At 41.3% G+C, this 57,491-nt stretch carries 64 protein-coding genes and 1 other annotated feature (1 of these 65 only partly in view); of the genes, 14 read left to right on the forward strand and 50 right to left on the reverse strand.

The window, feature by feature from the left end:
* From C6W18_RS03420 to C6W18_RS03430, 3 genes are all read right to left on the reverse strand, one after another.
* A protein-coding gene (locus C6W18_RS03420; RefSeq protein WP_105925951.1) for a polysaccharide deacetylase family protein crosses the window boundary here: on the reverse strand, positions 1–879 show its 5' portion. The gene continues 534 nt to the left of window position 1, outside the view; 879 of the gene's 1,413 nt are visible here — the first part of the coding sequence; its start codon is at positions 877–879; the stop codon falls past the left edge of the window.
* 157 nt (positions 880–1,036) lie between these two features.
* Positions 1,037–1,639, reverse strand: a complete 603-nt coding sequence (locus tag C6W18_RS03425; protein ID WP_373465714.1) for a delta-aminolevulinic acid dehydratase — start codon at positions 1,637–1,639, stop codon at positions 1,037–1,039.
* Positions 1,640–1,845: 206 nt separating this feature from the next.
* Complete coding sequence (locus C6W18_RS03430) at positions 1,846–2,139, reverse strand: CotD family spore coat protein (protein ID WP_034324865.1); 294 nt, start codon at positions 2,137–2,139, stop codon at positions 1,846–1,848.
* A 151-nt stretch (positions 2,140–2,290) separates the two neighbouring features.
* Between C6W18_RS03430 and C6W18_RS03435 the strand changes: the two genes are divergently transcribed.
* Positions 2,291–2,560, forward strand: coding sequence for a hypothetical protein (locus C6W18_RS03435; RefSeq protein WP_223251612.1), 270 nt, complete (start codon positions 2,291–2,293; stop codon positions 2,558–2,560).
* Positions 2,561–2,595: 35 nt separating this feature from the next.
* The gene (locus C6W18_RS03440; protein WP_105925953.1) at positions 2,596–2,808 is read left to right on the forward strand and encodes a hypothetical protein; all 213 of its coding nucleotides are present in this window, start codon (positions 2,596–2,598) and stop codon (positions 2,806–2,808) included.
* Between the two features lie 242 nt (positions 2,809–3,050).
* On the opposite strand, the gene C6W18_RS03445 is transcribed toward C6W18_RS03440, so the two are convergent.
* The 4 genes from C6W18_RS03445 to C6W18_RS03460 all read right to left on the reverse strand — a co-directional run bounded on the left by C6W18_RS03445 (position 3,051) and on the right by C6W18_RS03460 (position 8,238).
* The gene (locus C6W18_RS03445) at positions 3,051–4,391 is read right to left on the reverse strand and encodes a sugar porter family MFS transporter (RefSeq protein ID WP_034324859.1); all 1,341 of its coding nucleotides are present in this window, start codon (positions 4,389–4,391) and stop codon (positions 3,051–3,053) included.
* Between the two features lie 84 nt (positions 4,392–4,475).
* The gene (araA, locus tag C6W18_RS03450; protein ID WP_105925955.1) at positions 4,476–5,897 is read right to left on the reverse strand and encodes an L-arabinose isomerase; all 1,422 of its coding nucleotides are present in this window, start codon (positions 5,895–5,897) and stop codon (positions 4,476–4,478) included.
* Positions 5,898–5,914: 17 nt separating this feature from the next.
* On the reverse strand, positions 5,915–6,619 hold the full coding sequence (locus C6W18_RS03455; protein ID WP_105925957.1) for an L-ribulose-5-phosphate 4-epimerase: 705 nt from the start codon (positions 6,617–6,619) through the stop codon (positions 5,915–5,917).
* Complete coding sequence (locus C6W18_RS03460) at positions 6,613–8,238, reverse strand: xylulokinase (protein WP_105925959.1); 1,626 nt, start codon at positions 8,236–8,238, stop codon at positions 6,613–6,615. Before C6W18_RS03460 ends, C6W18_RS03455 begins: the two co-directional genes overlap by 7 nt.
* A gap of 275 nt (positions 8,239–8,513) precedes the next feature.
* Here C6W18_RS03460 and C6W18_RS03470 point away from each other — a divergent pair, with 275 nt between their 5' ends.
* Positions 8,514–9,605 (forward strand): GntR family transcriptional regulator, encoded by a 1,092-nt coding sequence (locus tag C6W18_RS03470; protein ID WP_105925964.1) that lies wholly within the window; start codon positions 8,514–8,516, stop codon positions 9,603–9,605.
* 43 nt (positions 9,606–9,648) lie between these two features.
* Here the strand turns inward: C6W18_RS03470 and C6W18_RS03475 are convergent, their stop codons facing one another.
* The 9 genes from C6W18_RS03475 to C6W18_RS03515 form a co-directional block, all read right to left on the reverse strand.
* Entirely contained in the window at positions 9,649–10,374 is a 726-nt protein-coding gene (locus C6W18_RS03475; protein ID WP_105926377.1) for a DsbA family oxidoreductase, read from the reverse strand.
* Positions 10,375–10,738: 364 nt separating this feature from the next.
* Positions 10,739–11,296: a 6-phospho-3-hexuloisomerase gene (hxlB, locus tag C6W18_RS03480; RefSeq protein WP_105925966.1), complete on the reverse strand. Its 558-nt coding sequence runs from the start codon at positions 11,294–11,296 to the stop codon at positions 10,739–10,741.
* Positions 11,293–11,925 carry a 3-hexulose-6-phosphate synthase gene (hxlA, locus tag C6W18_RS03485; RefSeq protein WP_105925968.1) on the reverse strand — a complete coding sequence of 211 codons (633 nt, stop codon included), beginning with the start codon at positions 11,923–11,925 and terminating at the stop codon, positions 11,293–11,295. Before hxlA ends, hxlB begins: the two co-directional genes overlap by 4 nt.
* Before the next feature lie 363 nt (positions 11,926–12,288).
* Positions 12,289–12,645 carry a winged helix-turn-helix transcriptional regulator gene (locus C6W18_RS03490; RefSeq protein WP_034324843.1) on the reverse strand — a complete coding sequence of 119 codons (357 nt, stop codon included), beginning with the start codon at positions 12,643–12,645 and terminating at the stop codon, positions 12,289–12,291.
* Between the two features lie 76 nt (positions 12,646–12,721).
* Positions 12,722–13,591 (reverse strand): alpha/beta hydrolase, encoded by an 870-nt coding sequence (locus C6W18_RS03495; protein WP_105925971.1) that lies wholly within the window; start codon positions 13,589–13,591, stop codon positions 12,722–12,724.
* Positions 13,592–13,875: 284 nt separating this feature from the next.
* Positions 13,876–14,022 (reverse strand): hypothetical protein, encoded by a 147-nt coding sequence (locus C6W18_RS20230; protein WP_223251613.1) that lies wholly within the window; start codon positions 14,020–14,022, stop codon positions 13,876–13,878.
* An 18-nt stretch (positions 14,023–14,040) separates the two neighbouring features.
* Positions 14,041–14,388, reverse strand: a complete 348-nt coding sequence (locus tag C6W18_RS03505) for a YxiJ family protein (protein WP_105925973.1) — start codon at positions 14,386–14,388, stop codon at positions 14,041–14,043.
* A 60-nt stretch (positions 14,389–14,448) separates the two neighbouring features.
* Positions 14,449–14,775: a hypothetical protein gene (locus C6W18_RS03510; protein ID WP_223251614.1), complete on the reverse strand. Its 327-nt coding sequence runs from the start codon at positions 14,773–14,775 to the stop codon at positions 14,449–14,451.
* A gap of 186 nt (positions 14,776–14,961) precedes the next feature.
* The gene (locus C6W18_RS03515; protein ID WP_105925975.1) at positions 14,962–15,561 is read right to left on the reverse strand and encodes a TetR/AcrR family transcriptional regulator; all 600 of its coding nucleotides are present in this window, start codon (positions 15,559–15,561) and stop codon (positions 14,962–14,964) included.
* A gap of 129 nt (positions 15,562–15,690) precedes the next feature.
* Here C6W18_RS03515 and cyoE point away from each other — a divergent pair, with 129 nt between their 5' ends.
* Entirely contained in the window at positions 15,691–16,587 is an 897-nt protein-coding gene (gene cyoE / locus C6W18_RS03520; RefSeq protein WP_411266069.1) for a heme o synthase, read from the forward strand.
* A 54-nt stretch (positions 16,588–16,641) separates the two neighbouring features.
* On the opposite strand, the gene blaBPU is transcribed toward cyoE, so the two are convergent.
* On the reverse strand, positions 16,642–17,430 hold the full coding sequence (gene blaBPU / locus C6W18_RS03525; protein ID WP_105926379.1) for a BPU family class D beta-lactamase: 789 nt from the start codon (positions 17,428–17,430) through the stop codon (positions 16,642–16,644).
* Positions 17,431–17,548: 118 nt separating this feature from the next.
* On the reverse strand, positions 17,549–18,718 hold the full coding sequence (locus tag C6W18_RS03530) for an acyl-CoA dehydrogenase family protein (RefSeq protein WP_105925980.1): 1,170 nt from the start codon (positions 18,716–18,718) through the stop codon (positions 17,549–17,551).
* 146 nt (positions 18,719–18,864) lie between these two features.
* On the opposite strand from C6W18_RS03530, the gene C6W18_RS03535 reads away from it, so the two are divergent.
* Genes C6W18_RS03535 through C6W18_RS03550 form a run of 4 tightly spaced genes read left to right on the forward strand, consistent with a single transcriptional unit; the run spans position 18,865 to position 21,907 of the window.
* Entirely contained in the window at positions 18,865–19,629 is a 765-nt protein-coding gene (locus tag C6W18_RS03535; protein ID WP_189318022.1) for an amino acid ABC transporter ATP-binding protein, read from the forward strand.
* The gene (locus C6W18_RS03540; RefSeq protein WP_105925984.1) at positions 19,626–20,486 is read left to right on the forward strand and encodes an amino acid ABC transporter substrate-binding protein; all 861 of its coding nucleotides are present in this window, start codon (positions 19,626–19,628) and stop codon (positions 20,484–20,486) included. Before C6W18_RS03535 ends, C6W18_RS03540 begins: the two co-directional genes overlap by 4 nt.
* Positions 20,483–21,181 carry an amino acid ABC transporter permease gene (locus C6W18_RS03545; RefSeq protein WP_105925987.1) on the forward strand — a complete coding sequence of 233 codons (699 nt, stop codon included), beginning with the start codon at positions 20,483–20,485 and terminating at the stop codon, positions 21,179–21,181. The genes C6W18_RS03540 and C6W18_RS03545 overlap by 4 nt, the downstream gene beginning before the upstream one ends.
* A gap of 12 nt (positions 21,182–21,193) precedes the next feature.
* Positions 21,194–21,907, forward strand: a complete 714-nt coding sequence (locus tag C6W18_RS03550) for an amino acid ABC transporter permease (RefSeq protein ID WP_105925989.1) — start codon at positions 21,194–21,196, stop codon at positions 21,905–21,907.
* A 40-nt stretch (positions 21,908–21,947) separates the two neighbouring features.
* Here the strand turns inward: C6W18_RS03550 and C6W18_RS03555 are convergent, their stop codons facing one another.
* From C6W18_RS03555 to C6W18_RS03595, 8 genes are all read right to left on the reverse strand, one after another.
* A complete protein-coding gene (locus tag C6W18_RS03555; RefSeq protein WP_105925991.1) occupies positions 21,948–22,988 on the reverse strand; it encodes a 2,3-butanediol dehydrogenase in 1,041 nt (346 codons plus the stop codon).
* A gap of 70 nt (positions 22,989–23,058) precedes the next feature.
* Positions 23,059–24,279, reverse strand: coding sequence for an MFS transporter (locus C6W18_RS03560; RefSeq protein ID WP_105925993.1), 1,221 nt, complete (start codon positions 24,277–24,279; stop codon positions 23,059–23,061).
* A 371-nt stretch (positions 24,280–24,650) separates the two neighbouring features.
* Positions 24,651–25,400, reverse strand: coding sequence for a glucose 1-dehydrogenase (locus C6W18_RS03565; RefSeq protein ID WP_105926381.1), 750 nt, complete (start codon positions 25,398–25,400; stop codon positions 24,651–24,653).
* Between the two features lie 139 nt (positions 25,401–25,539).
* Complete coding sequence (locus C6W18_RS03570) at positions 25,540–26,661, reverse strand: ABC transporter permease (RefSeq protein WP_105925995.1); 1,122 nt, start codon at positions 26,659–26,661, stop codon at positions 25,540–25,542.
* The gene (locus tag C6W18_RS03575; protein ID WP_105925997.1) at positions 26,654–27,820 is read right to left on the reverse strand and encodes an ABC transporter permease; all 1,167 of its coding nucleotides are present in this window, start codon (positions 27,818–27,820) and stop codon (positions 26,654–26,656) included. Before C6W18_RS03575 ends, C6W18_RS03570 begins: the two co-directional genes overlap by 8 nt.
* 19 nt (positions 27,821–27,839) lie before the next feature.
* A complete protein-coding gene (locus C6W18_RS03580; protein ID WP_105925999.1) occupies positions 27,840–28,784 on the reverse strand; it encodes an ABC transporter ATP-binding protein in 945 nt (314 codons plus the stop codon).
* 212 nt (positions 28,785–28,996) lie between these two features.
* Positions 28,997–30,211: a formaldehyde dehydrogenase, glutathione-independent gene (gene fdhA, locus C6W18_RS03585; protein WP_099727725.1), complete on the reverse strand. Its 1,215-nt coding sequence runs from the start codon at positions 30,209–30,211 to the stop codon at positions 28,997–28,999.
* A 620-nt stretch (positions 30,212–30,831) separates the two neighbouring features.
* Complete coding sequence (locus C6W18_RS03595) at positions 30,832–31,434, reverse strand: class I SAM-dependent methyltransferase (RefSeq protein WP_105926003.1); 603 nt, start codon at positions 31,432–31,434, stop codon at positions 30,832–30,834.
* Positions 31,435–31,702: 268 nt separating this feature from the next.
* On the opposite strand from C6W18_RS03595, the gene C6W18_RS20560 reads away from it, so the two are divergent.
* Entirely contained in the window at positions 31,703–31,828 is a 126-nt protein-coding gene (locus C6W18_RS20560; protein WP_008342643.1) for a YjcZ family sporulation protein, read from the forward strand.
* Positions 31,829–31,871: 43 nt separating this feature from the next.
* Here the strand turns inward: C6W18_RS20560 and C6W18_RS19925 are convergent, their stop codons facing one another.
* The 7 genes from C6W18_RS19925 to C6W18_RS03630 form a co-directional block, all read right to left on the reverse strand.
* Entirely contained in the window at positions 31,872–32,039 is a 168-nt protein-coding gene (locus tag C6W18_RS19925) for a hypothetical protein (RefSeq protein WP_189318043.1), read from the reverse strand.
* A 161-nt stretch (positions 32,040–32,200) separates the two neighbouring features.
* Positions 32,201–32,335 (reverse strand): YrzI family small protein, encoded by a 135-nt coding sequence (locus C6W18_RS03605; protein ID WP_078061696.1) that lies wholly within the window; start codon positions 32,333–32,335, stop codon positions 32,201–32,203.
* 444 nt (positions 32,336–32,779) lie between these two features.
* Positions 32,780–33,010 (reverse strand): YrhC family protein, encoded by a 231-nt coding sequence (locus C6W18_RS03610; RefSeq protein ID WP_034321423.1) that lies wholly within the window; start codon positions 33,008–33,010, stop codon positions 32,780–32,782.
* A 72-nt stretch (positions 33,011–33,082) separates the two neighbouring features.
* A complete protein-coding gene (locus tag C6W18_RS03615) occupies positions 33,083–34,231 on the reverse strand; it encodes a bifunctional cystathionine gamma-lyase/homocysteine desulfhydrase (RefSeq protein ID WP_105926005.1) in 1,149 nt (382 codons plus the stop codon).
* A gap of 1 nt (position 34,232) precedes the next feature.
* Positions 34,233–35,156, reverse strand: a complete 924-nt coding sequence (locus tag C6W18_RS03620; protein WP_034321418.1) for a PLP-dependent cysteine synthase family protein — start codon at positions 35,154–35,156, stop codon at positions 34,233–34,235.
* Between the two features lie 46 nt (positions 35,157–35,202).
* On the reverse strand, positions 35,203–35,898 hold the full coding sequence (gene mtnN, locus C6W18_RS03625; RefSeq protein ID WP_105926008.1) for a 5'-methylthioadenosine/S-adenosylhomocysteine nucleosidase: 696 nt from the start codon (positions 35,896–35,898) through the stop codon (positions 35,203–35,205).
* Positions 35,899–35,913: 15 nt separating this feature from the next.
* On the reverse strand, positions 35,914–36,555 hold the full coding sequence (locus tag C6W18_RS03630) for a class I SAM-dependent DNA methyltransferase (RefSeq protein WP_105926010.1): 642 nt from the start codon (positions 36,553–36,555) through the stop codon (positions 35,914–35,916).
* Positions 36,556–36,741: 186 nt separating this feature from the next.
* Between C6W18_RS03630 and C6W18_RS03635 the strand changes: the two genes are divergently transcribed.
* Complete coding sequence (locus C6W18_RS03635; RefSeq protein WP_180272882.1) at positions 36,742–36,945, forward strand: YrzA family protein; 204 nt, start codon at positions 36,742–36,744, stop codon at positions 36,943–36,945.
* Positions 36,946–37,038: 93 nt separating this feature from the next.
* Here C6W18_RS03635 and C6W18_RS03640 read toward each other — a convergent pair whose 3' ends face one another.
* The 16 genes from C6W18_RS03640 to C6W18_RS03715 all read right to left on the reverse strand — a co-directional run bounded on the left by C6W18_RS03640 (position 37,039) and on the right by C6W18_RS03715 (position 53,940).
* Positions 37,039–37,704: a YrrS family protein gene (locus tag C6W18_RS03640; RefSeq protein ID WP_105926013.1), complete on the reverse strand. Its 666-nt coding sequence runs from the start codon at positions 37,702–37,704 to the stop codon at positions 37,039–37,041.
* Between the two features lie 67 nt (positions 37,705–37,771).
* Entirely contained in the window at positions 37,772–39,514 is a 1,743-nt protein-coding gene (locus C6W18_RS03645) for a peptidoglycan D,D-transpeptidase FtsI family protein (RefSeq protein ID WP_105926015.1), read from the reverse strand.
* A 50-nt stretch (positions 39,515–39,564) separates the two neighbouring features.
* The gene (gene greA, locus C6W18_RS03650) at positions 39,565–40,038 is read right to left on the reverse strand and encodes a transcription elongation factor GreA (protein ID WP_034321407.1); all 474 of its coding nucleotides are present in this window, start codon (positions 40,036–40,038) and stop codon (positions 39,565–39,567) included.
* Positions 40,039–40,685: 647 nt separating this feature from the next.
* On the reverse strand, positions 40,686–41,318 hold the full coding sequence (gene udk, locus C6W18_RS03655) for a uridine kinase (RefSeq protein WP_034321405.1): 633 nt from the start codon (positions 41,316–41,318) through the stop codon (positions 40,686–40,688).
* Between the two features lie 7 nt (positions 41,319–41,325).
* Positions 41,326–42,594, reverse strand: coding sequence for a peptidase U32 family protein (locus tag C6W18_RS03660; protein WP_105926017.1), 1,269 nt, complete (start codon positions 42,592–42,594; stop codon positions 41,326–41,328).
* Positions 42,595–42,614: 20 nt separating this feature from the next.
* Complete coding sequence (locus tag C6W18_RS03665; protein WP_105926018.1) at positions 42,615–43,544, reverse strand: peptidase U32 family protein; 930 nt, start codon at positions 43,542–43,544, stop codon at positions 42,615–42,617.
* Positions 43,541–44,206, reverse strand: a complete 666-nt coding sequence (locus C6W18_RS03670) for an O-methyltransferase (protein WP_105926021.1) — start codon at positions 44,204–44,206, stop codon at positions 43,541–43,543. The genes C6W18_RS03665 and C6W18_RS03670 overlap by 4 nt, the downstream gene beginning before the upstream one ends.
* Positions 44,207–44,422: 216 nt before the next feature.
* A complete protein-coding gene (gene mltG / locus C6W18_RS03675; RefSeq protein ID WP_034321397.1) occupies positions 44,423–45,505 on the reverse strand; it encodes an endolytic transglycosylase MltG in 1,083 nt (360 codons plus the stop codon).
* A 73-nt stretch (positions 45,506–45,578) separates the two neighbouring features.
* A complete protein-coding gene (locus C6W18_RS03680; protein ID WP_105926023.1) occupies positions 45,579–46,664 on the reverse strand; it encodes an acetyl-CoA C-acyltransferase in 1,086 nt (361 codons plus the stop codon).
* Positions 46,649–48,109: an acyl-CoA synthetase gene (locus C6W18_RS03685; RefSeq protein WP_189318037.1), complete on the reverse strand. Its 1,461-nt coding sequence runs from the start codon at positions 48,107–48,109 to the stop codon at positions 46,649–46,651. Before C6W18_RS03685 ends, C6W18_RS03680 begins: the two co-directional genes overlap by 16 nt.
* Positions 48,109–48,678, reverse strand: a complete 570-nt coding sequence (locus tag C6W18_RS03690; RefSeq protein WP_223251616.1) for a biotin transporter BioY — start codon at positions 48,676–48,678, stop codon at positions 48,109–48,111. The genes C6W18_RS03685 and C6W18_RS03690 overlap by 1 nt, the downstream gene beginning before the upstream one ends.
* Positions 48,679–48,829: 151 nt before the next feature.
* Positions 48,830–49,114, reverse strand: a complete 285-nt coding sequence (locus tag C6W18_RS03695) for a DUF1292 domain-containing protein (protein WP_034321391.1) — start codon at positions 49,112–49,114, stop codon at positions 48,830–48,832.
* A gap of 15 nt (positions 49,115–49,129) precedes the next feature.
* Entirely contained in the window at positions 49,130–49,546 is a 417-nt protein-coding gene (ruvX, locus tag C6W18_RS03700; protein WP_105926027.1) for a Holliday junction resolvase RuvX, read from the reverse strand.
* 3 nt (positions 49,547–49,549) lie between these two features.
* Entirely contained in the window at positions 49,550–49,816 is a 267-nt protein-coding gene (locus C6W18_RS03705) for an IreB family regulatory phosphoprotein (RefSeq protein ID WP_024718370.1), read from the reverse strand.
* Positions 49,817–49,905: 89 nt separating this feature from the next.
* Positions 49,906–52,542 carry an alanine--tRNA ligase gene (gene alaS, locus C6W18_RS03710; protein WP_105926029.1) on the reverse strand — a complete coding sequence of 879 codons (2,637 nt, stop codon included), beginning with the start codon at positions 52,540–52,542 and terminating at the stop codon, positions 49,906–49,908.
* Positions 52,543–52,623: 81 nt separating this feature from the next.
* Positions 52,624–52,832 (reverse strand) — a binding site (T-box leader).
* Between the two features lie 43 nt (positions 52,833–52,875).
* On the reverse strand, positions 52,876–53,940 hold the full coding sequence (locus C6W18_RS03715; protein WP_034321383.1) for an AI-2E family transporter: 1,065 nt from the start codon (positions 53,938–53,940) through the stop codon (positions 52,876–52,878).
* 224 nt (positions 53,941–54,164) lie between these two features.
* Here C6W18_RS03715 and C6W18_RS03720 point away from each other — a divergent pair, with 224 nt between their 5' ends.
* The 4 genes from C6W18_RS03720 (at position 54,165) to C6W18_RS03735 (ending at position 57,112) form a co-directional block, all read left to right on the forward strand.
* Entirely contained in the window at positions 54,165–54,893 is a 729-nt protein-coding gene (locus C6W18_RS03720) for an amino acid ABC transporter ATP-binding protein (protein WP_034321381.1), read from the forward strand.
* A gap of 13 nt (positions 54,894–54,906) precedes the next feature.
* Positions 54,907–55,716, forward strand: coding sequence for a transporter substrate-binding domain-containing protein (locus tag C6W18_RS03725; protein ID WP_105926031.1), 810 nt, complete (start codon positions 54,907–54,909; stop codon positions 55,714–55,716).
* A gap of 76 nt (positions 55,717–55,792) precedes the next feature.
* Positions 55,793–56,446, forward strand: a complete 654-nt coding sequence (locus C6W18_RS03730; protein ID WP_034321376.1) for an amino acid ABC transporter permease — start codon at positions 55,793–55,795, stop codon at positions 56,444–56,446.
* Between the two features lie 15 nt (positions 56,447–56,461).
* Positions 56,462–57,112 carry an amino acid ABC transporter permease gene (locus C6W18_RS03735; protein WP_105926033.1) on the forward strand — a complete coding sequence of 217 codons (651 nt, stop codon included), beginning with the start codon at positions 56,462–56,464 and terminating at the stop codon, positions 57,110–57,112.
* 232 nt (positions 57,113–57,344) lie between these two features.
* Here the strand turns inward: C6W18_RS03735 and C6W18_RS03740 are convergent, their stop codons facing one another.
* The gene (locus C6W18_RS03740) at positions 57,345–57,476 is read right to left on the reverse strand and encodes a YrzQ family protein (RefSeq protein WP_078061693.1); all 132 of its coding nucleotides are present in this window, start codon (positions 57,474–57,476) and stop codon (positions 57,345–57,347) included.
* Positions 57,477–57,491 lie beyond the last annotated feature (15 nt).

Below are 57,491 nucleotides of genomic sequence, written 5' to 3' on the forward strand. Positions count from 1 at the left end.
TTTTGAGGTCGTCGATGGATTTGGACCATCATCAAATGTAAGGGCAATGGCTTTTTGATTTGGATGAAAAGTTGCCTGTTTTGGCAATGTTACGATCTTTCTTTTTGGAATCGGTTCTTTTTTCTCGTTTTTGTTCTTTTCTTTATTGATATATTCTGGCTTTAACATTCCCTTAAGCAGTGTTTTCTTAATCGCCAGCACTTGAGGGCCTTTTTTGTCTGGTGCGATTTGCCCTGCCGGAAAGTAGAATTCAATAAAACGATCCTTGATGGCAAAATACTGATAATGCTCTGCCGCAGGAGACGTTCCTTGTTTGAGCAAATGCCTATTTTCAGCAAGAGAGCGATCTTTTTTTAACGCCTCAAATGTCATATGAGACAGTTTTTGCAGACTTTCTCTTTTTGATAAAAATAGATCATCTATCGATAAAAAATGCTGTTTCTTGAAATCAAAGTTGAACATCTTCGTTTGATGTGCACCTTTTACTCCGCCTTTCAATTCATATGTATTGAATTTGACCGCAACGGTTTGCTTGGCATAATGAGTGATCTCGTAATCTATGTTTAATTCGTATCGATTCTCTTCATCGACATCACTTGCTTCGCTAAATGATGTTTTGAACCTGTCCAGCGCTGTTTCTGCAAATCTTTTCATCTCTTGATCTAGCTTTTTTTGATGAAACACTGGATAGTTGACAGCATATCGCATGTATCTCCCGTCATTCACGAGGGTGACAATTTCAACTTCTTTATAGCTCGCATCTGGTTCTATTTTCTTCTTCTCTGTCCCGCTTGCCTGCTGATTATGATAAAACGCAGCGATCCCGATGATGACCGCAAGTCCGCATAGGACGAGACTGACCTTCCCTTTTATTGACACAATGATTCTCCTCTCGTGATGCCGCCATGCCTGGATGACGTGTGTTTGTAGGATAGACTTTGCGTCACCCCTTTTTAGTTTGTAAAAAACAAACTTGTCACATTTTCGACACAATTAAGAGCGGATGAAAAAAGGGCTTGATCTCTCAGCCCTTTGATTATTTTTGCATATATAGTTGAAATAATTTCGTTTCTTCATCAATAGAGCTCGCTCGATCAAAAGCCGCTCTAACCGTCTTCGTATTGTTCATGAGCTCATACAGCATTGTCAGGACAAAGATAAATGCCGCATCTCCATCAATGTAATCATCAGGCGCTGTATAGGACAAAGCACCCGCTTCTAAAAAAGCATCTGCAAGTTTTTTCTCACCTAGTGTGCAGCCGGTTGATATGACGTGAATCCCTTTTAACGAAGCATACCGCTTGATTTCATTCGCTCCAAAAGTTGTACCTCTAGGCTCCCCATCTTCGTATACATCTTCCCCTAACTCCGGCATGAGAAACGCCTCTTCCTCCCCGTGAAAAGATAAAAGAAAGTAGTCAGTCTCTCTTCTATTTCTCCCAGATAACACATCAATCAGATCATTGGGTCTGCCTATCCAGTGCATATCGACTTTTGCACCAAAGTTCTCAAATGCTGCACGCAGGGCAAAAGATTCTAGCTCACTATTTGGTCCTGCTGCTAATGTGATGCGCACGGCCTGTTGTTTCACTTGTATCTCCTCCAAACGATGATCAGAATAAAACCATTTTTTCCTCATCTGCATATGTTTTTCTTCTACAGCATACGACTCAAATCCAAAGGAGCATCATCTAATGTTAACAATCGAATATTCAGAAAATCACCTTCAAAAGAATGATTGTTACTTCCAATTTTATCTTGAAAATAACGTTTGATCAAAATTTTACTCATAAAAATAAAAAGGCATCCCATAAAAGGATGCCCCTCTTCCTCCTCAAAATCACATTACCACTTACAACGTTTTACCGGACGGCAGCAAGGGTTCTTGATATCCCTACCACAATCGTATTCTTCCACAATATACTCGTTATGAGTCGATTCAGTGACAGGATAGTAGTTTTCAATTCTTTTGATGTTTTTATTCACGTTTGTGATATGAGTTGGATGAATTTTTCTAATCGTTTGTTCATTCGTTGTTGTGTTGACAATTTGACGTGTGGGGAAAACAACCGTTTCATCTTTTCCATGGTTCCCCCTACGAGGCCCAAAGAAAAAATTGTCTAATCGATTCCGGCTCATCTTAAAACCCCCTTCAAGTTGTCTTTCACTTACACTCTATCGTATGCAAGAGGTGTCTTCAGTGATTAGATGCTTGTCTATTTTTTAAAAATCCAGCATCCATCTCGTTTTCTCTTTCTTTACAAAAGGTCAATTTTAACATATTATACAAATGATATATTGCGCAGAAAGGACATCCATCATCTTTACAAATGCGACGGAAAGAGGCGCCATCCGGCAGGCCATTTACCAAGAAGGCTATCCTTATCAAAGCTATTTTGCTATTTTGAAAAAAACGAAGCATGTAGATCCTGAGTATGGCCAGCTTTATGATGTGTATTGGCAGGCTTGGAAAAGTGAAACAGGAATGACGCCATTCGTCTGTTATTCAAAAAAGGTAGAAGAAAAAGAATATGAGGTCAGCTGCGGAACTGCGCCATAACCTGTCCTCTCATCATGAAATAAGAGGTGAACCAAATGATCAATACGACACAAACCATCGAGCGTAACAAGCTAGACATTGCTTTTGAACTCACTCAATTGCATTTGAATCGATATGAAACGAATCATCCTGATCAACTGAGTGAAATTTACGCGAAATATTATGCGCTGCTTGAAGTGCTGGATTTGTCTTCCTATGATCAATTGATTGATTTACTGCCAGATGAGCTCAAACAGACGCTTGAGTAAAAAAACCATCTATCCACGTGGGATAGATGGTTTTAGACTGTTGACAAAGGGCTAAAATGAACTTTATTTTAGCCCTTTGTCTTCTTTTCAGCGTGATAGAAAACCTTTGCAGTCTAGAAAGGACGAGTACTGGAGCGGAGCGAATTTGACATTCGTGAGCACCGGCACGCAGGACTGACAAAGAATGCGAGGGTTTGTCTACACGCTGAAACCATCTATCCACGTGGGATAGATGGTTTTCTTTATACACGTGCAGCCATATCGGTTTCGATTTGCTCTAAGCTTCTTCCTTTTGTTTCGACTAAAACAAAACGGGTGAACAATAGTCCGATTAAGCAGATAACCCCAAATGAGGAGAAGATGACCCCAAAGCTGAATTGATCAGCCAAGATGGGGAAAACGAGTCCAACAGCTAATGATCCCGTCCAGTTAAAGGCAGATGAAATGCCTGCTCCAATGCCCCTGACAGAGAGCGGGAAGATTTCGCCGATGATGATCCAAGTGATCGGCGCCCACGAGAAGGCATAGCACAAAATAAAGCAGCAAAGTGAAATCAATGTGACCCAGTTTAAAATCCCTTCACTGACTCCCAGTGCACCTAATGCCGCTGGTGCAAAGAAGGAAAGTGCCATTCCTGTTCCCCCTACAGTGAGGATCGTTCGGCGGTCAAACCGGTCAACAAATTGTAAAAAGATAACAGTCGTCACGACGAAAATGACACCAACGATGACTGTAAAACCTGCTGCGACCTGTGGAGCAAGACCGACATTTCTAGCGATACTCGTTGCATAATACACAATGGAGTTGGCGCCCTGTATTTGCTGAAGGGTGGCCATCCCAACCCCAATGAAGAGAGCCATTCGGAATTTCTTTTGGAACAATTCCCGAATGCCTGAGCGTTCTTCTTTTGCGACTTCTAAAATTTCTTGCATTTCTGCTTCGATTTCTTCACGTGAAGAGCGCAGTGATCCTAATACTTCCCGTGCTTTATGAGCCATTCCGTGTTTAATTAAATATCTCGGAGATTCAGGAAGCCTCAGCATACCAATATAAAGCACAATCGCAAATAAAGCGGCACTTCCCAGCATCCAGCGCCAGCTGTCTGGGATGGGCTCAAACACAAACGCGACAATGTAGCTGAGCAATAGTCCGCTCACAATCATGAGCTGATTGAGCCCGGACAATTTCCCGCGGATTTTAGCAGGAGCGATTTCAGACATGTAAGCCGGCACCAAAGATGAGGCTGTTCCTACTGCTGTCCCTAAAAAAATACGAGCAATGGTTAATGTAATCTCTTCTGGTGCGATGGCTGATCCGATAGCTCCGACAAAAAAGATGATCGATGAGACCAAAATGAGCTTTCTGCGGCCGAACTTATCCCCCATAAGACCGCTTAAAATCGAACCAATGATTGCTCCGCCCATTAATGAAGAGACGACAATCCCAAGCCATAAGGGACTGAGCTGAAATTCTTGTTGAATATGTCCTTCCGCCCCTGCAATAATGCCAATATCATATCCGAATAAGATTCCTGCAAAGGACCCGAAAAAGAAGATAAATTTACTTGACACTTTTTTCTCCAAGTGGATAACCCCCTCACTTAATAAACCGCTTTCATTTCACCCAGCCCTTCTACTGTAAACAGTAGAAGGCATTTCACCCTTCTTCTATAAAACCACATATTCTGCATTTACAAGCTTTGCAAAATGAACAATTTGATCAACCGTTAAATCGAGAGACACGACTGTATGATGACCGCCGCCTTGTTCGACCCATGCTTTGACTCCGTCCTGAAAGTTCGGTTTGATTTTCCAAAGCACACGAGCAACTGGTAAATGAGGCGCAGCTTCTTCCGGCTCAAAGGCTTCGACTTCTTGAATCAGCCATTTGAAATGTGTTCCAAAATCAGCGATGGAGACAACAATGCCCTCTCCTGCTTTTCCATCAAACACAAGACGCGCTGGATCTTCCCGATTTCCAATGCCAAGTGGAGACACGACAATAACTGGTTTCGTATTTGCAAGTGCTGGATCTACTTCTAACATATGAGATTGCAGCACCGCTTCCCGCCCAGAGGTCATTTCATACGTATAGTCCTCCATAAAGCCAGTTGATTGATGATGACTCATCACCTTTAATAAACGGTCAAGCGCAGCAGTTTTCCAATCGCCTTCACCAGCAAAACCGTATCCCTTTGCCATCAGCCGCTGAACCGCAAGGCCAGGCAGCTGCTTCATGCCATGTAAATCCTCAAAGTTTGTCGTAAAGGCATTGTAGCCGCCTTCATCTAAGAAACGTTTGATGGCGATTTCATAGCGCGCTTGCACCTTCACACTTCTTTCCCATTCTTCAACCGAATAACTCCCATAATGAACGTCATATTGCGTCAAATAATCGGCAAATAGTGCATCCACTTCTGCTTCTTCTACTGCGTTTACATATTCGACGAGATCACCTATCCCAAAGTAATCAACAGTCCATCCAAGTTGAATCTGCGCTTCAATTTTATCTCCTTCTGTCACAGCAACATGGCGCATATTGTCACCAAACCGAGCCACTTTGATGTGAAAGCTCTCTTGATAGGCAGCAGCAACGTCCATCCAATCAGCGATTTGCTGCTTCACCTCTGGTTTAGACCAATGACCGGCGACAATTTGGTTTTGCTTATTTAAGCGGGCATTGATATAGCCATATTCTCTGTCTCCATGTGCAGATTGATGGAGATTCATATAGTCCATATCAATCGTGTCCCACGGAATCTTTTCATAATATTGAGTGACGAGATGCAGGAGAGGCTTTTGCAAAAGAGAAGTACCGCGGATCCACATTTTTGCTGGAGAAAATGTGTGCATCCAAGTTATCACACCGATTACCTCATCACGATAGTTGATCTCTTTCATCAGCTGTGTGATTTGATCTGCGCTGACAGCCAGCTCCTGCAGTATAATTGGATAAGGTAATAAACCGCTTTCATTTAAGGCATCCGTCATCCTTTGTGCGTCTGCTTTTACTTGTTGCAGTGCTTCATCTCCATATAAATGCTGTGACCCGACGACAAACCAACATTCTTTTTTCTGACTTGTTAACATAGAAATCCCTCTTTTCTTTATCTTGAAGGTTTTTGTCCGTAATACGCATGTGCACCATGTTTTCTTAAATAGTGTTTATCTAAAATTCGCTGCGGAAGAGGCTCCGCATATTCGTTCAATTGCTTTGCAAAAAGATTCATTTTGGCTACTTCATCTAAAATCACACTGTTCGTCACCGCACTTTTTGCATCTTTTCCCCACGTAAATGGACCATGACCTTGAAGCAAAACACCAGGCACCGCCATCACATCTATCTTTCTTTTCTCAAACGTTTCAATGATCAGCCGGCCCGTTTCCACCTCATATCCGCGATTTACTTCTTCTTCTGTAAGAAATCGAGCGCACGGAACAGGGCCGTAAAATGTATCCGCATGAGTTGTGCCCATTGCTGGTAAATCAAGACCAGCTTGCGCCCATATGGTTGCCCACATGGAATGGCTATGTGAAATACCGCCAATTTCCTCATAGTGTTTGTAAAGAACAGCATGTGTGGCTGTATCTGAAGAAGGACTGAATTCCCCTTCCACCACTTGCCCGTCAAAATCAACAACGACCATGTCTTCCGCTGATAATTGGTCATACTCTATGCCGCTCGGCTTAATGACAAACAGACCGCTGTCACGATCGCACGCACTGACATTTCCCCATGTGAATTTCACAAGTCCGTATTTTGGCAGATCTAAATTCGCTTGAAACACTTCTTCTTTTAACCGCTCTAACATACCGTTGTCACTCCTCTCTTTGGCGTCAGATACGCTACTGCCGCTTCTTCAATCGGGAGTCCCTCTTGATAGCGCTTTAAAAATTCCTCAAAGCCTTTGACATCGAGTGGGTCGGGTTCGATGAGCTCTTCTGATGTACTCGCAAACACTTGATATGTCAGAAAATCAGCCAACGTTTGCTGCTTTTGATTGACCATATATGAAGCAAGGACAGCCATCCCAAACGCACCGCCTTCTCCGGCTGTTGAAACCACTGATACAGGTGTATCAAGTGCAGCAGCAACCATTTTTTGACCAACGAGTGGTGTTTTAAATAAACCGCCATGTCCTAGTAAACGATCAATCACGACATGCTCATGTTCTTTTAAGCGATCCATCCCTATTTTCATTGCACCAAATGCCGAAAAAAGGTGGGTACGCATGAAGTTGGCGAGGTTAAAGCGGCTTTCAGCGGACCTGACAAAAAGCGGCCTTCCTTCTGGCAATCTTGTAATATTTTCACCAGAATAATAGCCATAGCTTAAGAGCCCGCCGCCATCACGGTCTGCTTCTAAGGATTGCTGTAATAAGGCTCCGTATAATCTTTCTGACTCCACTGGCTGGCCCATTGCTTCAAATGCTTCACGAAATATATTCATCCAAGCGTTTAGGTCACTTGTACAGTTATTCGCATGAACCATTGCTACTGGCAGTCCATCTGGCGTCGTGACCATATCCACTTCTGGATACACACCTGTCAGATGCTGCTCTAACACAATCATGGCAAAAACAGAGGTCCCAACTGAAATATTTCCTGTTCGCCTTTCCACACTGTTTGTCGCCACCATCCCTGTTCCCGCATCACCTTCTGGCGGACAAAATGGAATACCTGGCTGCAAATGTTTGCCTTGATCTAAAATTGATGCTCCTGCTTGCGTTAACACGCCAGCTTCTTCACCCGCTAAATAGATACGCGGCAAAAGATGACGCAGCTTCCACGGGTAGCCTTTTTCTGCAATCAATGCATCAAATTGATGGAGCATCTCTTCGTTATAATCCTTCGTTTTTTCATCAATTGGAAACATTCCCGACGCATCGCCAATCCCAATGGCCTGCTTCCCGGTTAACAGCCAGTGAATGTATCCTGACAGAGTCGTCACATATTCTAAGCGGGAAAGATGTTTTTCCTCTCCTAATATCGCTTGATATAAATGGGCAATACTCCATCTTTCTGGAATATGAAATTGGAATAAATCCGTTAGTTTTTGACTCGCCTCGATCGTCGTTGCATTCCGCCACGTTCGGAACGGGACGAGGAGCTCTCCTGTATGATCACATGCGACATAGCCATGCATCATCGCTGATATCCCGATTGAGCCAATGGTTTGAATGGTCACACCATACATTTGCTCAGCTTGCTCCTTCATCTGACGATATGCCACTTGAAGACCTGTAATGATATCAATTAAATTGTACGTCCAAATTCCTTCCTGGAGAGAACTTTCCCATTCAAATGTACCTTGTGCAATTGGCTGAAACGCTTCATCTATTAAAATGGCTTTAATTCGTGTTGAACCAAATTCAATGCCTAAAGATGTCCTTCCTTCTTTCATGGCTTTGGCCGTCTCTTCATGATTCATTCTACGTTCACCCCCATGTTGATAGCGGTTTCAAATTTCTTTTTCTAGATTCATTGATTTTCTCTGTGCACAAACATAATATCATATTTGTACGTACATATGTCAATAATAAATATAGTTGTACATACATAATCAGACAAAAAACAGCATATTCTTTGAAGATGAAATGGCAAAAAGTGAAAGCGCCTGTTTTTGATTCGACAACCATGTTAAAATATGTCCATACAATTTCTTCTCAATCCGAGTAGATGAACAACTGGGAAAGAAGTGAAACGATGAAAAAGAAGTACCAGATCATTATCGATGATATAAAAAGCAAAATACTCACAGGGGATTACCGGATCGGGGAGCGTATTCCAACCGAATCTAGCTTACAGGACATGTATCAAGTGAGCAGGCATACGGTTCGAAAAGCCATCTTGGAATTGTCAAGCGAAGGATTTTTGCGAAGTGAAAAAGGCTCAGGCACATTTGTGACCAATCAATATCAAACAAAGCCTGCTGGACATGCTCATATGAAAACGATTGGGGTCATCACCACATACATATCCGATTACATTTTCCCATCTATCATTCGGGGCATTGAAAGCCGCTTAAATGAAGAGAACTATTCTCTGTTATTAGCTAGTACAAATAACGATGTCGACCAAGAGAAAAAAGCGCTAGAAATGATGCTGTCTTTTGGTGTGGATGGGCTGATTGTCGAGCCGACAAAAAGCAACTTATATAACCCGAACATTTCGTACTACCTATCCTTCAAAGAACAGGACGTACCGCTCATTATGATCAATGCCTATTATGAGCAATTAGAGGTTCCTTTTCTCTGTTTGGATGATGTAAAGTCCAGCTATCTAGCCACAAAAGAGCTGATTACCTCTGGACATCAACAAATCGGACTGATTTCAAAGACAGATGATTTACAGGGAAAATACCGGATGAAAGGTTATATTCAGGCACTAAGTGAAGCCAAGCTTAATTTCCTGCCTGAGCATGTGCTCTTTTTCGATACAGAATCGAAGCAGCATTTGGGGGATCATATTAAAACATTCTTAATGGCGCACCAGCATGAGCTGACCGCCCTCGTTTGCTATAACGATGAGGTTGGGTTAGAGGTGGCTCATGTATGCAGCGAAATCGGTCTATCCATTCCAGATGATCTCTCGATTATTGGACAGGATAATTCGTATATTGCCCAAAAAAATGCCCATGTGAAGCTGACAACGCTGACACATCCTCAGGAGCAAATGGGCCGAGATGCAGCAGACTGGATGATAAAAAAAGTCCAAGGAAAAAAGAATCTGCCTGATCAAACCTTTTATGAGCCTGAACTCGTTCCTGGTGAAACGATCAAACAAATGAAGGCATGAAAAAAATGAGCCCTCTTCACAGAAGGCTCATTTTTTTATATGATTAAATCTCTTCTTTTGAAGATGGCACTGCACACACGCCATCTGCACATGCGGCTTCAAAAGAGGTGTCGTCGGTCTTCTCAGCTTGAGCTGCTTCTTCTGTCCAAGCCGTTTCAAGCGCACGAAGGAAGGTATCGGCTGGCTGTGCACCTGCAACCGAATATTTGTCGTTTATTAAGAAAAAAGGAACAGCAGAAATTCCGAGCTGTCTCGCTTCTTTTTCATCTTTACGTACATCATCAGCAAACGTTTGATCATCTAAGACTTTCTGAACTTCTTTCTGATCAAGACCTGCTTTTTCTGCTATGTCTAAAAGGGTTTTGCGATCGCCAACATGCTTTCCATCTGTAAAATAAGCTTGAAACAGCTCTCCCATGACAAGATCGCCTTTCCCCATTTTACCAGCATATTGCGCCAATCGATGTGCATCAAAGGTGTTTGTCAAAACGAGCGGATCGAATTGAAAATCAATTCCTTTCTCTTTGCCGGCTTGCTTCACCTGCTCATTCATCGCCATTGCTTGGCTGCGGCTCATTCCATATTTTTTGACGAGCATATCATGCACATCATAATCCACTTGTACAGGTGCATGCGGATCGAGCTCAAAGCTTTTAAACTCTACTTCTATCTGTTCCTTCTGCGGGAATTGCTCAAGCGCTGTTTCCAGCTGTTTTTTTCCTATATAACAAAAAGGACAGGCGATATCTGACCAAATTTGCACTTTCATCTTCATCTTCATCTTCATCTTCCTTCCACTGCTTACGTTTTTTCTTTAAAGATGTAACTATTATAGTTACACTAAATCACTTATGTCAAGCCACATTCATTTTGTTCTCCATTTATCAGAAAAAGCCTTTCCTTCTAATAGAGGAAAGGCTCAGATTGTTGACAAAGGGCTAAAATGATCTTTATTTTAGCCCTTTGTCTTCTTTTCAGCGTGATTGAAAACCTTTGAAGTCTAGGAAGGACGAGCACTGGAGCGGAGCGAATTTGACATTCGTGAGCACCGGCGCGCAGGACTGACACCGAATGCGAGGGTTTGTCTACACGCTGAGCCTCTCCTTCTAATAGAGGAAAGGCTTTGAAAAACACTATTCTAAATTTGCGTGGTGTCCATACATAGTATGTGTGTCGAGCTCTTTCATTTCCATCAACCGCAAAATGACCGCATCATACATCAGAAGCAATGACTGCTCAAATAGGGAGCCCATCGGCTGAATGGTATGATGGCTTCCTTCATGTTGATCCTTCGGCGCACCTGACAGTAAGATGACTTCATCCGATAGATCAGCCATCGGTGATTCAGCTGAAAGCGTGAAAGACGCAACACTTCCGCCAATTGCCCTTGCCTTTTTCGCAAGCACAAGCAATGTCTCTGTTCGACCAGAACCACTCCCCACAATCAAGAGATCCTCTTCTGTAAAGGAAGGCGTATTCGTTTCGCCGATTACATACGCCTCGATGCCAATATGAGTGAGTCTCATAGCAAACGATTTCCCCATCAAACCTGACCTGCCTGCACCTGCCACAAAAACCTTTCGTGCAGCTAAAATGCTTGTGACAAGCCGCTCTGCTTGTTCGTCTTGAAGGGCTAATGAGTGCTCAGAAAGCTCATTCAAAATGGCTTTCACATAGTCACTTGTTTTCATGATTGCGAGATCAGCTGCTTCATTTGTGCGGCCACTTCTGCTTTATTGTCCTGGCTTGCAATACCGCCGCCGACAATGATCAAATCAGGGTTTAATTTCACAACTTCAGGTAAAGTATCAAGCTTAATACCGCCTGCAATCGCTGTTTTCGCCTGTTCGACGACTTGTTTAATGGTCATGAGGTCAGCAAATGAGTTTTGACCAACCGCTTGCAGGTCATAGCCTGTGTGCACACAAATATAATCTACTCCAAGCTCATCCAGTTCTTTTGCCCGGCCCGCGATATCTTTGATACCAATCATGTCCACTAAAATTTGTTTCCCTCTTGCTTTCGCTTCTTTCACCGCTCCTTGAATAGACATATCTTCTGCCGCTGCAAGAATGGTGACGATATCCGCCCCAGCTTCGGATGCCTGCTGCACTTCATAGCCGGCAGCATCCATAATTTTCAGGTCTGCTAGTACACGTAAATTCGGAAATGCCTGTTTGACTTCTTTTACAGCACGAAGCCCTTCGTTGATCACAACCGGTGTCCCAATTTCGACCACATCAATGGATGCTTCTACTTCTTTTATCAACTCAATGGCTTCTGGTATATTCACTAAATCTAATGCTAATTGTAATTTCATCAATATTCACTCCTGTTCATTTATATCATCTTCAAAAGCTCCGCGGATGATACCTCTTGAATATTTCTTGCATGAAACGAGTATAACAACAGGAATGAAGCAATCCTAGTACGCACTTTTTTTTTACATACTATACTTTTTTGCATATGGTTACAAAAAAGATACTGTCTTTCGACCAGTATCTCAGCGTGTAGACAAACCTTCGCATTCGTTGTCAGTCCTGCGTGCCAGTGCTCACGAATGTACAATTCGCTCCGCTCCAGTACTCGTCCTTCCTAGACTTCAAAGGTTTTCTATCATGATGAAAAGAAGACAAAGGACTAAAATAAAGTCATTTTAGCCCTTTGTCTATCGTAGGTATTTCTATTTATCACCCTTTAAAAAATTGCTGTCGAGATATTGTTTGCCCCAATCATACATCGCCTCTAAAATCGGCATTAAGCTTTCTCCTAGTTCTGTGAGAGAGTATTCAACCTTTGGCGGAACGACGGGATAAACCTCCCGGTGCACAATGTGATCTTCCTCTAATTCTCTTAGCTGATTGACAAGCATTCTTTGCGTAATCCCAGGCATTAACGACTTTAACTCACCAAAACGTTTTGTCCCTTCTCTGCCAAGGTGCCATAAAATCAGCATTTTCCACTTACCGCCGATAATATTCAGCGTCAGTTCTTTTTCGCAATTGAATACTTTATTTTCCATACGTGATGACAACAACATACACTCCTTTAATAACAAACCATGTACGCATTATCATATACTGCGGCAAATTGGATTGTCGAGTATACGGTCTTCGTTATTGATTCTGTTTATTCACAAAAGACATGACGGCCTTTGTCATTTCTTGCGCTTCTTTTGGCGCCCTGTCTGATCCAAACCACTTATTCAGGTCACTGTGGCTCAACGTATGAACCCGAAAAACAAACCGAGAACCTTTATCATGATTCAGCTTTTCAGCAAAGCGGTACACCTCAGGATTTTCCCAGCCCGTAACCAAATAGACAGGCGGTAAATTCGATTGATTCATATAAGTGACAGGCGATGCCCTTGTCCAGTTCTTCTCCTGTTTGCCAAACACTTTTTTATACGATGGTATGGCTTGGATAAATTGATTGATGTTTAACGGTCCGTCTAGAACAACGATGGATTTGATCGTTTTTGGCGACAGCCCCACACGTTTTAAGTAGGTCGAATCTGTGGCAACCAATGCCGTTAGATGACCGCCCGCAGAGTGACCCATGACATTGATTTTTGATGGATCTATTTGATACTGATCCGCGTGATCCTTGACCCACTTAATGGCGTTTGCCGTATCATCCGCCATCTGTTCAAATTGGGCATCAGGGTGCAGCCGGTAATTCATGGAGACAAACACATACCCCTGATTAGTAAAATAATTAGCCTTTGAAGCGACTCTATTCTTATCACCGCCTGTCCAGCCACCACCATGGAGATAGATCATCACTGGATGCTTCTTCTTTTTGTCTTCATTTTTACCCTTCGGCAAGTACATGTCGAGTGTTTGCTGATTGTTCTGTGTGTCTGCATAATGGATGTTCGTCGTTGGCTTAGGCTGATTTAAACGGAACACAAAGAATGCGCATACCAATAAGCCAGTGATGACTGCCGCTAATAAAAGCCATTTCATCATTCGATTCAATGTCATTGCACCTTTCTATGTTGGGATGGAGAAGCATGATTCGCACATATGTAGATCAGCCATCACGATTCATTCAAAATCACTTGAATGACTTGAACCGCTTGACAATAAAATGAAAAATGATCTTCTTCATAGTCTTCTACGAAATAATTGATGTTTTCCCAGCCTCTATCCAGAGGCTGAATGTTCAAGAAAAGACTAGCATCGTCTGTTAGGTCCAAATCTTTGATTTGAACAGAAGATACATTGGTGAATTTTAGATGGATGTCTGCTTTATGGGTCACAGATTCTTATGGAATGTGCAGAACAATACAGTTGATCAAGTCGTAATGTTCATTATACTCTTTAAAGTAGTGAAATTCATTGATTTGCTTTAGATGGTTGATATCGAAATCAGGGATTTGTTTCTGGATTTTTTCATCTAAAAACCATGTCATCGTTTGTCCTCCAAGAGGTTATTGTATCAGTGCAATGATTCGTTTTCTTGTTTCTTCATGGTATTGAACATAGGAATGCAATAAAGGATACGATTCAAGGATATGTTGATACGATTTGATTTGGGGATATTGCTCTTCAAATGAGTGACGCAGTACGTTTAACTGTTTTTTCGGTATTCGTTTATGATCGATCACAAGACTCAAGCTGCCTGCAACAAGTGAAAAAAATAAATAAAAATCATCTGAGGATATACCAGTTTCTTCTTCAAAAGAGATGATATCATCTGGATAAGCGGAATGAAAAACGTATTGATAGCGTTTCTTCAAATCATTAATTAATCCTTGTTTATCTTGGCTGATATTCATGGACCTTTCCCCTTTCTCTCATTGTTTTTAAAATCTCATCTAGACTTTATTGAGATCTTTCTATTCACTGCAAATAAATTCCTGTGAGTCGAAACATACTTTTTTCGATTCTATTGCGAGTAACATCCCATAGTATTCTACTGGATCTGGCTGAAGAACTGCCGTCAAAAACTCCCTATCTTTTGTTAGATTTGATAATTGTTTTATAGATGTTAAAATATCATCACTTAAAGCCCAATCAAATTCTTGAAACAAAAAACAATCAAAATTCTTTCTGAATACTTGTTGTGGTAGTCTTCTATTTTGGTCAAACACATTGCCCACTAAATACTGATATGACCTGAATTCTTTCTCTGAACGAACAAATAAGTGTTCCAGCTGTTTCAAGCCAATGCCCCCCCTCTCTACACCGTTCATGTCGATCTTAGTATTTTTTAACTCTTCCTCTATATCTTCTTTTAATTTTGAATATTAAGCACCGAGTCTTATTTCGAGAAGTTAGAGATATAATTGTTTTTTCTTGTTTCGGTCGATTAACTTTGTCATATTCTAACACGAACAACTTAGTTTTTATTAAGGTAAAAGGATTTTTTTAAGGGATTTTTCTAATAAATCAAGAGGTATATGATCTTGGTTAATATAATGGAATATGGCCATTCCATTTTCCAATGAAAGGATCGTCCATGCCATTTCTTCAGATGAAAGGGTACATGTAACATTCTCTTTCTTTATCAATTTTTCAATGGATTGGGCTATTTGTTTGACAGATTGGAGGATCATATCCGACCATTTATATCGTACTTCTTCATTTCTCATTGCATATAGAAGAAATTCCATATTTAGCAGACTCCACGTCCGATTTGCTTCGAGACTATAAAGAGAGTATTGATTCATTTTTTCTGGAAAGTGTAAAAGAGAAGGCTTCTCAGCTAAAAAAGCATTAATTTTTTCTACATGTAATTGCATTTGTTCCTCCAATAGAGCTAAAAAAATCTCTTCTTTAGAATGAAAATGCGCATAAAAGGCCCCTTTGCTAAATCCCGCATGTTCTGTCATTTTATCAATTGAGACCCCATGAAAACCATACTTGGCGAAATTCTCAACAGCCGACTTTAAAAGTAATTTCCTTGTTTCTTCTTTCCTTTCCTTTTGCGTTTTTCTTTGTCTAATCATTCCTCACCCTCCTTTTCTTGACAATCATACCATATAGAATTAATATACCAATTAGTATGTAAATTCCACAAGGTTTGTTTAATAAAGTACAACATTCTTGCTAATGAAAAGGGGAAGACAATGAGAAAAATGGGGAGAAAAGTTCACAAAAGGAAAACTGATATCATCGCTCAAACAGTTAAATCAGGAATTATTAAATCAAATTTGATCCCAATGTTTGCTGGATTAACCTTGGCATTATATACATACCAAATTGAAATCACCGATAAATCTTTTGAGATACTATTTGCTTTTGTCGGCTCAATTTTATTGATAGGCGCTGCTGGTGCTTTAAATAATGTCTATGATAGAGACATAGATTCCGTTATGAATAGAACGAAAAATAGACCTACTGTAACAGGAGAAGTAAATCCTAAAACAGTCATGTGGCTTAGTATCATGATGTCTATCATAGGAATGGTTTTCTTACTATTTACAACCTATCTAGCAGCTATTCTAGGATTCATAGGTTTATTTTTTTATATTTTTCCTTATACGATATGGAGTAAAAGAAGAACCATTTACAATACGGAAATTGGCAGCATTTCTGGAGCAATGCCCCCTCTTATTGGATGGGCAGCAATTTTTCCAGACATCACACACCCTGCTATTATTGGGTTGTTTGTTATTACAATTATTTGGCAGATGCCGCATTTTTATTCTATAGCCATTAGAAAATACAATGAATATCAAGCTGCAAACATTCCTATGTTACCTGTTGTAAAAGGAATGAAAAGAACATACTTACAAACGAATCTTTATATTATAGCGATCACATTAAGCAGTTTTCTTTTCTATTCTTTAAGCATTGGGCTTATGTTTGTGTCACTCCTTCTAGGTCTTATATGGATTTGTTTAAGTATTTTCGGTTACAAGCGGATGAACTCCGAGAAGTGGGCAACATTCATGTTTACCTATTCGCTTATTTATATGACAATTCTTTATTCAACCATCATTATCTATTCTCTTGTTCATAATATTTTTTGATTTATCAAAACCTCAGTTGTGAAGGTAAAAGGATAGGACTAATAAAAAAGCACCCTATAAGGATGCTTCAATCAAATGATATTTTTTAAATATACGATAAGTAATAGCTTTCGCTTCTATTCCCATGCCTTCAATGTTTGTGGCGAAGATGTAGGTTTTACTTTTATATTTGATAAATCCTACGTACCAGCCGATGCCTGAGCCGGAGCCTGTTTTTCCGTATAGGGCGGCATTTTCCTCTTCTTCTTGTATCATCATTCGTTTGACGGTTTTCATGACGGCACGGTCAAATGGGAGGCTTTCTTCATATAGCTGTTTGAGAAAACGGACTTGTTCTAATGGAGAAATACGTAATGTACTGCTTAACCAAAATTGTTCGATTCCGCCAGATATGTCTTGATTCCCATAATGAATGGCTTTAATCCAATGGCCCATGCGCTCTTCCCCAATGTCACGCGCCATGGCTTGATAGTACCAGACGACTGAATCTCTCATCCCAGATCCTAATGTATGATCCCTATTCCAGCTGTCAATCTCTCTTTTCACCCCATCCCAATATTTAATATCGTATTCATCTCTCACTGCGCCTGTTTGAAGTCCGATTAAGGCATTAGCCACCTTAAACGTCGATTGAGGCGCAAAGCGCTCTTTCGCTCTTTTTTTGTTATACACCCAAGGCGACTTTTCGTTTACTTCTTGGATCACAAACGTGCCTTCTCGATCTTTCATGATGTCATCTACTGACCATGTTGGAGCTGTTACCTCACTTGATGAAGGCTGGCTCATACAAAGCGCCACAAGCATGACGCCGGAAAACAGCCATTTCATGTGCTTTTTCTTCAAAACAATCGCTCCTTTTTCCATGATTTTCATCGATTGTAGCATGTTGAACGATGAGAAATAAGGGACGCTTGTCCTCTTTTCTTTCAAACAAAAAAGCCGGTTTCACCCGGCTTTCTGTTTAATATGAGCGCTCTTTTTTTTCTTCAATGGCCTGCTTCGCTATTTTTGATATGGTCATATCGTCCATTGGCGGGTTATGAAGTCCAGCACGAATATCTCGATAGTAACGCTGAAGCGGACAACTAAGGCTTAAGCTTTTCGCGCCGACTAAACGCATGGCTTTATCGACAATTTGCAGACTATGATTGACGACTGTATGCTTCACAGCGCCGAATTCATTGGATAAAAGCGCTCTTTTTTCTAGCTGCTCATACAATTTAGTCGTTGAATAAATGACGTGACGTGCTTGTTTTAACAGTAAATCGATTTCACCAATGAGATTTTGGACATTGGGCAGATCACTAATCGTTCCGCTGATGCTGTTCGGTGAATGTGTGATGGCATACTGAACAGCATAATCTCTTGCCGCTTGCGCAATTCCTAAATAACAGGAAGGGATATGTGCGATCCAAGGATTTAACGTACCGCCACGAGGCCCTTTTTGCACTTCAACGAGCATGTCGTCTGAAACCTCAACCTGATCCAAAATCAAATCATGGCTTTCTGTTCCTCTCATGCCAACAACATCCCACGTTTCTTCTATAGAAACACCTTTTGTATCACGATGAATTAAAAAGAAGCCCAGCGCTTCTTTTTCTTCGATCCACACGCCAACTAAAAAGTATGTGAGTGCTGGTGACATCGTTGTAAAAATTTTGCGTCCATTGATCACCCATTGATCACCTGATTTAGTTGCTGTTGTCCCGGGTTTGCCCCCTCTTGTTGGGCTGCCTGTCTGCGCCTCACTCACGGCCCGGTTGACAAGGGCACCTTTCTTCACTTCTTCAGCAAAAAAATGCAGCTGCTTTTCACTCCATTGTTTCTTTTCATAAATTTCACCTACCACCCCTTGGTGCCAGCCGATCGATAAGGCAGTCGCTCCATCCATGCTGCCGAGCGTCTCTTGAAATAGAACCATATCCGTCACAGATTGACCTCCGCCTCCATATTCAACAGGCAGAGACAAGGTCGTATACCCCATGTCTACTAATGATTTTATATTCTTTTTAGGAAAATAAGCGCCTTCATCATGTTCTTTTGCGGATTGTTCGATCGTTTCACGAAGAGACTCTAGTTGATGAAGCCATGTTCTTTGAAAATCTGTATTGACAAATAATGCTTTAGACAAAACGTATCCAACTCCTCTGTTTCTCGCAATCTATGATCATGCTGATTATTCCAATTGGAATGAATAAAACATACTTTACTTATAGGATTTAATGTGTTAAATTTTATCAATATTAAGTACATATGTCAAAGGAACGTGATGCTTTTATGATCTCAGCTACTAATCTACATAAATCTTATGGGCAGACCCATGTGTTAAAAGGCATTGATTTCACCGTACAAGAAGGTGAAGTGGTCGCAATTATCGGACCGAGCGGATCAGGAAAAACAACACTTCTTCGCAGTTTAAACAGCCTTGATATTCCAGACAAAGGAGAGCTGACGGTTGGAGAAGCCACGATTCAATTTGAACGATATCATAAAAAAGACCTTTTAAAACTCAGACAGCAATCTTCCATGGTGTTTCAGCATTATCACTTGTTTCAAAATAAACGAGCACTTGAAAATATTACAGAAGGATTGATTGTGTCTCAAAACATGTCTAAAAAAGAAGCAGAAAAGGTCGGAGAGCAATTTTTAACGCGTATTGGACTTCTTCATAAAAAAGATGCGTTTCCGAGTGAATTATCCGGAGGTCAGCAGCAGCGAATTGGGATTGCCCGTGCTCTTGCGATGAATCCTGCGGTGCTTTTGTTTGATGAGCCTACGTCAGCACTGGATCCAGAGATGGTAGGAGAAATTCTTGAAATGATCAAAGATATTGCGAGCCAAGGGATGACGATGGTCATTGTGACTCATGAGATTTCTTTTGCAAAGGACGTAGCGGATACGGTGATCTTTATGGCGGATGGCGAAATTGTTGAGCAGGGATCCCCGGAAGACGTCCTGATCAAGCCACAGCATGAACGTACGAAACAATTTTTATCACGAATTCATCGCGGAATGTGGCAAGGATCGGAGGAAAACAGATGAAGCGAAAGAGAGCATTCACTACCGCTAGTGTCCTTTTGTTTCTCCTCTCGCTCATTGGCTGCAGCAGTGTGAAAACAACGACAGAGGATGGCAGACAGATTGTGAAAGTCGCACTGAGTGCTGAAGTCAATCCGCCTTTTTTAGCCACAAATGACCGAAACGAGCCAATCGGCTATAATATCGACTATTTAAATGAAGTGGAGAAACGATTGCCTCACGTTCATTTTGACTTTATCTTTGGCGAGGAAGAATCCAATTTAATTGGTGTTGGCGCCGGGAAGTTTGAAATGGCAGCTAATTGGTTTTTCAGTAACCCTGAACGCGAAAAGCGGTTTCTTTATCCTAAGGTTCCGTACGGCTATTCGATGACGGGTTTAATTGTGAATGAATCAGAGCAAGATATTCAATCGCTTGACGATATGACATCTAAAAAGCTGGCTCCCGTCAGTCCTAGTGGCGGGCTGCGATCCATATTAAATCAATATAATGAAGAACATGATCCAAAAATTCCACTGACAACTATTGAAAGCCCTTCAAATGAACTCAACTTAAAGCGAGTAGAAAGCGGGCGGTCCGATGCGGCTTTTATGAACATTTCGACCTTTGATACGATTCAAAAGCATCTACACCTTAAGGTCAAAGTTGGCGGCATTGTGTCAAAGGAACCCATCTATCTTGTCTTACAGCCTAGCCAAAAGCAGCTTGCAGGAGAATTGGATCGGGTCACACAAGAGATGATTGATGATGGAACATTACCTGCTCTTGCCAAAAAGTGGTTCGGAGTTGATTTCTTTCAAGATATTGACTACATATCAGAGCAAGGCTATCAATATGAAGAAAGGAAGGAAGCGTCATGACGTTTACAGCAGGAGATTGGCTGCGTATCTTTTTACAGGTGCTTGAACGCCTGCCACTCACTTTTCTTATTATTGTGGTGTCATTGTTTTTTGCCATCATCATCGGCCTGTTATTTGCATGCATTCGAATTAAACAAATCCCAGTGCTGAAACAATTGGCTGTTATCTATCTATCTTTTACACGAAGTACGCCTTTAATTGTTCAGCTATTCTTGATTTATTTTGGACTGCCTCAGCTTTTACTGGTGGCGGGGATTCAAATCAATCATTGGGATCGTGTGTTATTTGTGATGATCACATTCTCTTTACATACGGGCGCTTATTTATCTGAAGTATTCCGCAGTGCGTATTCGTCTGTTGGGAAAGATCAGCTTGAAGCGGCCTACATTGTTGGGATGACAGATACTCAGGCATTGATAAGGATCATTATCCCTCAGGCCTTTCTCATTGCACTTCCAAACCTCGGAAATTACACCATTGATCTCGTGAAAGACACCGCCATTGCGTTTACAATCGGACTTATTGATATCAAGGGGCAGGTCAAGATCATCTTAGGGAATAACTACGGAATCGGCATGTTTGAAGTGTACGTGATCATTGCGATTGTGTATTGGCTTATCTGCATGAGCATTGAACTGATCACCATGCTGCTTGAAAAGAAATTTGTAAAAGGCCGTACCAGCCTGTCACGTTAAGGAGGCGATTTGATGCAAACCATTGATATTCCATTTGCGATTGACCAAGTACCGCATATTCTGAAAGGCGTTCCTTTTACTTTATTGATTGCACTCGTTTCCATGGCTGTGAGCCTTTTGATTGGATCTGTTTTTGCTTTCATTCGTCTCTTTCGTATTCCTGTGCTTCGGCAGTTTGTCACGCTCTACGTCTCATTTTTTAGAGGCACCCCTCTCATTGTTCAGCTGTTTGCTTTCTTTTATGGTCTCCCTTTTATTCTGACAAACATGAGCGGCACATTCGGGCTGACCTTTCATCCAGATATGGTCTCCCCCTTGGCTGTTGCCCTCATTACCTTCAGCCTGCATTCAGCCGCACACTTAACAGAGGTGGTGCGTAGTGCACTCCTGGCTGTAGATAGAGGACAGCTTGAAGCAGCGAAAATTGTTGGCATGACCACAAGACAGGCGATGCTGCGCATTATATTGCCGCAGGCATTTGTGGTTGCCTTACCTAATCTAGGAAATCAGCTCATTCAGTTATTAAAAGCCACATCCCTTTCGTTTACAATTGGTGTACTGGAAATCATGGGAATCTCTCGCATCATTGCAAATGATGGCTATCAGTTTTTAGAAACATACCTCGTATCTGCTTTGATCTATTGGCTGCTTAGCATTTTCTTTGAACTAGCTTTTGCTTTATTAGAGAAACGAGTCAGCGTGTACGGAAGATCTCTTGGACGTTAAAAAAAGAGAATGGCATATGCCATTCTCTTTGTCGTCCTACTTATTCAGCACTGACTAAAATTTTCACTTGATCTTTTTCATTGATTAAAGCATGGAAGCCATCCTCAATCACATCGTCCAGCTTGATTTTTTTTGTGACGAGAGTATCTGCGGAGAAATAGCCTTTTCTCATTAAGTTTAATACAGAAGGGAATACATCTCTATAGCCGATAATTCCTTTAACTGTACGTTCTTTAATGACAATATCATTTGGCATGATTTCTGCGCCCTTTTCCCAAATGCTTACAATGACAGTTTCTCCTGAAATTCTAGTTGATTGGATTGCTTGCTTCAATACAACAGGTACACCTGTCACTTCAAAAGAAACATCGACGCCACCGTTTGTACGGCGTGCAATTTCTTGAACAACATCTTCATACTGAGAAGGATCAACAATGATCGCTCCAAGCTCTTTTGCTTTTTCTTGGCGTTCTTTCGATAATTCAACTGCGTAAATATCTGTAGCGCCAGCTGCTTTTAAAGCTTCAATGACAAGTAAACCAATTGGTCCGCAGCCAAACACAGCCGCTGTGTCGCCAGCTTGTACTTTACTAGAACGAACAGCATATAAAGCAACTGCAGAAGGCTCTACAAGCGCCCCTTGCTCATATGAAATTTCGTCTGGTAATAAATGAAGTAATTCTTCATCGACAGATACAAATTCAGAGAATCCACCGCCGCCTCCGGCAAGTCCTAAAAAGCCCATGTTTTCATCTAAGTTATAAGCACCTTGGTGCCCATGAGTCGCAAAAATAGGCTCTACAACTACTCGATCGCCCACTTTGTAATGGCTCACGCCTTCTCCTACTTCAACAACCTCACCAGAAAATTCGTGTCCCAGTGTGACAGGTGCCTTTTCTTTTGTCAGTGGATGAGGTTCATTCACAGGAATGAAGATAGGTCCTCCTAGATATTCATGTAAATCACTACCACAAATGCCGCACCATTTCACTTTTAGTTTCACTTTTCCTGGAGCAACTGTTGGTTCGTCAATTTCCTCTAGTCGAATGTCCTTTTGATCGTGCCAGCGTAGTGCTTTCATTTGTAAGACTCCTTTTCTCATCAATTTAATTAACTTACTTAAATAATTGTAACATAATTTTTTTAATTTTCTAAGTAAGACGCACTATTTTTTTGTCAGTCAATGGACGAAAGATGACAAAACATAGAAATAGACAGACAAGAAGCATACATATACACCCCGTGATGACGGAGGTTCGTATAGATAAAACGTGTGCAACTCCGCCAGAGATTCCTGTCATACCAATCGTCAGAATAGCTTCACATAAAGCATAAAAGCTCGTCACTCTCCCCATCACTTCTACCGGGATATTCGTTTGATAGAACGTCATAAAACCTGTGTTAGCAAATGCTAAAAAGAATGCTAGAACAAAAAAGCCAACAGCCGCTACCAATAATGAGCTAGAAAAAGCATAGATCAAATAACCAAAAGCAACAAACAAACTGCCCACCCCAAGCATGATGGAAACAGGCAGCCTCTCGACAATGACCGAATTGAGACATGCGCCTAAGATGATCCCCGCTCCAGCCATACTGACAAGAAGACCATATTCTGTATTGGTCAGCATCAGCACTTCTTTTGCAAAGGCTGTTTCAAGTGAGTCAATGGCAGTAGGCAGTACCGTCATGGCGGCACTAAATAATAAATACACCGCCATCACCTGGCGTGACGTCAGACTAAATCGAAGAACAAGCTTCGCATCCTCCATTAACATTGAAAGGGAAAAGCCTTTTTGGCTTTCGACTGATTTTGACAAAATCGGTAAACACAGCGTCAAAAGAGCAGATATAAATAGGCAGATTGCATTTACATACATTGAAAAGACAGGTGTACCGATCAAAAAAAGTAGCCCTGCTACTGCGGGTCCAAGTAAAAATCCACCCGATTGTAATAAAGACCGAATGGCATTAAACCGTTTTCGGTTACCCGCCGGGATAAGCCCTGTCATGTACACCATCGACGCTGGATGAAACATCGCTTGTGCCATCTGAATGAGAAACACCATAACATATAGAATCAGCAGGTGTCCTGAAAATAAGGCAAAGGGGATACAGGCAATCAGAATCGCGCGGGTTATATCTAAACTGATCATCACATTCCGCTGATTCAGCCTATCAATCAAACTGCCAGACCAGCTATTTGTCAAAAGAGCAGCGGCCGGTCTTAGCATATAGATAGCTGTTACAGCAAGTACAGAGCCTGTTTCTTCAAAAATGAGCAGATGGAGGGCAATCATATAAATCCATTCTCCTATGTTCGCAATGCCGATGGCTCCAAGTAAAATACTCATATCCCGCCAATGTTTTTTCATCATTGTCCCCCCTATTTGTCATCAAAAAAATCCCGCCCCCAAGACATTTCTGTCTTGAGGACGGGATTTACTCCGCGTTGCCACCTCAGTTCATTCATCTGTTGCCAGATGAACCTTAGCAGGTCATCATTCACCCTTCTCTGTAACGGGAGAATTTCGCTGCACCACCAACCGAAGGAATCCGGTGCAGAGCTAAGAGGCTTGGTTCCATAACGCTTCCCAGCTCCTTCTCAGCTCAACGGAGTTCTCTGTGTGAGGCAGCGACTATGTACTCTTCTCTATTTGCGCTTTGTTTTCTTTTTTTACTCGATCTTCAGCTGAATTGTTACATATTGTACTGCGGCTGAATCAAAGCGTCAATATTTTTTATATTAATCAGCATAAATCATCTTTCTTGTCATCCCGCCATCAACGACTAAATCTGAGCCCGTCACAAATTGATTGTCTTCATCTGTTAAATAAAAACAAGCTTTGACAATATCCTTTGGCGTACCGACTCGATTGGAAAGATGCTGCTGATGGTCGATCTCTCGAAGACTATTCTCATCCTTCGTTTCAATCCATCCAGGGGAAATGCTATTCACCGTTATGTGATCCTGACTAAAGGAAGCCGCCAGGGCATGAGTAAGCGCTGATATCCCGCCTTTTGATGCCGCATACGCTTCTGTATCAGGTTCTGACATTGTCGCGCGAGTGGATGAAATGTTCACAATGGAACCACCTTTTGGATTCTCTTTCATATAACGCGCTGCTTCTCTTGCACATAAAAAAGTTCCTCTTAGATTCGTATGTAACACATGATCAAACTCATCAACCGTTAATTCATAAGGGGATTTTGTGCACATGACACCAGCATTATTGATGAGAATATCTATCGTTTTGTAACGCTCCACGGCAAACGACATTAAGTCTTGAATATCCTTCTCTTGTTTCACATCCGTTTTTTTAAAGTAGGCTTCATAGGACTCCTTTCTTAGCTGCTCCTCCAAGCATTTGCCTTTCTCTTCATCAATATCCGCAAGCACGACACGCGCCCCTTTTTTTGCATAGCCGTAGGCGATTGCTTCACCAATTCCATTTGCTGCGCCTGTGATGATGACGGTTTTATGTTGAAAATTCATCATTCATCCAATCCTTTCTCTCATAAGATATTGTCGTCTATCATACCATTTTGAGGAGATCACATAAATACAAAAACCCTCTATCGCAATTGAGCCATGGAGGGTTTTGTAAAAACTAAAATGTAACAAAGAAAAGTGATTAATAGGATCTCATATTTTTCAAACCAATCACCATAAAAACAATCGAAAAAGCAGCTAAAACTGCTATGTCTAATAATAAGATTGAGTGATTGACAGTACCGCTCATAATCTCACCAAAACCAGACATCATCCATGTTTGCGGTATAGCCAAAGAGATCTTCTTCATCATGTATGGAACAATATCTAAAGGCCAATAAATACCACCCAGCATGCATGACCCTACAATGACAACTGCACTAAATACTTCAGCTTGTTTTTTTGTATGAGATAAGGTGGCAATCATAAACCCTAAACTCACAACAAGTCCAATAACGAATGATCCAAACACCAAAATAAAAATAAGGTTGCCTAAGTACATATGAAAGAACACAGATAAGACGGTCAAAAGAACTCCAAGCTGTATCCATCCTAGAAGGAAATAAGCCATTAAATAGCCCAGCAGCACATATATTTTATGGATTGGACTTGAAAGCAATCTTTGCCAAGTATAATCTTTATATTCCAAATGAATAGATGACACAGCGCTTGAGATCGCAAACATCATAAACATGATGGTGAAACCAAGCGGAATTAAATTTGGCTGCTGGCTTGCTTGACCATCTTCATTTTTTTCAATTAATGAAATGGTGCCAGATTCATTCAATTTCTTCAATGCATTGATGAGAGAAAGACTTTTCTGCTCTTTTACACCTTGACTGATTTGATAAATGATAGCCGCTGTCTCTTTTAAATAGGGAGCTAAGACTGCATATTCCTCAGTCTTCTTATAAACCATCACATCAAAAATCTCTTTATTTTCTTTTAGATAGGACTTTAATTGGTTTGCAACTTTTACAGACGCAACTACCTTTTCTTCAGATACTAAATCTTTTGCGTCGCTTTCAGTCGCCTTTACCCAGAGAAATTTGGTGTTTTTTTCGAGAATTCGAAAAATTTCTTGATTCAAATGATGTTGACCGGGTTCTTGAATAAAAGCAACTGTTGGTTTCTTTGTATCAGATACCGTACTGCCAAAGATCAAGCTAAATAAGATTGGCATAACAAATAAAAAAATGAGGGTCAATGGGGACTTTAATGTTTCTTTTAACTTTAACGTTATAATGGCTAATATTTTATGCATAACGATGCTTCCTTTCAAAAGACATTCTTAATAAAGCAATGATGAAGAAAGCTAGTCCCATCCCACAGCTAAGTAATAATCCGCTTTGAATTTCACTAAAATCAGCACCTGCCATACTTTTCAAAAACATTTGAAGAGCAAGGGAATTAGGTAAAAAATAGCTGATATCAATCACCCATTGTGGGAATAAGTATAAGGGCACCATACTCCCACCTAAAGCAGCTAACACTTGAGTTCCTAAAATCCCCACACTGTTAAACGTTTTTTCTCTATTGATAAAAGAACCAATCAGCACCCCGAAACCCGCAGCATTTAATATAAAACTACATCCGATCATAACAACAGTAAAAGGCTCTCCCCAGTTCACCTTAAAGACAAAACTAGTAAATAAAATAATGACTGCAAGTTGAATCATACTCATCAAAACGATACCCAATAACTTCCCAACGATGTAACTAGTATTGCTTAATTTTGATACAATCAGCCTTTTATACACATCTTCCTCTTTTTCCTCTATCATACTTCCAACTAGCAAAACAACAGTCATTAATAAAAAAAGCACACCCATCCCGCCAGCGTAGTATTGGAAGGATGTAATCGGCTGGCTGTTGATATGAATATTCCTCTCGTTCACCAGTTCTTTTTTCAGTTGATCAGACACGCTTTCCACTTCTTTACCTTGATTCAACGGCACCAGAATACGATTCATCTGATAATTTTGAAAGAATTGCAGAACCACATTTTCTAGAACCATTTCCTGTAAGGTTGAATTAGGTCCTTTCAAAATATTTAATTGCACATGATCCTGATTTAATAAGCTTTTTTCAAAATTCGGCTTGATGATTATACCCATTGTAATGTCTCTACTATTTAAATCTTTCTCTAGCTGATTTTTCGAGGTGACCTTCACATCAATGATGCCATCGAGCTCACTCTTGGACAACGTCGATAGAAACATTTTACTTGTAGCGGACTTATCTTGATCTGTTATTCCTACACGAAATGAGTTGATGCTGACTTCACTATCTTTCTTCATATGATCTCCAAATGCTGCACCTAATATGGCGATCAAAATGATAGGCATAAAAAAAAGTGTGAAAAAGCTTTTTTTATCTCTAAAAAACAATAATAGATCTTTCAGTACAATCCAAATGCTCATATGCTCACCTCTAAACAATCTAGTCCCGCAATTTTTTACTAGTTAAATACAAAAATACATTTTCTAAATTTGGTTCTATGATTTCTGCTGAAATAATTTGAACATTTAATGCGGTCACACCTTGAATGAGGCGACTTAATAGCTGCTGAGGATGTTGATCGAATATTTTGATTTGATTTCCTTGAACCAAAATTTCCTTTATCGGGTCGTATTCATGTATGTATTGACGCACTCGATCTATTTCGTTTTGTCCATGTTCACATTTGATGGTGAAAATAATCTCCCTTTGATTTCCGACAAGTTCACTTAATTCACGTTGATTTCCCATAGCGATGATAGAGCCATGATCCATAATGGCCATTCTTTCACATAAATATTCGACTTCCTCCATGTAATGACTAGTATAAATAATTGTCAATCCTTCACTATTTAACGTTCTGACTGTTTCTAGTATATGATTTCTAGATTGGGGATCTATACCTACAGTGGGTTCATCCATGATTAATAGTTTCGGTCGATGCAAAATGGCACATCCGATATTCACTCTTCTTTTCATCCCTCCTGAGAATACCTTCACTTTATCATTTGCTCTATCTTCAAGACCGATTAACTCAAGTGTTTCTTGTACTCTGCTTTTTAACTCCTTTCCTGTGAGTCCGTACATTCTCCCCCAAAACATTAAATTTTCTTTTGCTGTTAAATGAAAATATAAAGCAATCTCTTGCGGGACAATGCCAATCAATTGCTGCGCATGTTTTGTTTCTTTGTTTAAATCTTTTCCTCCAATCGTCACAGTGCCGCTTGTTGCACGAATAAGCCCTGTCATTATGCTAATTAATGTAGATTTCCCTGCACCATTTGGTCCTAATAACCCAAACGATTCTCCTTTTTTCAAGTGAAAGGACACCCCTTTTAATACCTGTTTATCCTCATAATTTTTCTTGATGTCATTTACTATTAGCAATAGATATCTCTCCCCTATTCTTCCTATAGTCAAGCGGAATATATGGTATGACCTTCAACTAAAGAGTAATATTTCCAATTTACTCATTTTAACATGTTACGAATTGCAGGAGAATAGTACAGGCCTGTTTAAATTTGAAAACAAAAAAACTTACAGGAACTGCTCTCCTGTAAGTTTTTTCTTCCTCTTATTTTAAATGGTTCAATGGTTCATTATTTTGAAATCATCCCATGCGGATCTATCACAAATTTCTTCGCCACACCCGAATCAAAATCACTGTATCCTTTAGGGGCTTGATCAAGGTCAATGACGGTCGCATTGACGGCTTTGGCGATTTGTGCCCTTCCGCTTAAGATGGATTTCATGAGACTGCGATGATATTGCATGACAGGGGTTTGACCTGTCACAAAGGTATGCGCTTTGGCCCAGCCAAGTCCAATTCGTACTTTAAGAGAACCGACTTTTGCATCCTCGTCTACTGCACCTGGATCTTCAGTGACGTAAAGCCCAGGAATTCCAAGTTTACCGCCAACTTTTGTAATATCCATAATTGTATTTAAAACGGTCGCAGGTGCTTCTCCCTGATCTCCATGACCTGAAGCTTCAAAGCCGACACAATCGACGGCACAGTCAACTTCTGGCTCTCCTAAGATATTCGTGATTTGTTCGCCGATTCGATCATGCTTTCGTAAATTGATCGTCTCGCAGCCGAAGCTTCTGGCCTGCTCCAGCCTTTGCTCATTCAGATCGCCAACGATCACAGCAGAGGCGCCAAGGAGCTGAGCGGAATGTGCTGCTGCAAGACCTACTGGCCCTGCCCCAGCAATATATACGGTAGAGCCCGGCTTTACTCCAGCCGTATAAGCACCATGAAAACCTGTCGGGAAAATATCTGAAAGCATCGTCAAATCCAGTATTTTTTCCATTGCCTGATCTTTGTCCGGAAATTTGAGCAGCTGGAAATCTGCATATGGAACCATGACGTACTCGGATTGACCGCCAACCCATCCGCCCATATCCACATATCCATAGGCGGAACCAGGACGATCTGGGTTTACATTTAAGCACACATGGGTTTTTTGTTCCTTACACATGACGCAGCGTCCGCAAGCAATATTAAACGGAACAGACACGAGGTCTCCTTTTTGAATAAACTCTACATCTCGTCCAACCTCAACGACTTCACCTGTAATTTCATGACCAAGGACAAGTCCCTCAGGTGCAGTAGTACGCCCTCTCACCATGTGCTGGTCACTTCCGCAAATGTTTGTTGTCACCACTTTTAAAATAACGCCATGCTCACATTTGCGCCCAACATTGGCTTTAGGTACACCTGGGCCATCCTTTAAGACCAAATCAGGGTATCCAATATCCTCAACTGCTACATTTCCTGCCCCTTTATAAACGACACCTTTGTTTCCCGACATGTCTCCATTCCTCCCTTTTTGTTTAAAAATGAAGTCTCTACAATTTTCTCTATCTTTCGACGTTTCCCTTCTTCAAACCGCTCATTGTCACAAAAAGACATGAATGATTGTCTATCGGTGAGAGAAAAATGTATCTCCCAGTCAAATAAAAAAGAAAATATTGAAAAAAAAGCTAAACTTTTGTAAAAGGGTGTCGATATAAAAAATAAGCCAGACAGGTATCCTTAATCGACAAACAAATTCCTTATATATACTATCATTCCTTACACACCTGGCTGGCCCCTATATATGAAATGAATGCAAAAGGCTCTTCTCATGAAGAGCCTTTCAGATTGTTGACAAAGGGCTAAAATGATCTTTATTTTAGCCCTTTGTCTTCTTTTCAGCGTGATTGAAAACCTTTGAAGTTTAGGAAGGACGAGTACCGGAGCAGAACGAATTTGACATTCGTGAGCACCGGCGCGCAGGACTGACACCGAATGCGAGGGTTTATCTACACGCTGAGGCTCTTCTCATGAAGAGCCTTTATTTGTTGACACTGTCGCTTTACACGCAAAGAGGCTCCTCTGACGAAGAGCCTCTTTTTTGAGTGCTTGTTCATTACCTGGGAAATATTTTCATCATTTTAAGGCTTTGATACAGATGTATGTATCATAGTGATAAACCGAGACGTCTCTAAAGTGATACGCTGAAAATAGTCGGCTGATCTCTTGTTCACTGTACGATGATAAAGACTGTGAACGTTTATGTTTCTTCATCATTTCCTGCTTTTGAAAAGATAAGAATACTTCTCCATCCACTTGAAGGACGCGGTACACTTCCTTCATCACCTGTTCGATATCTGGCAAATAATAAATGGTCTGCACCGTAAATAATTTATTGAATGATCTGTCTTCAAAAGGTAACTGTTCAGCCTTTCCAAGAGTAATGATGGCTTTGTCCTGTTCCACTAGCTTCTTATTTTTTCTTTTTGCATATTTGATCATATGACGAGAGGCATCCACTCCATACACTTTTCCTCGATCGAGTTTTTCTGCTACTTTTGATAATGTCATGCCTCTTCCAGTGCCAATTTCTAAAATTCGGTCATTTTCTTGTATATTTAAGAGTTGAATCGTCCATTGATTGATATTATGATGATTTTTTTCCATATAGCGGGCAACCCATTTTGAGAACAAGCCTTTTGGTTCCCTCATTTGTTTTCCAATCCAGCTTTGAATCAATGTTAACACCTGCTTTGCACGAGTAAATAAAACTATTTACGAATTTTCTTACTTTTCATATCGGCTCTCACCTAACAAAGGTTAAGACCTAGTCCTAATTTAATTGTCCTTAATTAGACGGCACCTTTTCAGAAAATGTTTCGCAGAACTTTTAAAAATTTTTGATCGAATAGGCGTTTTCATTAATTGTGCTCAGATTGATTTCGTTTTCTGCAGGTGCTGCATATTTTATGAATGTATCTTGATTAGATAAAGGTGGTGCTAGATTATGGGCTTTGGCGGTTATTCTGGAGGCTACTGCGGTGGCTACGGTGGCGGTTTTGCAGGCGGATTCGCATTGCTTGTTGTACTGTTCATTTTGTTGATCATCATCGGTGCAAGCTGGATTTGCTAATGTAAAAGGAGCAGGAAACTATGACGTTTCCTGCTCCTTTTCTTTAATACCAATAAGTTGGGTAATTGTAATTGTACATAGTACGTCTGAGCATTTCTTGCTGCTCTCTTTGCATTCGGTATGGATTGCCGTACCCGTGCTTTAAAGAATGCGGAATGGATGCATACCCGTGCCCCACTGACGGAAACCTCATATATGGTGACATCGCCATTCATTGATCACCTCACAATCTCCTTTTACGGTTATCATATGTGCAGGTGCTCAATGTGGAGCGTGTCTAAACCTGGTCCTTCTCCCTAGTATAACAATCAAGCATTGCAAGCATCTTAAACATGTCAATCTCCTCCTTTTCATCTTTTTTCTTTTCCTGTTTTAGTTCATATACTTTAGTTGTTTCTGCTTCATTTCTTCATAAAAGGTTTCGACTTGTTGTTCATAAAGAACGGTTTCCATGTCTTTGTATTTACGCTGGATCGTCAAAGTAATAAAAAATAAATGGATTGTCATCTACGCTCACCTCCCTTCAGTTCGCAGCACGCGAATAGCCCGCAGATCTTCTTTATCAGTTGACCTGCGGGCACACAAAAATGCAGATCAAAAGACAGTGTCTTTCAACCTGCGATGGATGATACGTAAAAAATCCTCGTTTACTTAAACAGTTTTAAAGCGTGCACCGTAATAGGTAAAGGAAGGACACGAGCTCTTCCACAGGCTGATGACATAATGAAATTGTTTGTTGAATTGATTACAAGTAGATACGAATAACATATTCTTCAGCCTCCTTTACGTTTTTAATTACTTTGTAAGTATATCCAGCAAGCACCATTTTGTAAACCTGTTTTTAGTCATTTAGGTTTTTTTTGTACTTTTGACTAAATTTCTACAGTCATTTTTGGCCGATTGTCCAATACAATAAAAAAGCCCCCTCATCACATGAGGAGACTTTTCGGATTAATCTTCATCTAGTTCTTGCAGTTTTTTTTGAAAAAAGATCGCACGTTTTACACAAAGAAAAGCTGCTAATAAGAACATACAATCTACTGCCATCATCAGCATTTTTGGAGATCCTTCGATGTGCTGGTTAGGTAAGATCGTACCAATATATAAAAAGGCGCTGACAGCAAGCAAAATAAAAGCGTACTGCTTGTAATCTGTCACTAAACCACTCCACTTTTCCTTCACTTGTTTCACCTTCCCGTAATCAATGTCTATTCATAGCTTAACATAGTGAGAGAAAGCGAGGAGCATGTAAATCTATCCATTCGCCAGTGCGTTCAGCCCTTGTTCAATATCATGTAATAAGTCATCAATATCCTCAATACCGACTGAAATGCGAATTAAACCATCTGTGATACCAAGCTCTTCTCGGCGCTCTTTTGGGATGGATGCATGAGTCATTCGAGCAGGGACAGAAATTAAGCTTTCAACCGCTCCAAGGCTTTCTGCTATTGTAAACAGCTTAAGCTGACTTAAAAACACATCGACATTTTCTTCTTTTCCAATATCAAAAGAAATCATCCCGCCGAAGCCTGTTGCTTGTGTTTTCGCGAGTTCGTGACCTGGGTGGGCACTCAAACCTGGATAAAAGACACGTGTGATTGCTGGATGTTGTGCTAAAAATTCGGCGATTTTCTGCGCATTTTGTTGATGTGCTTCCATTCTTAGTCCAAGCGTTTTCATCCCTCTCATGAGAAGCCACGAATCCTGCGGTCCAAGAATACCGCCTGTAGAGTTTTGAACAAAGTGCAGTTCTTCTCCAAGCTCTTTCGTTGCTGTCACGACAAGTCCACCCACAACATCACTATGGCCACCTAAATATTTTGTGGCACTGTGCAGGACAATGTCAGCCCCATATTCAATTGGCTTTTGGAAATACGGCGTAAAGAATGTATTGTCGACAATCATCAAGATGTTGGCTTCTTTTGTGATGTGGCTGATGGCTTTTAGATCGGTCATTTTAAGTAAAGGATTGGTCGGTGATTCAATGTAAACGGCTTTTGTTTCAGGTAAAATCGCTTTTTTCACCGCTTCTGGATCACTAGTATCAACAAAGGTAGCCTCAATACCAATACGATTGAGCACCTTTGTGATGACTCGGTAGGTTCCGCCGTACACGTCGTCTGTCAGAACAATATGATCTCCACTGTTAAACAGCATCATCACTGCAGTAATGGCAGCCATCCCCGAACCGAATGCGTAGCCATTTGCTCCACCTTCAAGGTCACGAATGACTGTTTCCAGTGCCGTTCTTGTTGGATTCGCTGTTCTGGAATATTCATATCCTGTATGTTCGCCTGCTTTCGGCTGCTTGTAGGTGCTCACTTGGTAAATGGGTACAGACACAGCGCCTGTTTTTTCATCACCAGTTGTTCCGCCATGAATCATCATTGTTTTTGGTTTCATTCTATTTTCCTCCCTCATAAATTCCTTTACTTAAATACCGCTCACTGCTGTCAGGAAAAATGGTGACAATAACTGTCCCAGGTGCTGCCTTTTTGGCTTCCTCTAAAGCGGCAAATAACGCAGCGCCAGAAGAGCTTCCGAGCAGAATGCCTTCCCTTTCAGCGGCTACTTTCACCATTCGAAAAGCATCATCATCACTGACGGTGTAAATCTCATCAAATAAAGACGATTCCATATAGTCTGGAATAAATTCAAGGCCAATTCCTTCCGTTCTATGCGGGCCCGGTTCCCCCCCATTTAAAATCGATCCTTCTGGTTCCACAACAACCGTTTTTAACGCCTTATTTTGCTCTTTTAAATAGGCGGCACATCCTTGAAAAGTCCCGCCAGATCCTGCTCCTGCCACGAATACATCAATATTCCCTTGTAAGTCGGACCATAATTCTGGACCAAGTGTTCTATAGTAAGTCAATGGATTTACTCGGTTTTTAAATTGTAACACGCAATAGGCATTGTCAAGGCTTGCCTCTAGTTCAAGAGCTCGATCAATTGCACCCTTCATGCCTTCTTTTCTTGGTGTATGAATAATCTCTGCACCAAGCGCCTTCATCAGTTGTTGTTTTTCTTGACTAAAATGTTCTGGTACAAAAAAAACGGTTCGCAATTGATGCTTTCTGGCACTTAGGGCAAGCCCGATTCCTGTGTTTCCGGCAGTTGCTTCAATAATGGTTCCGCCTGGCCGCAATTTGCCAGATGCCAACGCTTCTCTAATCAGCATGTCACCTAAACGATCCTTAATACTTCCACCTGGATTCATCATTTCAAGCTTTGCATACACCTCAACACCTTCCGGGATGCCAATCCCTGACAGCTTTAAAAGCGGTGTGTGGCCAATTAATTCTGTAATATCCTTTATGACAGCCATATGTTTCCCTTCCTTTGCATGGAAAAGAAGGGGGAAACCCCTTCTTTTATTGTGTTTGCTTTATCATACGCAGGACAAGGTCTGTTGAGTGAATCGCTGCTTGCTCAAGAAATTGATCAAAGGAGATATTGGATTCTTTCCCCGCAATATCCGATAGCGCTCGAACGACAACAAATGGCGTTCCAAAGAGCTGGCACACTTGCGCAACGGCCGCTGCCTCCATTTCCACCGCATATAGCTCTGGAAACTTCTCTCTCACAAACGCTACACGATTCGGATCATTCATAAACGAATCTCCTGTTGCAATCGTTCCTTTTGCCACTTGAATATGATCGATCTCTAAAGCAGATTCCTCTGCGAGTTTCACAAGCTTTTCATCTGCGACAAAAGCAGCTGGCAATCCTGGCACTTGTCCGTATTCGTAATCAAAGATTGTGACATCTACATCATGATGTCTGACATCTGTAGATATGACAATATCACCTACATTTAATGAGTGATGAAAACCGCCAGCAGATCCAGTATTGATCACATAATCTGGCTGAAAACGGTCAAGCAGAAGCGTTGCGCTGACCGCCGCATTCACTTTTCCAATCCCTGATTTTAATAAAATTACTTCTTTATCTTCATAAACACCTGTTGTAAATTCACACCCAGCGATGTTTTCTTGTGTTGCATTCTTTAGTTGATCTCTTAAAATCGTGACTTCTTCTTCCATTGCACCTATTACTGCGATTTTCAAATCAAAAACATCCTTTCATTCCCTTTTCTTCGCCTCTACGATCCAAACAAAATCATTCATTTGATGAAAGGATGTGCTAAAACCTTCTTCTTCGAAGATTTGCTTTAACACATCAATCGATGGATAGTATTCAGTTTCTAAATCCTCTGCAAGCTGGTCGAATCCAGCGGCTTTGGCTTTGTCGATTTCAGCTTGATGTGCTGCTTGATTTTGAAACATTGTATCAGCAAAGACTATTTTACCATCTGAATGAAGGATGTTGCCATAGGTGTGAATGGCTTGTTTTTTTTCTTCGTCCGTTAAATGGTGGAAAGCGTATGAGCTAACGATCGTATCGGGCTCAAATGGTGGCGCTGGAAACGATAAAAAATCCCCATCATGAAACACATTTGGTACTCCCTTTTGAAGAGCTGCTTTCTTCATGGCGTCTGATGGTTCAACGCCAAACACGGTTTTATCTGCTTTAAGCAGTGCCGCCGTTAGATTACCCGTGCCGCTTCCAAACTCAAGGACATATTGACCTGAACGTCGAGCAATCTCTTTTAAAATGGCCGGATACCGGCGAAACACTTCTTCATACTGCTCATCATGACCACTTACAGTGTCGTCATAAGACTCAGCCCAATGATCAAATAAAGAAAGAAACTCACGTCCCATTTTCTTTCCCTCCACTTTATCTATTTATTCCTATGCGTATAGTATGTTTTATTCCGTCGAACAGTTCCTATCCTACCACAACTTCTGTTTCTTTCCTACTAAAAAACACTGGGAGGGGTAGAAAAATATTTGCCCTTTTGAAAGAGAGAGATTAAGATGAATGAAGAGCATGGAGGGGTGAATGAAATGGATTTTCAACTGGATTTTTTAAAGGACAAAATTGAATTTTTTGAGGCAACGTCTTTAAAAGAGCTTGAACAAAAGATCCAAAAACAAATTGAACATAATCAGGCGATCCTGCTAACCGTTCATTCAGTGAGTCATCAAACGACTGTGATCGATGACCGGATTTTGTATACAGCGGTTGTTCATTTTAAAGCGAATGTCTAAATAAAAAAAGAAGACAAAGGGCTAAAATAAAGATCATTTTAGCCCTTTGTCAACAATCTGAAAGATAGCATATCTGCTATCTTTTTTTCATACTTATTTTAATTTTTCAACCTTCTCAGGTTTCCACCCTTTTCCATCCACCCACGTAATTTCTACGCGATAGCGTTCACCTGTTGATTTATCACGGATGGTTCCTTTTGCATCTTGAGGTCCTCCGTTATTTCCTAACCAAAGAACAGTCATTTGATCCTCTGAAATTCCTGTCGCATAGGACATGGCTTTGATCATTTCTTTCCAGTCTTTTGAGTTAGAATCATAGGTCGCTGTATGTGAACCGGATTGCTCTGTTCCTACAGGCTCCCAGTCATCGTTTTCGTATGTTTTGTCTACGTCACTCGTTTTACCACCGTCTGTTTCTTTGGCATCTTTTAACGCATCTTTACTTGGCTCTTTTTCATCATCTGTTTTCTTCGAATCGTCGTCTTGATCGGATGAGTCATCTTTTTTTGCATCTGAATCATCGGATGTGTCTTTCTTTTGATCTTTCACATCTTCTTCTGAGTTTTGTTTATTTTCACTCGTTGCAGGTGCCGTTTTCGATGGTGCATCTGCTACATCTGGATCTTTCGGTTTATTAAAAATTAACAAACTCGATGCGACAACCAAAATAAGCACCACAACGATACCAATTAATATGTTAAGCACCATATTCGCCTTTCTGCGCTTATCACGATGTTCAAATCGAGAATTTCTACTCAAAATCTCTGCACTCCTTTGCCTCTGTTCCCTAAGTCGTTACTATTCTAACATGACATGAAGGGATGTTCTATGTCTGTTTCTTTTCAATTTGATTGACCTTTTTTACAATATCATAAAACGCATCATTTGTCTTAGCCCGGCCACTTGTCTCGTCAAGGTGAACAACGACAAGGGCGTATTTTGGTTTTTCCACCGGAAAGTATCCAGCAAACCACTTATGATAAAGTGGATTCCCCTTTTTGTCTTTACTGCCGGTTTGAGCAGTACCTGACTTCCCCGCCACATCGAATGGCAAATCTTGAAACCTTCTTCCTGTTCCTTTTTCAGACGTCACCACCTGCCTTAAGTACTTTTGCAACTTTTGGGCTGTATAGCGGTCAATGCTGTCTCCTTCAGATCGTTTGTTTTGAAAGGATAGCATCGTTGTTCCGTTTTGATACAGCACTTTATCTGCAATTCTCACTTCTTTTCGTTCTCCGCCTCTTGCGATCGTTGCCATCATATTGGCGATTTGCAAAGGAGTCGTTTTGACATTTTTTTGACCTATCGCTGTTTGCGCAATGGCTTTTTTGACATGCTTGTCTCTTTTATCTCCCCACACACTGCCTGTTTCTTCACGATCGAACTGTTTGAATTGCTGTTTATGGTATACATCCCCTTCCCAGCCAGCTCGATCAATGAGTCCAAGCTTTGAAGCCGTCTTTTCGATGATTTGATCATCTGTTTGGATGAGCTGACCAGCGAGTGTTGCAAAGGTATAATTACAGCTTTGCGCAAAGCTCTCAGACAAATTCAGCACTTCCTGTTTTCCTTCTGGCTCTCCATATAAATTCTTTCGACAGTCATACATGGTTTGTGGCTGGTCGAGATTTTTTTCGATCGCTGCGGCAAGCACGGCTGTTTTAAATACGGAGCCTGGTGCAATGGCTGTTAGCATGTAATTTCTTGCTTCATGCCGGTTTTTACTTGTGACATTTGGAGTACTCGTCATGGCCAGCACACCGCTATTTTGAATATCGAGCAGAACAGCTCCGCCTTTTTCGACACCTTGTTCTTTTAGAACCTTCTCCATTTCAGCTTGCATGTCTTCATCCATTGTTGTCTGAACCTGAAGCGGATAAAACGAATGAGCTTCTGCTGTATATTTGACGTCCATCCCAAACAAAGGGTTTCCCCTTCCATCCACATGATATAACAATTTTGTGTCTTGCTCGGGTAATAGAAATTCGTCAAAGGTACTTTCCAGCCCGAATGTACCGATTTCTGTTCGGATTGAAAGCTCTTTTTTATCAGGATAACGCTTTCTCAGTAATTCTGGATTCTCGCTTGTAAAGCCTAATGTGTGGAGGGCAAGTCTTTTTTTGTCCTTCTCTTTCATATATACGCCGTAAACCCCTGAATATTTCATATCATTGATGTCTTTCAGCTTTTTTTTCGTCATGTCCTCTTTTAGAATGAGAGGTTTTTTGGTTTCTGTTAGCTGTTTTTTGAGTTCGTTTTCTTCCATTTCAAGAATAGAGGCGGTTTGCTTTAAATGAGGAAGATCATATTGTAGAAAAGGAAATAAGATGACCGCAGGCTGTTCTTTTGTGAGAAGCGCTTGGCCATTTCGATCTAAAAATTCGCCGCGTCCGTCTGAAATGACCACTTCCTCAGTTCGCTGTCTGACGCTTTCTTGTATTAAATTGATATCAAGCTTTGAAAAAGATTCTGTGAAAAACAGCTGAATTTCTGCCAGTCTTATAAGAAGACCGAGCAGCAGGATAAAAATAATGGCACCTGTCCATTGAATTCTTCTTTTTTTGCGCATAAAAACACCTCGTCCCTATTGTGGACGAGGTGTTTATCGTATAAACGTGATTATGAAATTTTTACAATTTGGACGAACATTTCTCCGCCAGGTGTTTGAACGGTTACTTTGTCATCTACTTGTTTGCCTAATAGGCTTTTTGCAATTGGTGAGTCGTTTGAAATCTTTCCTTCAAACGGATCAGCTTCTGCACTTCCAACAATCGTATAAGACTCTTCTTCTCCGTCCGGTAATTCAACGAATGTCACCGTTTTACCAAGTGAGACAACATTTGAGTTCCCCTCATCTTCGATAATTTTGGCATTACGAATCATATTATCAAGCGTTGTGATACGACCTTCTACAAACGCTTGCTCTTCTTTAGCAGAATCATATTCCGAGTTTTCAGAGAGGTCTCCAAAGCTTCTAGCGATTTTAATACGCTCTACAACCTCTTTACGTTTAACCGTTTTCAAATATTCAAGCTCTTCTTCTAATTTACGCTTTCCTTCTTCTGTCATTGGAAATACTTTCTCGTGTGCCATGAATCATTCACTCCTTCTATTAATCCTCATCATACAAGCTTTCTGCATGTGAGTGACGACTGAAATATACAAGAATGAGGACATGTTCAGGCCCTCATTCCTTCTGTCCCATATTCGTAAAAGTCCATCTTACATGGCGTCCCTTTTAGATGCAACTATTATGCCTTTTGTTTTGACAGGACCACTAGCGGTCTAAAGATAATGTATCTTCATCGCACAAACTGTGGAAAGGCACAGGAAGCTCCTGTACCTCGTTCGGCCATTTCGATCATATGTAGAAGAATAGCTTATCCATTCTTCATCTTCCAATACATAATATGGTCAGTGTACGATATGTCTATGCTATATTATTACAAAATTGCATTTTGATCAAGAATTGTTTGAAAATTTGTGATGATTTGTTTGTCGTTTTTTTAATATACTTTTACAACTTCATTTTTTCACTATATAATAGTGATTTTTCGACTTCTGCTTTTCTTCATTGTTTTCCTATCATATTAAATCTTTCATTCAATGTTTTGCTTCTAAAAATGCGCCATTATCATCTACCACTAGAAATAAGTGATATATTGGTTTTTACTCTCTTCTTCGTGATCATGATGTTGAAAAGACCTTTACATTGTAAAGGTCTTTTTCTTCTTCACCATTTACTCTCCGCGGTTTTGAAGAATCGTTTGAATCTTTGTCACCATGAGGTCGATCGCTACATGGTTTTGGCCGCCTTCTGGGATGATGATGTCGGCGTATCGCTTGGTCGGTTCAATGAATTGATTATGCATCGGTCTGACAACAGATACATATTGTTCGATCACGGAATCGATCGAACGGCCTCTTTCCTTCGTATCGCGTAAAATGCGGCGAATGATGCGAAGGTCTGCATCTGTATCGACATACAGTTTTATATCCATTAAGTCTCTAAGACGTTCATCTTCTAGTGCAAAGATGCCTTCAACGATGATGACATCCTTTGGTTCAACATGTACAGTCTCTTCTGCACGTGTATTTAGTTTAAAATCATAAATTGGTTTTTCAATGGATTCGTATCTTAGCAGCTGTTCCAAATGCTCAAACATGAGGTCATTGTCGAATGCAAGCGGATGATCATAGTTCGTGAGCAGGCGCTCTTCAAATGGCATATGACTTTGATTTTTGTAATATAAATCTTGCTGAAGCATGAGGATGGAATGTCCTTTAAATTGTTCATAGATGGAATTGGTGACGCTCGTTTTACCTGAACCCGAGCCGCCAGCAATTCCGATCACCACTGGTTTTCTCCCCATGGGTCTGTTATTTCCCCTTTCTCATCATGTTGCTAGGGTATACTTTTTGATCAAGCTTAAATTTCACAATTTGCAGCGGATGGCGAGCGGCATCTAGCTCATTCCCTTTTTCATCCCAAATTTTATCGATTTTACAAGTGAAATTCTCAATTTCTGGTCCGAAGAATTCGACTTCATCGCCAGCTTTAAAGAAGTTACGCTGCTGCAATGTCACGATTTGTTCTTTTTCATCATAACGAAGAACAAGACCTGCGAAGTCAAATGTTGTTTTCTTTCCATGAATGCCAAACATTTGTTCATCAGTTCCTGGTACACCTTCGAAAAAGGCCGGAGCTGTGTCACGGTTTGCACATTTATCTAATTCATCTAACCATTCCTGCTGAATGACAAAATTGTCTGGATCAGCACAATAGGCATCGATGACTTTGCGGTACACACTCACAACAGTTGCTACATAATGAATTGATTTCATCCGTCCTTCGATTTTTAAGCTGTCAATTCCCATTTCAATCATTTGAGGAATGGATTCGACAAGCTTTAAGTCTTTTGGGCTCATCGCAAATGGTGCATCTTCTTCACCGAATAATGGTGCTTCCTCAGAACCTTCTAGTTTATAAAGATCATAATCCCAGCGGCAAGACTGGCAGCAGCCTCCGCGGTTAGAATCTCTTGCTGTCATATGGTTACTAAGCACGCAGCGACCAGAGTAAGCAATACACATCGCGCCATGAATGAACGTTTCGATTTCAATATCGACCTTTTCTTTCATTTCTCTAATTTCTAGCGCACTTGTTTCACGTGCAAGCACCACACGCTCAAGTCCTTCTTCCTTCCAAAACTGAACAGCCTTCCAATTTGAAAGAGATTGCTGCGTGCTTAAGTGAACTTCCAGCTTTGGCGCCACACGTTTACATGTTTCAATGATCAGTGGATCAGCCACAATAATTCCCGCTACACCAGCACCTTCAATCCCTTGAAGATATTCCTCTAGCCCGTCCATGTTTTCATTGTGGGCAAAGATATTCGTTGTCACATAAATTCGCGCACCATATTTGCTTGCAAATGAGACGCCTTCTGCCATTTCTTCAATTGAAAAGTTATCAGCATTTGAGCGAAGTCCAAACTCTTTCCCGCCAATAAAGACGGCGTCTGCTCCGTAATGTACAGCAATTTTCAGCTTTTCCAGGTTCCCTGCTGGTGCAAGCAGTTCTGGTTTTTTTGTAATGACACGTCTTCCATCAATCATTTCAGAAATACCATCCTTTAAAAGTGCCATTTCCTCTGCCTCCTCTTATATTAATAAACCGTTTCTTTAAAGAAGAATCCTGTATCAATCGAACGATTGACTGGCTGAATGTCTTCAATCCGCTTCACCCAATCATCTTTCTGATCTTCATAAGCCTCTTTGTCAGTCGTTAGCAAATCAATTGCTTTTCTATATAGAGACGTCACCTCTGTCATATAAGAAAGTGACTTTAAAATTCCGTCAATTTTAAATGAGTCAACACCTGCGTCGACAAACTCCTCTAATTCATCAATCATACACACATCATTTGGACTCATAATATGAGTGCCGTTTGCATCCTCGAAAATAGGATATTTGTTTTGACGCTCTTGGTCATGAAGGAATAGTCCTTCCTCCATATGTCTGCCTTTCACGTCCATTTGTTTGCCCTGGTATTCAAAATAGTTCCCGATGAGCGTACGTTTCGATTGGAACATACATGTCATGCCATGGACTTGAATTTCGATCTCCACCTCGGCATTTTCTTTGATGTCGATCACACTGTCCATGTTCAGCTCTTTGGCAAGAACAGCGCGCGTTGCGCCTTTTCTGCCCCAGTAGTTACAAGTGTAATAGTTTGTCCCAGTCGTTTCTGTACTCCAGTGAAGATTCAGGCTGACCCCTGTTTCCTTTGCAGCCATGATCACTGCCGGGTCTCCAAAGACGACACCATCCACGTTTAATGCATCGAGAAAGGTTAAATAATCTCCAAGCAGCTGCACACGGTCATTATGAAAAATCGCATTCATCGCCACATACACTTTTTTGTGATGGGCATGTGCAAGCTCAACCGTATGTTTCACATCTTCTCTTGAAAACTCGCCTGCAAGACGAATCCCGTATGTCTGTTCGCCTATTAAAAATGCATCAGCTCCCGCCTCGATTAATGGCAGTACGTCTGACACTTTGCTTGGCGTCACAAGCAATTCTGGTTTTTTCATGATTGGTCACCTCTTTTTGTACTAATGGCGATCCCATCTCCAACTGGAATGATACATGTTTGGAAGCCAGGGTTTGACATCAGCCATTGATTGTATCGATCAATTTTTCCAATTAGTTGTTTTTTTCGTTTGTCTTCAATTTCTTCTTCATAATTTGTCGCGACTAAGCCTTTGAATAATACATTGTCTGTAATAATCATTCCGTCATGAGCCAGCATCGGTTCAAACAGCTCAAAAAAACGTTTATACTGCCCTTTTGCGGCATCAATGAAGATCACATCATAGGGCGCCATCGTTTGGACTGTTTTAGCCGATTCCATGGCATCACCAAAGAACACGTGTATTCTTTCTCTTAATTTTAATTCCTCAATGTTCCGTGTCGCTTCTTCATAGCGTTTCGCATTTCGCTCAATTGTGTAAATCTCAGCATCTGGGAGAGCTGTCGCCATTCTAATCGCCGAATAGCCAATAGCTGTCCCAACCTCAAGAATTTTCTTCGGCTTTTTCATAGAAAGCAACTGAAGTAAAAGCTCGATGCTCACCTTTTCCATGATTGGCACATGATGCTCTTTTGCATATATCTCTAATTGAGCGATTGCATCTGGACTTGGTTGAATTAAATGTTCAATATAATCATTTATTTGATCATCTTCAATAGTCATTATATGTCTAGCTCCTTCATGACCTGAAAAAGAAGAGTCCTGCCTATTGCAGCTCTCTTTCTCGTCAATCAATCTTTCGTTCATCTAAGTAAAAACAACCCGATATATTTTACCACAAAGAAGTGGTAATTGCGAACCTATAAAATGGATATTCCAACGAAAAAAACTGCAGGCAATCTGGCTATTGTCTACAGTCTTTTTCGATTCACATGTGCGTTAATTGCTTCCTGTGATGTATTTCGCTTTCGCTTTGTTGTGCTCATTTAACGTTTTCGTAAATACGACTTCTCCATTTTTCTTCGCAAGGAAGTAAACAAAATCCGTTTTCTCTGGGTGCAGTGCTGCTTTCCATGAAGATTCACCAGCATTTGCAATTGGTCCAGGTGGCAGCCCTTTGTTGATATACGTATTATACGGAGATTTCACCTTTAGGTCTTTGTAATAGACTCGGGATTTATGCTCACCAAGCGCATAAAGGACTGTTGGGTCTGTTTGGAGCGGCATGTCCTTTTTCAATCGGTTATAAAACACACTTGAGATTTTTGAGCGATCCGTCTTTTCCGTTGCTTCCATTTCAATCAGTGATGCCATTGTTAACACATCGTGTATGGACATGTTTCTCTTTTTCATGTCTTTTTCATATGTTTTCACGTATTGATCCGTTTGTTTAATCATTGTATCAATGATCGTTTCGAGTGATTCATCCTCACGATAAAATGGATACGTAGCAGGGAATAAATATCCCTCTAACGGATGTTTGACCTGTTTTCCATCAACCTGTGATGTCACCGTTTTCGGGTATTTTTTCATCAACTTTTTTATAAAAGTTGGATCATCCAGCTTCGCTTCAACTTCCTTCGCTGAAAAATTCGTCTGGTTGGCAATGATCGTTGCAATATCAGACAGCTGTTTTCCTTCAGGAATTACAAGCTGAAATGCGTAATCTGTGCCGCCAGATGTCAGCTTTTGAATGAGCTGTTCGGCGTCCATTGTTTGTTTCAAATGAAAGTATCCTGCTTTAAAGCCGGACGCGTTTTTGTATTTTGCATAGTAAGTGAAAATCGTGTCATTCGAAATAAGCCCATTCTCTTTTAAAATGCCCGCAATCTCACGGACAGATGTCCCATTCGGAATATGAATATTAATTGTTTGTTTGCTTTTTTGATCGACCGGTCCAAGTGCTGATTTAACATATAAAAAGCCTGATAATGCTGCAATAATGATCACAGCAAGTACAGATAACAGGACGATCCCCTTTTTTCTTTTGAAAAATGGTCGTTTCTTTTGTTCTGAAAACATGCATGGCCCTCCTCACATCTAGCCTTTATAGTACATGATTCGACGGAGTTCGGCAATTACTTCCCCATGCATCTCATGACAGAACTTCACATAGTACGGCTAAACCAACACCGCCACCACTGCCAATGGCAGCCATGACATAGCTTCCTTTCGGCAAGGCATGAGCTTCGTAAAATAACCTCACCATCATGGAAGCTCCCGATGCGCTGTATGGATGCCCAAAACAAAGTGCACCGCCTCTTCTGTTGATCCGGTCATAAGGTATACCTAACGTCCGAGCAATAAGCGCCACTTTGAGCGCAAACGCTTCATTGATTTCAAACAGCGCTACGTCCTCTATCTTCATCTGTTCCTTATGTAAAAGTTTCTTGATCGCATCAATGGGTGAAGCAGCAGGAAAATGCGGATGCATAGCCGTCACAGCACTTCCGACATACCGTAACTTTGGCCTTAAGCCTTCGGCCTCCGCTTCCGCTTTTTCCATCACAACAACTGCGGCTGCGCCGTCGGCTTCCTTACAGCTATTGGTTACGGTCACAGTTCCTTCTGGTAAAAAGACAGGCTTTGCCCGCTTGATCAGCCTTGCGATTGGTCTTATTTTAGCGGCCGCTTCATCTGTGTTCAGCCCGTCAATCGGAACAATTTCTTCTAAATACGTTCCTTGTTTGAATGCCTCTATACTTCTTTCCCAGCTTAAAAGCGCATAATCATCTTGTTCTCTTCTCGTGACAGAAAATCTTGATGCGGCCAGCTCTGCTGCTTCTCCCATATGTGGATCTCCCAACCACTCCGGTGAAAAGCGGGCTCTTTCTTTCATTGGTGATCCTGAAATGCTTTCAGTCCCGCCTGCGATATACATCGAGCCCTCCCCCGATTGAACCATGACACAAGCTGTTCTAATCGCTTCAAGACCAGAGGCACACTGCCTGTCAATGGTCATGCCGGGAATGTGTAGAGACATTCCTGCTTCTAATGAGGACAGGCGAGCAATGTTTCCCCCACCTCCTACTACATTGCCTAAAATCACGTCATCTGGCTTCCTCAGCTGAGACAAATGCTGAATAAGGGGCGCCGCTAAATGCTCTGGACGGTAATCCTTCAGCATTCCGTTTTTGTCACCGAAGGGTGTCCGTTTCGCTTCCACTATGACTGCTTGCATGCCAATTGATCCTCCGCCCACTTTTTCATGCTGGCACGGGCGATTTTCCCGCCGGATGTTTCAATCATTTGGTCAATGACAAGCCATTTTTTTGGTACCTTATAAGCCGCTAGTTTTTCTTTGGCAGCTTGCCGAATGGTTTTCGTCTGCTGCGCTTTTTCTATAATGGCAACAGGGATTTCACCCCAATATGGATCAGGAAGGCCAATGACGATCGACCGCTTCACCTCTGGCTGTTCATTTAGCACCCGCTCAATTTCCTCTGGAAAAATATTCAGTCCTCCATAGACGATCATGCCATTCTCACGGCCGCTCATATACAGATATCCGTCTTCATCCAGCCACCCCATATCATAAACTGTCAGCCATTCCTGCGGAGGTTTTTCCTCGTGTAAATAGCCTGAAAAAGACATCGGGCTTTTCACATAAATTCTCCCTGTTTCATTTGGCTGACAGATGGATTGATCTGCTCGCCTCACTTCAACTTGAATCGTAGAGAAAGGCCGTCCGACAGAAGAAGGCTTTTGCAGAAAGTCAGTTGAAGATAAATAGGAGACAAAACTCAACTCTGATGTTCCATAAAAATCAAAAAATGTGATATGGGGATAGTTGTTTACTAGTTGTTTTTTTGAAGAGATTCCCCAATCAGCCCCAGAGGATATGACGAGAAGCGGGGTGTCTCCGAAAGCATCAATTTGCAGTAATGATTCTGTCATGGTAGGGACCGTATAAACAGCAGTGATGTCTCCCCTTTCTAGGGCTGTCTTTCCTTTCTCTGGCACAAACTTTTCTAATAACGTCACCGTGCCGCCAAAGTATAGTGTACTGATGGCACCATATAAAAAATGAGAGGATAAGAGTGTGCCTAAAATGAGAACATGATCTTGATGAGTGATCCCAAATTCAGAGGCTGTCATTCGAAAGCTCTCGATCCATGAATGCTGACGCCTCATAAAGGCTTTGGGTGAACCCGTTGATCCTGAAGTAAACCCCATATAAAAGGCAGGATCTTCCTCGGTATCTTGATTGTTAGATTGAACGTATGTGATAGGGCTCATTCTTTCTTTCCATTCAGATAAAGAAAGAACCGGTATGTCTACCTTGTTCTTTTCAAACCTTCTCATATATCGATCCTCAATAATGACGAGATCCGCCTCACTTAACAAGAGCTTTTCTACACATTCTTCATGGCTCCATCTCGGATCAAGAGGAACGGCTGTCCATCCTGCGCAAGCCGCTCCAGCAAATATTTGTAGAAAAGAAGCACCATTTGATACTAAAAAAGCGACTCTTTTTTGGTGATGAGCCGTTTCATTTAGCCACTGTGCTGATGTTTGCACGCGTTCATACCAATCTTGATAAGTGATGCTCTCTTGTTCATCTATGATGGCGATATGATTTGGTTTCATTTTTGCATGTACTGCATAGCTTTCAGTTATTCTAATCAAACCGCACGCCTCCCTTTATGTAGGTCCCTTTTTCGATAGGACATTGCTTGAATGATTTTCACCGTGAAGACAGCACACATTCCAGCTTTGATGAGATCACCTGGTACATAAATCAAACTGAGCAGAGCTGCCTGTGTGACTTTTATATGCATCATCATGGCTTGGAAAGGAATGCCGCATACATACAGAATCCCGATACTGCATACCCCATAGATCATAAAAAGACGCAGAGCGGTCACTTTTTTCAGCCGGTTCAACCACAGGCTGATCATAAAGGCAGCCACTGGATAAGCAAGTAAAAAACCACCGCTTGGTCCAAAAAAGACCCCAATCCCGCCTCTCCCTCCAGACAAAAGAGGTGCGCCTGCTGCCACAATCAGCAGAAAAAGAAGTAAACTGATCAGCGCTTGTTTTGGCTTTAACAGCCCCCCTGCAAGCAAAAGACCTGCGGTTTGCAATGTGATTGGTACCGGTGTAAACGTAAGTAAAATCGGCGGGATCAACCCTAACATCCCAATGACTGCTGTCATTAACGCCATTTGCATCATATCTTGAATTTTCAACATTCATGCCCCTCACTCGATTCTTTGATAAAAATAGAGTAAAAGTTCGAGTGTTTTATGTCAACCTTAAATTAATTAAAGTTAACATATTAAGCATAAAAAAGACCCGTGAAAAAAGATCATTTAGATCATACTCACAGGCCTTTTGTTTGTTCTATTCTTCGTCTTCTTCTTGATCTAAGAACGTATTTAACGTTTCTTCGATCATGTCCCACTCTTCATCTGTTTCGATTGGCTCTAGCTCGCCATCTTCACCGTCTTCGTTCGGTGTGAAGCTTGATGCATGAATTTCAATTTCTTCGTTGTCTTGCTCAGAAATAGGGTAGTAAAGAACATATGATTTGTTAAAATGGTCGCTTTCAAAAGTAAATAGTACTTCGCAAAGCTGTTCATTTCCATTATCATCAACGATTGTAATTTGCTTTTCTCCGTGTTCCATTTGATTCACCTCATTTTAATTTAAGCTGTCTAAGTACCCTTGCAGGATCATGACAGCCGCCATTTTATCAATGACTTTTTTACGCTTTTGTCTGCTCACATCTGCAGAGATGAGCATTTTTTCCGCTGCCATTGTCGACAGACGCTCGTCCCAAAGCACAACAGGAACATTGTACGTGTTTTCTAACACTTTCGCAAATGATTGGCTGGCTTCGCCTCTTGGACCGACCGTACCATTCATATTCTTTGGAAAGCCAAGTACGATTTTATCCGTTCCGTATTGCGCAATGATGTCAGACAGGCGGGTGAGACCAAAATCTCCGCCTGCTTCATCAATTTTAATTGTTTCAATCCCTTGCGCAGTCCATCCCATTTCATCACTGATCGCAACACCAAGGGTTTTCGTGCCTAAATCTAAGCCTAAAATTCTCATGTTTTACGCCTCTTTATGTGTCTCTAAGTACGATTTAACCAATTCCTCAATTAATTCGTCTCGTTCTAGTTTACGAATTAGGTTGCGTGCATCCTGATGTCTTGGAATATAAGCAGGGTCGCCTGACAGCAAGTATCCGACAATTTGATTGATCGGGTTGTATCCTTTTTCTTGGAGTGCGTCATAGACTGTAATGAGCACTTCATTCACATTGGTTTCAGCTGAATCATCAGAGAAGTTAAACTTCATTGTCTTATCAAATGAACTCACTGCTTCTTGCACCTCTCTTCCAACATTCTACTAGCAAGCTTTTTTCTAACCGCTCATCTAATACCATTATTCTACACTACATTGCCTGATTATAAAACGGATTTGACAGATTCTTCGACAGTTGCCAGTGCTTCTTCAAGCTTTTCTGGTTGTTTCCCGCCTGCTTGCGCCATGTCTGGACGTCCGCCTCCGCCTCCGCCGCAGATTTCAGCTGCCTGCTTGACAAGCTTCCCTGCATGAAGGCCTTTTTCGATAACGTCTTTTGTCACTCCTGCTGAAATGTTTACTTTTCCATTTTGAACGGCTCCGAGCACGATGACAGCTGATCCTAATTTCGCTTTTAAGTCATCTACCATTGTTCTTAAATGGTTCATGTCTTTGGCGTTTACTTTTTCTGTTAACACTTTCACTCCGCCAATGTCTATTACTTTTTCTAAAATAGAGCCTGCTTCTGCCTGACTTAATTTCGCAAGAAGGGACTCGTTTTCTCTTTGAACCTCTTTTAAATCTGCCTGTAATGAAGCGATACGTTTTGGTACATCTTTTGTATTTGACTTAAGCTCACTAGCTGCCTGCTCTAAAATAGCCAGCTGGTCATTTAATTCTTCGTAGGCACCTTTACCAGTGACAGCCTCAATACGGCGCGTTCCAGCACCAATACCCGATTCAGATGCAATTTTAAACAAACCGATTTCCGCAGTATTTTGTACGTGACAGCCGCCGCATAGCTCGATGCTGTAATCGCCTACCTGGACAACGCGGACAATATTGCCATACTTCTCACCAAACAGCGCCATTGCGCCCATTTCTTTCGCTTCAGCAATTGGTTTTAGGTCAATGGCAACAGAAATGCCTTCCCAAATTTTTTCGTTGACGATTTTTTCAATCTGTGACAATTCTTCTTTTGTTACTTGTCCAAAATGAGAGAAATCAAAGCGAAGTCTGTTTTCATTCACCAATGAGCCTGCTTGGTTCACGTGGGTGCCCAGTACATCTTTCAAAGCCTGATGAAGCAGGTGCGTCGCTGTATGGTTTTTCACAATGCCTTTTCGAAGAGCTGATTCCACTTCTGCAGTCACTTCAAGTCCTTTTTGAGCCGTACCGCTTACGACCACTCCTTCATGGACATGCTGACCGTTTGGCGCCTTTTTCACATCCTTGATTTCAATGATGGCTTCTGCGCTTTTTAATGTCCCTTTATCAGCAACTTGTCCGCCGCTTTCTGCGTAGAAAGGTGTTTCATCTAATAAGATTTGCACCGTTTCTCCTTCATGTGCTTCCGCGACAATTTCACCATTTTGAAGCAATTCGATCATACGGGAGGCCGCAGTTAAATTTTCGTAACCAACGAAGGTACTCTCTACTTTAATATCACCTAGAGCTCCGCCTTGAACCTGCATACTGCCAACATCTTGTCTCGCATTTCTTGCACGTTCACGCTGCTTCTCCATCTCTGCCTGGAAGCCTTCTCTATCGACTGTCATGTTCTCATCTTCTGCATATTCTTCTGTCAGCTCGACAGGGAATCCATACGTGTCATACAGCTTAAATACATCTTCACCTGAAATCTGTGAGCTGCCTTTGTCTCTTTCTTTTTTGATCACTTCTGACAAAATGGCTAACCCTTCATTCAGTGTTTCATGGAAGCGTTCTTCCTCGTTTTTAATCACTTTCGCAATAAATTCTTCTTTTGCTTGTACATCTGGATAGAAATCCTTCATGATCTCCGCCACAACTGGCACTAGATCATACATGAATGGACGGTGAATATGGATCGTTTTTGCATAACGCACGGCACGGCGCAGCAAACGTCTTAACACATACCCGCGGCCTTCATTAGAAGGAAGCGCTCCGTCACTTACGGCAAAGGCAACAGTCCGGATGTGGTCAGCAATGACTTTAAATGCTGTATCCTTTTCCTTCGTCTCCCCATAGCTTTCTCCAGAGATGGTTTCTACAGCACGAATAATCGGCATGAATAGATCTGTATCAAAGTTCGTCGGGACGTTTTGAATGACAGATACCATTCGTTCAAGACCCATCCCGGTATCAATGTTTTTCTTCGGCAGTGGTGTGTATGTACCATCTGGATTATGGTTGAATTCGGAGAACACAAGATTCCATACTTCTAGATAACGCTCATTTTCCCCGCCTGGATATAATTCTGGATCGTTCAAGTCGTGACCGTATGCTTCGCCGCGGTCATAGAAAATTTCCGTATTCGGTCCACTCGGCCCCTCGCCAATATCCCAGAAATTTCCTTCAAGGCGAATAATACGGTCTTCAGGTACACCAATTTTATCTCTCCAAAGAATATACGCTTCTTCGTCCTCTGGGTGTACAGTGACAGATAACAAATTCGGATCAAAGCCAATCCACTCGTCACTCGTTAAGAATTCCCAAGCCCAATCAATGGCCTCTTCTTTAAAATAGTCACCAATAGAAAAGTTGCCAAGCATTTCAAAGAACGTATGATGACGAGCTGTTTTCCCAACATTCTCGATATCATTCGTACGAATGGATTTTTGCGCGTTACAAATACGCGGATTGTCAGGAACCACGCGGCCATCAAAGTATTTCTTTAATGTCGCGACCCCGCTGTTAATCCATAACAGTGTTGGATCATCATGCGGTACAAGTGACGCACTCGGTTCTACAGCATGTCCTTTTTCTTTAAAAAAGTCTAAAAACATTTGACGTACTTGAGCAGAAGTTAAAGTTTTCATTCAAAAATCCTCCCTTTTCATTTTATTAATCTCCACACAAACGAAAAAACACCCCGCCCTATGCAAGCATAAAACTACTTACACAGGGACGAGATGTTCTCGCGGTACCACCCTGATTATAGACATGTTCGTCTATCACCTTCACATCCGATAACGCTGGAAGAGAGCGGCAGTGTTTATCTGCACTCAGGACTAGCTTCCGTTAAAGGTCTGATAAGGCTTTTCTCAGCAAAATAAAGCCTCTCTCTGCAACAGCTTTTTAACGTACTCGGGTCCATCATTGAATTCAATATGTATGAATCGAAATTATTATAGACAACTCGGCTCGTCTTGTCAATGAACGCTTCGCCTCATCAGGATATATTGCACAATCATAACCCTGATAATCGCGGCAGTTGGTACGGCTAAAATCATTCCAATTAAGCCAAACAACTCTCCTCCTGCGAGCAAAACAAGCATAATGACGACAGGATGCATATGAAGACTTCTTCCAACGATAATCGGGCTAAGTATATTGCTTTCCAAAAATTGCAGCACAGCCACTGTGATCAGCACAATGATAACCGATTTCACCGAAATGGTAAAAGCAATAAATACAGCAGGAATCGCCCCAATAATAGGACCAAAATACGGAATCACATTCGTTGCTCCAATCAGCATGCCTAATACAAGCGGATACGGGATATGAAACAGCCAGAGAACGATGGCTGCTGCTCCCCCAATCAATGAACAAACAAGCAATTGTCCTCTAATATAATCACCAAGCGAGTCGTCGACTGCTTTCACAAATGCGTGTCCTCTCTTTCGAAATCTTGGTGGGGTTAAATACCATGCAGCCCGTTTCATTGTATTCATATCTTTCACCATATAAAAGACAAGAAAAGGAATGAGCGCTGCGACTAATGCGTAATCAAATAATACTTTACAGCTTAGAATCATCCGCTCTGCCCCATTTGCTGCATATGTTTCCGATTGGACAATCAAACGATCAAGCCGTTCATGCAGTCCGTCAGGCCAATGGCTTGTATGACGATGAATATGAGATAAAGCGCCATTATAGGTTTCGGCAAGCACAGGAATTTGTTCAGACAGCTCATTTAACTGCGTAATCATGACAGGCGCCCCTTTATAGACCGCAAAACCAATCCCACCAAAAAACAGCACATAAATCAATAAGAGACTGACTGTTCTCGGCAAGCCTCGCCCATGCAGCCTTTCCACAATAGGATAAAGCAAATAAGAAATAAAAATGGCAATGAGCAGCGGAATAAGAACCGCTTTTAACAATAAAAAAATAGGCATCCATAACTCGTCGAGCTGAACCAAAATGAGTAAGGATGCAAGGACAAGCAGTACACCTGCAGCATATATTAGAAATTGGATCGGACGTTTCTTCACCTTTTTCACCTCTTTTCTTATTGTTTAACCATCTTCTGCAATTATCCATGTAAATAAAATTTGTCCTAACTTTGTTAAAAATGAATACACATGAAACATACAGCTCCTTCCAAAGTCACTGTTTGCTGTAAAATCTCGTTAGAAAATATTCCATTATTTACTTCTTTTTACACAAGGTATGCTAGAATCCACTTTAGCCAAATAAACAGAAGAGGAGGTTCTTCATGATCACATTCGAAGAAGTCAACAAACATTATGGCCAGTTCCATGTACTTAAGGACATTAACCTACATATTCAAAAAGGTGAGGTTGTTGTGATCATCGGTCCTTCAGGGTCTGGTAAAAGCACGATGCTCAGGTGCATCAATCGTCTCGAAAGCATTGATGAAGGAAAAGTACTTGTCAACCAAGTGTCTGTTCAGCATCCGAAGACCAACATCAATCTTGTTAGGCAAAATATCGGGATGGTGTTTCAGCATTTTCACCTCTACCCGCATAAGACGGTGCTCGAAAACATTATGCTTGCGCCGATGAAGGTCAAAAAAGTGAGCAAGGAAGAAGCGAAGGAAACAGCTGAATTTTATTTAAATAAAGTTGGCATTCCTGATAAAGCAGACACCTACCCTTCACGACTTTCCGGAGGACAGCAGCAGCGCGTTGCCATTGCAAGGGGGCTTGCTATGAAGCCTGAGGTCATGCTTTTCGATGAACCGACATCTGCTCTTGATCCAGAAATGATCGGTGAGGTACTAGATGTAATGAAACAGCTGGCCCGCGAAGGAATGACCATGGTTGTCGTCACACACGAGATGGGATTTGCCCGGGAAGTGGCTGACCGCATTGTCTTTATTGATGAAGGTAGAATTCTTGAAGAATCAACACCCGCTGCATTTTACGAGAAACCGCGCGAGAAACGTGCTCAGTTATTTTTAAGCCGTATTTTAAATCACTAGGGGGAATGGTTTGATGAAAAAAATGAAACGTTTTGGTCTATTACTCTTTATGACTTGCTGTATGGTCGCTCTGGCTGCTTGTGGTTCTACTGAAAAAGGCTCGACTGATGCGAAGCAAGGAAGTTCATTAGAAGCCATTAAGAAAGACAAAAAAATCATTTTCGGTGTAAAGAATGACACCCGTCTTTTCGGTCTAAAAAATCCTAGCAACGGAGATATTGAAGGGTTTGATATTGATATCGCTAAAGCCATCGCAAAGGAAATGCTCGGCGATGAAGGAAAAGCAGAATTCAAAGAAGTGACATCTAAAACAAGAATTCCTTTGCTGCAAAAGGGTGATATTCATGCGATTGTTGCTACTATGACCATTACAGAAGAGCGCAAAAAAGAAGTCAATTTCTCAGATGTTTACTTTGAAGCAGGACAATCACTGCTTGTGAAAAAAGGAAGCGACATTCAATCAATTGATGATCTCAAAAAAGGAACGAAGGTGCTTGCAGTGAAAGGATCCACTTCGTCTCAAAACATCCGCGAGAAAGCACCTGAAGCATCTGTTTTAGAATTTGAAAACTATCAGGAAGCCTTTACAGCACTAAAATCAAACCAAGGGCAGGTGCTTACAACAGATAATGCCATCTTATTTGGCATGGCAGACGAGGATTCAAATTACGAAGTCGTCGGCGGAACCTTTACAGATGAGCCTTATGGCATTGCTGTGAAGAAAGGCGATCAACAATTGACAGATGCCATTAACAAAGCGTTAAAGGCTTTAAAAGACAATGGAGAGTATGACAAGATTCATAAAAAATGGATCAAAGAATAATCGTTTGACGAAGTCAAGATGCCCACAGGTGAGCCGCTCATTGGCTCCCCTGTTGACCAGGAAGGAAGTGAACTGATTGCTGCGGTTTTCAATTTTAACTGAAAACTTCAATCTTTATTTAGAAGGGTTTAAATATACCATTGGTGCAAGTGTCATTGCTTTGATTGGAAGCTTTTTGATCGGTACACTCATTGCGATTATGAGAATTGCTCCACTAAAGCCGCTCAACTGGTTAGGAACGGCTTACGTGGAATTTATTCGGAATATTCCGTTATTATTAATCACATTTGTTTTCTTCTTTGGTTTACCAGTGCTAGGTATTGTGGCAGATGGCTTCACAGCTGGAACCATTGCTCTGGCCATCTATACCTCTGCATTTATTGCTGAAGCCATTCGAGCAGGTATACAAGCTGTACCGCTTGGACAAATGGAAGCAGCCCGGGCTTCTGGTCTTTCATACGGCGGGACGATGCGATATATTATTCTTCCGCAAGCGATAAAAATTGTCGTTCCCCCTCTTGGGAATCAATTTATTAACCTTGTCAAAAACTCCTCTATTCTAGGTGTCATTGCCGGGTTTGATCTCATGTATCAAGGAGACCTCATCGCTTCTAGAACGTTTGTGACATTTGATGTATACATCTTTGTTGCCATGTTTTATCTGCTATTAACCATTCCGCTCAGTCTAGGCGTTGGTTATTTAGAAAGAAGATTGGCAAGAAGCCACTAGAAAGGAGGAAACACAATGGATTTTATAGGTGCCTACCAGCCTGATCATCTCGCCTTTTTACTTGAAGGATTTGCTATCACCTTAAAAGTGGCTTTTATCTCCATCATTTTGAGCTTTATCATCGGATTAGTTGTTGGCACATTGCGGTTCGCTCAAATTCCGGTTTTATCAAAGGTGCTGGCGGTCATCGTAGAAACCATTCGGAACCTGCCGCTTTTGCTGATCATCTTTTTTACGTATTTTGCACTGCCTGAAATCGGCATCAAACTAAGCATCACAGCCTCTGCCATAGCAGCTTTAACCGTATTTGAATCAGCCATGCTGTCAGAAATTATTCGGAGCGGTCTAAAATCAATTGATAAGGGCCAGATCGAAGCTGCCAGGTCTTCTGGTTTAACCTATATTCAAACATTAAAAACGATTATTATGCCCCAGGCTTTACGCCGTATGGTACCACCGATTGTGAGTCAATTTATTTCACTTTTAAAGGATACATCGCTTGCTGTTGTCATTGCGCTTCCTGAACTATTACATCACGCACAAATTTTAAACGGTCAGAGCCAGTCGTATTTACTGCCTATTTTCCTATTGGCGGCTATGATGTATTTTGTTGTCAACTTCAGCTTATCCTTACTTGCACGCCGATTAGAATACCGGCAGGCATAAAAAAGACATCCGCTTGACGGATGTCTCAGATTGTTGACAAAGGGCTAAAATGATCTTGATTTTAGCCCTTTGTCTTCTTTTCAGCGTGATAGAAAACCTTTGCAGTCTAGGAAGGACAAGCACCGGAACGGAGCGAATTTAACATTCGTGAGTACCGCCGCGCAGGCCTGACACCGAATGCGAGGGTTTGTCTACACGCTGGACATCCGCTCATGGTGGATGTCCCTTTTGTTTAAAGCATTCGCATAACACGTTTTCTTAGCTTTTTCATATCCCGCTTCGATGGCATATCATATCGACTTGCAAAGTGATATGCCAGTGCACCTGCACCAAGCGTTAATAGTGAAGAAGTCATTTTGCCCATTCGAAATTCCCCCTT

The organism is Bacillus sp. LLTC93 (assembly GCF_002993125.1).
GTDB classification, from domain to species: domain Bacteria; phylum Bacillota; class Bacilli; order Bacillales; family Bacillaceae; genus Bacillus; species Bacillus zhangzhouensis.

Excerpts from the sequence above, each read along its gene's own strand:
- C6W18_RS03630 (WP_105926010.1), bottom strand. The coding sequence starts at position 36,555 with ATGGGACGTGAGTTTCTTTCTTTATTTGATCATTGGGCTGAGTCTTAT.
- hxlA (WP_105925968.1), bottom strand. The coding sequence starts at position 11,925 with ATGAAATTACAATTAGCATTAGATTTAGTGAATATACCAGAAGCCATT.
- C6W18_RS03695 (WP_034321391.1), bottom strand. The coding sequence starts at position 49,114 with ATGGAACACGGAGAAAAGCAAATTACAATCGTTGATGATAATGGAAAT.
- araA (WP_105925955.1), bottom strand. The coding sequence starts at position 5,897 with ATGTTAACAAGTCAGAAAAAAGAATGTTGGTTTGTCGTCGGGTCACAG.
- C6W18_RS03560 (WP_105925993.1), bottom strand. The coding sequence starts at position 24,279 with ATGAAAAAACATTGGCGGGATATGAGTATTTTACTTGGAGCCATCGGC.
- C6W18_RS03735 (WP_105926033.1), top strand. The coding sequence starts at position 56,462 with ATGGATTTTATAGGTGCCTACCAGCCTGATCATCTCGCCTTTTTACTT.
- C6W18_RS20560 (WP_008342643.1), top strand. The coding sequence starts at position 31,703 with ATGGGCTTTGGCGGTTATTCTGGAGGCTACTGCGGTGGCTACGGTGGC.
- C6W18_RS03690 (WP_223251616.1), bottom strand. The coding sequence starts at position 48,678 with ATGTTGAAAATTCAAGATATGATGCAAATGGCGTTAATGACAGCAGTC.
- C6W18_RS03430 (WP_034324865.1), bottom strand. The coding sequence starts at position 2,139 with ATGAGCCGGAATCGATTAGACAATTTTTTCTTTGGGCCTCGTAGGGGG.
- C6W18_RS03435 (WP_223251612.1), top strand. The coding sequence starts at position 2,291 with ATGATATATTGCGCAGAAAGGACATCCATCATCTTTACAAATGCGACG.
- C6W18_RS03505 (WP_105925973.1), bottom strand. The coding sequence starts at position 14,388 with ATGAATATCAGCCAAGATAAACAAGGATTAATTAATGATTTGAAGAAA.
- C6W18_RS03605 (WP_078061696.1), bottom strand. The coding sequence starts at position 32,335 with ATGACAATCCATTTATTTTTTATTACTTTGACGATCCAGCGTAAATAC.
- C6W18_RS03670 (WP_105926021.1), bottom strand. The coding sequence starts at position 44,206 with ATGACTATTGAAGATGATCAAATAAATGATTATATTGAACATTTAATT.
- C6W18_RS03665 (WP_105926018.1), bottom strand. The coding sequence starts at position 43,544 with ATGAAAAAACCAGAATTGCTTGTGACGCCAAGCAAAGTGTCAGACGTA.
- C6W18_RS03455 (WP_105925957.1), bottom strand. The coding sequence starts at position 6,619 with ATGTTAGAGCGGTTAAAAGAAGAAGTGTTTCAAGCGAATTTAGATCTG.
- C6W18_RS03725 (WP_105926031.1), top strand. The coding sequence starts at position 54,907 with ATGAAAAAAATGAAACGTTTTGGTCTATTACTCTTTATGACTTGCTGT.
- C6W18_RS03515 (WP_105925975.1), bottom strand. The coding sequence starts at position 15,561 with ATGATTAGACAAAGAAAAACGCAAAAGGAAAGGAAAGAAGAAACAAGG.
- C6W18_RS03620 (WP_034321418.1), bottom strand. The coding sequence starts at position 35,156 with ATGGCTGTCATAAAGGATATTACAGAATTAATTGGCCACACACCGCTT.
- C6W18_RS20230 (WP_223251613.1), bottom strand. The coding sequence starts at position 14,022 with ATGACATGGTTTTTAGATGAAAAAATCCAGAAACAAATCCCTGATTTC.
- C6W18_RS03425 (WP_373465714.1), bottom strand. The coding sequence starts at position 1,639 with ATGAGGAAAAAATGGTTTTATTCTGATCATCGTTTGGAGGAGATACAA.
- C6W18_RS03575 (WP_105925997.1), bottom strand. The coding sequence starts at position 27,820 with ATGAGCATTTGGATTGTACTGAAAGATCTATTATTGTTTTTTAGAGAT.
- C6W18_RS03570 (WP_105925995.1), bottom strand. The coding sequence starts at position 26,661 with ATGCATAAAATATTAGCCATTATAACGTTAAAGTTAAAAGAAACATTA.
- alaS (WP_105926029.1), bottom strand. The coding sequence starts at position 52,542 with ATGAAAACTTTAACTTCTGCTCAAGTACGTCAAATGTTTTTAGACTTT.
- C6W18_RS03475 (WP_105926377.1), bottom strand. The coding sequence starts at position 10,374 with ATGAAAGTGCAAATTTGGTCAGATATCGCCTGTCCTTTTTGTTATATA.
- C6W18_RS03680 (WP_105926023.1), bottom strand. The coding sequence starts at position 46,664 with ATGCAAGCAGTCATAGTGGAAGCGAAACGGACACCCTTCGGTGACAAA.
- C6W18_RS03550 (WP_105925989.1), top strand. The coding sequence starts at position 21,194 with ATGCAAACCATTGATATTCCATTTGCGATTGACCAAGTACCGCATATT.
- udk (WP_034321405.1), bottom strand. The coding sequence starts at position 41,318 with ATGGGGAGAAAACCAGTGGTGATCGGAATTGCTGGCGGCTCGGGTTCA.
- ruvX (WP_105926027.1), bottom strand. The coding sequence starts at position 49,546 with ATGAGAATTTTAGGCTTAGATTTAGGCACGAAAACCCTTGGTGTTGCG.
- C6W18_RS03615 (WP_105926005.1), bottom strand. The coding sequence starts at position 34,231 with ATGAAACCAAAAACAATGATGATTCATGGCGGAACAACTGGTGATGAA.
- C6W18_RS03645 (WP_105926015.1), bottom strand. The coding sequence starts at position 39,514 with ATGCGCAAAAAAAGAAGAATTCAATGGACAGGTGCCATTATTTTTATC.
- greA (WP_034321407.1), bottom strand. The coding sequence starts at position 40,038 with ATGGCACACGAGAAAGTATTTCCAATGACAGAAGAAGGAAAGCGTAAA.
- cyoE (WP_411266069.1), top strand. The coding sequence starts at position 15,691 with ATGGGGAGAAAAGTTCACAAAAGGAAAACTGATATCATCGCTCAAACA.
- C6W18_RS03565 (WP_105926381.1), bottom strand. The coding sequence starts at position 25,400 with ATGAATTTTCAACATAAAACCGTCATCATCACAGGCGCAGCAAATGGA.
- C6W18_RS03635 (WP_180272882.1), top strand. The coding sequence starts at position 36,742 with ATGGATTTTCAACTGGATTTTTTAAAGGACAAAATTGAATTTTTTGAG.
- C6W18_RS03545 (WP_105925987.1), top strand. The coding sequence starts at position 20,483 with ATGACGTTTACAGCAGGAGATTGGCTGCGTATCTTTTTACAGGTGCTT.
- C6W18_RS03495 (WP_105925971.1), bottom strand. The coding sequence starts at position 13,591 with ATGACATTGAATCGAATGATGAAATGGCTTTTATTAGCGGCAGTCATC.
- C6W18_RS19925 (WP_189318043.1), bottom strand. The coding sequence starts at position 32,039 with ATGGCGATGTCACCATATATGAGGTTTCCGTCAGTGGGGCACGGGTAT.
- C6W18_RS03660 (WP_105926017.1), bottom strand. The coding sequence starts at position 42,594 with ATGGCACTTTTAAAGGATGGTATTTCTGAAATGATTGATGGAAGACGT.
- C6W18_RS03460 (WP_105925959.1), bottom strand. The coding sequence starts at position 8,238 with ATGAATCATGAAGAGACGGCCAAAGCCATGAAAGAAGGAAGGACATCT.
- C6W18_RS03555 (WP_105925991.1), bottom strand. The coding sequence starts at position 22,988 with ATGAAAGCACTACGCTGGCACGATCAAAAGGACATTCGACTAGAGGAA.
- hxlB (WP_105925966.1), bottom strand. The coding sequence starts at position 11,296 with ATGAAAACAAGTGACTATGTGAAAGCCATTTTGAATGAGCTTTCTGAG.
- C6W18_RS03540 (WP_105925984.1), top strand. The coding sequence starts at position 19,626 with ATGAAGCGAAAGAGAGCATTCACTACCGCTAGTGTCCTTTTGTTTCTC.
- C6W18_RS03490 (WP_034324843.1), bottom strand. The coding sequence starts at position 12,645 with ATGTTGTTGTCATCACGTATGGAAAATAAAGTATTCAATTGCGAAAAA.
- mltG (WP_034321397.1), bottom strand. The coding sequence starts at position 45,505 with ATGTTTTCAGAACAAAAGAAACGACCATTTTTCAAAAGAAAAAAGGGG.
- C6W18_RS03470 (WP_105925964.1), top strand. The coding sequence starts at position 8,514 with ATGAAAAAGAAGTACCAGATCATTATCGATGATATAAAAAGCAAAATA.
- fdhA (WP_099727725.1), bottom strand. The coding sequence starts at position 30,211 with ATGTCGGGAAACAAAGGTGTCGTTTATAAAGGGGCAGGAAATGTAGCA.
- C6W18_RS03740 (WP_078061693.1), bottom strand. The coding sequence starts at position 57,476 with ATGGGCAAAATGACTTCTTCACTATTAACGCTTGGTGCAGGTGCACTG.
- C6W18_RS03535 (WP_189318022.1), top strand. The coding sequence starts at position 18,865 with ATGATCTCAGCTACTAATCTACATAAATCTTATGGGCAGACCCATGTG.
- C6W18_RS03720 (WP_034321381.1), top strand. The coding sequence starts at position 54,165 with ATGATCACATTCGAAGAAGTCAACAAACATTATGGCCAGTTCCATGTA.
- C6W18_RS03440 (WP_105925953.1), top strand. The coding sequence starts at position 2,596 with ATGATCAATACGACACAAACCATCGAGCGTAACAAGCTAGACATTGCT.